This window comes from Chlorogloea sp. CCALA 695, from assembly GCF_003003885.1.
Lineage (GTDB): Bacteria > Cyanobacteriota > Cyanobacteriia > Cyanobacteriales > Chroococcidiopsidaceae > Aliterella.
Genome location: NZ_PVWN01000017.1, coordinates 1 through 56,832, shown reverse-complemented (window position 1 = coordinate 56,832; position 56,832 = coordinate 1). Strand labels below are relative to the sequence as shown.

At 41.8% G+C, this 56,832-nt stretch carries 57 protein-coding genes (1 of these 57 only partly in view); 29 read left to right on the top strand and 28 right to left on the bottom strand.

Features of this window, described 5'->3' with window-relative positions:
* The 3 genes from egtD to egtC form a co-directional block, all read right to left on the bottom strand.
* On the bottom strand, positions 1-335 hold the 5' end (the start) of the coding sequence (egtD, locus tag C7B70_RS11390; protein WP_106369167.1) for an L-histidine N(alpha)-methyltransferase. 700 nt of this gene lie to the left of the window's left edge; the window shows 335 of its 1,035 coding nt (coding positions 1-335); it begins with the start codon at positions 333-335; its stop codon lies off the left edge, out of view.
* Positions 336-403: 68 nt separating this feature from the next.
* The gene (locus tag C7B70_RS11385; protein WP_233220898.1) at positions 404-1,720 is read right to left on the bottom strand and encodes an ergothioneine biosynthesis protein EgtB; all 1,317 of its coding nucleotides are present in this window, start codon (positions 1,718-1,720) and stop codon (positions 404-406) included.
* Positions 1,686-2,483: an ergothioneine biosynthesis protein EgtC gene (gene egtC, locus C7B70_RS11380; protein ID WP_106369165.1), complete on the bottom strand. Its 798-nt coding sequence runs from the start codon at positions 2,481-2,483 to the stop codon at positions 1,686-1,688. Before egtC ends, C7B70_RS11385 begins: the two co-directional genes overlap by 35 nt.
* A gap of 117 nt (positions 2,484-2,600) precedes the next feature.
* On the opposite strand from egtC, the gene C7B70_RS11375 reads away from it, so the two are divergent.
* The gene (locus C7B70_RS11375; protein ID WP_233220897.1) at positions 2,601-4,034 is read left to right on the top strand and encodes a 3' terminal RNA ribose 2'-O-methyltransferase Hen1; all 1,434 of its coding nucleotides are present in this window, start codon (positions 2,601-2,603) and stop codon (positions 4,032-4,034) included.
* Between the two features lie 199 nt (positions 4,035-4,233).
* Positions 4,234-6,780, top strand: a complete 2,547-nt coding sequence (locus C7B70_RS11370; protein ID WP_106369164.1) for a polynucleotide kinase-phosphatase — start codon at positions 4,234-4,236, stop codon at positions 6,778-6,780.
* Here C7B70_RS11370 and C7B70_RS11365 read toward each other — a convergent pair.
* The gene (locus C7B70_RS11365; RefSeq protein WP_106369163.1) at positions 6,777-7,220 is read right to left on the bottom strand and encodes an SRPBCC family protein; all 444 of its coding nucleotides are present in this window, start codon (positions 7,218-7,220) and stop codon (positions 6,777-6,779) included. The genes C7B70_RS11370 and C7B70_RS11365 overlap by 4 nt on opposite strands.
* A gap of 260 nt (positions 7,221-7,480) precedes the next feature.
* Between C7B70_RS11365 and C7B70_RS11360 the strand changes: the two genes are divergently transcribed.
* A complete protein-coding gene (locus C7B70_RS11360; RefSeq protein ID WP_199192199.1) occupies positions 7,481-9,223 on the top strand; it encodes a mechanosensitive ion channel in 1,743 nt (580 codons plus the stop codon).
* Positions 9,224-9,369: 146 nt separating this feature from the next.
* Here C7B70_RS11360 and C7B70_RS11355 read toward each other — a convergent pair whose 3' ends face one another.
* Complete coding sequence (locus C7B70_RS11355) at positions 9,370-10,827, bottom strand: GTP-binding protein (protein WP_106369161.1); 1,458 nt, start codon at positions 10,825-10,827, stop codon at positions 9,370-9,372.
* Positions 10,828-11,019: 192 nt separating this feature from the next.
* Between C7B70_RS11355 and C7B70_RS11350 the strand changes: the two genes are divergently transcribed.
* Entirely contained in the window at positions 11,020-11,283 is a 264-nt protein-coding gene (locus C7B70_RS11350; protein ID WP_106369160.1) for a DUF3146 family protein, read from the top strand.
* Here the strand turns inward: C7B70_RS11350 and C7B70_RS11345 are convergent.
* The 3 genes from C7B70_RS11345 to ntcA all read right to left on the bottom strand — a co-directional run bounded on the left by C7B70_RS11345 (position 11,261) and on the right by ntcA (position 13,990).
* Positions 11,261-11,674, bottom strand: coding sequence for a pre-16S rRNA-processing nuclease YqgF (locus C7B70_RS11345; RefSeq protein WP_199192203.1), 414 nt, complete (start codon positions 11,672-11,674; stop codon positions 11,261-11,263). The two genes, C7B70_RS11350 and C7B70_RS11345, sit on opposite strands and share 23 nt — an antisense overlap.
* A complete protein-coding gene (locus tag C7B70_RS11340) occupies positions 11,668-13,227 on the bottom strand; it encodes a DUF3084 domain-containing protein (protein ID WP_106369158.1) in 1,560 nt (519 codons plus the stop codon). Before C7B70_RS11340 ends, C7B70_RS11345 begins: the two co-directional genes overlap by 7 nt.
* Before the next feature lie 91 nt (positions 13,228-13,318).
* A complete protein-coding gene (ntcA, locus tag C7B70_RS11335) occupies positions 13,319-13,990 on the bottom strand; it encodes a global nitrogen regulator NtcA (protein WP_106369157.1) in 672 nt (223 codons plus the stop codon).
* Positions 13,991-14,221: 231 nt separating this feature from the next.
* Between ntcA and fabI the strand changes: the two genes are divergently transcribed.
* From fabI to C7B70_RS11310, 5 genes are all read left to right on the top strand, one after another.
* Entirely contained in the window at positions 14,222-14,998 is a 777-nt protein-coding gene (gene fabI / locus C7B70_RS11330; RefSeq protein ID WP_106369156.1) for an enoyl-ACP reductase FabI, read from the top strand.
* A gap of 63 nt (positions 14,999-15,061) precedes the next feature.
* Entirely contained in the window at positions 15,062-15,697 is a 636-nt protein-coding gene (gene hisB / locus C7B70_RS11325) for an imidazoleglycerol-phosphate dehydratase HisB (RefSeq protein ID WP_106369155.1), read from the top strand.
* Positions 15,698-15,749: 52 nt separating this feature from the next.
* On the top strand, positions 15,750-16,307 hold the full coding sequence (locus C7B70_RS11320) for a Uma2 family endonuclease (RefSeq protein WP_199192198.1): 558 nt from the start codon (positions 15,750-15,752) through the stop codon (positions 16,305-16,307).
* A gap of 85 nt (positions 16,308-16,392) precedes the next feature.
* A complete protein-coding gene (locus C7B70_RS11315; protein ID WP_106369153.1) occupies positions 16,393-17,805 on the top strand; it encodes a folate/biopterin family MFS transporter in 1,413 nt (470 codons plus the stop codon).
* 21 nt (positions 17,806-17,826) lie between these two features.
* Positions 17,827-19,317 carry a carotenoid oxygenase family protein gene (locus C7B70_RS11310; RefSeq protein WP_106369152.1) on the top strand — a complete coding sequence of 497 codons (1,491 nt, stop codon included), beginning with the start codon at positions 17,827-17,829 and terminating at the stop codon, positions 19,315-19,317.
* A 141-nt stretch (positions 19,318-19,458) separates the two neighbouring features.
* On the opposite strand, the gene C7B70_RS11305 is transcribed toward C7B70_RS11310, so the two are convergent.
* Together C7B70_RS11305 and C7B70_RS11300 are read right to left on the bottom strand one after the other, a co-directional pair.
* Entirely contained in the window at positions 19,459-20,649 is a 1,191-nt protein-coding gene (locus tag C7B70_RS11305; RefSeq protein WP_106369151.1) for a glycoside hydrolase family 10 protein, read from the bottom strand.
* Positions 20,650-20,772: 123 nt separating this feature from the next.
* Positions 20,773-20,970, bottom strand: coding sequence for a chlorophyll a/b-binding protein (locus tag C7B70_RS11300; RefSeq protein WP_106369191.1), 198 nt, complete (start codon positions 20,968-20,970; stop codon positions 20,773-20,775).
* 407 nt (positions 20,971-21,377) lie between these two features.
* Between C7B70_RS11300 and C7B70_RS11295 the strand changes: the two genes are divergently transcribed.
* Positions 21,378-24,500 (top strand): hypothetical protein, encoded by a 3,123-nt coding sequence (locus C7B70_RS11295; RefSeq protein ID WP_106369150.1) that lies wholly within the window; start codon positions 21,378-21,380, stop codon positions 24,498-24,500.
* A 69-nt stretch (positions 24,501-24,569) separates the two neighbouring features.
* On the opposite strand, the gene C7B70_RS11290 is transcribed toward C7B70_RS11295, so the two are convergent.
* Positions 24,570-25,316 (bottom strand): response regulator transcription factor, encoded by a 747-nt coding sequence (locus tag C7B70_RS11290; RefSeq protein WP_106369149.1) that lies wholly within the window; start codon positions 25,314-25,316, stop codon positions 24,570-24,572.
* Between the two features lie 197 nt (positions 25,317-25,513).
* Between C7B70_RS11290 and C7B70_RS11285 the strand changes: the two genes are divergently transcribed.
* The 3 genes from C7B70_RS11285 (at position 25,514) to C7B70_RS11275 (ending at position 27,640) form a co-directional block, all read left to right on the top strand.
* Complete coding sequence (locus C7B70_RS11285; RefSeq protein WP_106369148.1) at positions 25,514-26,557, top strand: YheT family hydrolase; 1,044 nt, start codon at positions 25,514-25,516, stop codon at positions 26,555-26,557.
* On the top strand, positions 26,524-27,018 hold the full coding sequence (locus tag C7B70_RS11280; protein WP_233220896.1) for a YidH family protein: 495 nt from the start codon (positions 26,524-26,526) through the stop codon (positions 27,016-27,018). Before C7B70_RS11285 ends, C7B70_RS11280 begins: the two co-directional genes overlap by 34 nt.
* Positions 27,019-27,088: 70 nt before the next feature.
* Positions 27,089-27,640, top strand: coding sequence for a hypothetical protein (locus C7B70_RS11275; RefSeq protein ID WP_106369146.1), 552 nt, complete (start codon positions 27,089-27,091; stop codon positions 27,638-27,640).
* A gap of 118 nt (positions 27,641-27,758) precedes the next feature.
* On the opposite strand, the gene map is transcribed toward C7B70_RS11275, so the two are convergent.
* Together map and C7B70_RS11265 are read right to left on the bottom strand one after the other, a co-directional pair.
* The gene (map, locus tag C7B70_RS11270; RefSeq protein ID WP_106369145.1) at positions 27,759-28,586 is read right to left on the bottom strand and encodes a type I methionyl aminopeptidase; all 828 of its coding nucleotides are present in this window, start codon (positions 28,584-28,586) and stop codon (positions 27,759-27,761) included.
* 189 nt (positions 28,587-28,775) lie between these two features.
* Complete coding sequence (locus C7B70_RS11265; RefSeq protein ID WP_233220895.1) at positions 28,776-31,412, bottom strand: pitrilysin family protein; 2,637 nt, start codon at positions 31,410-31,412, stop codon at positions 28,776-28,778.
* A 308-nt stretch (positions 31,413-31,720) separates the two neighbouring features.
* Here C7B70_RS11265 and C7B70_RS11260 point away from each other — a divergent pair, with 308 nt between their 5' ends.
* From C7B70_RS11260 to C7B70_RS11250, 3 genes are all read left to right on the top strand, one after another.
* A complete protein-coding gene (locus C7B70_RS11260) occupies positions 31,721-32,119 on the top strand; it encodes a nuclear transport factor 2 family protein (RefSeq protein WP_199192197.1) in 399 nt (132 codons plus the stop codon).
* 364 nt (positions 32,120-32,483) lie between these two features.
* Positions 32,484-32,684 (top strand): hypothetical protein, encoded by a 201-nt coding sequence (locus C7B70_RS11255; protein WP_106369142.1) that lies wholly within the window; start codon positions 32,484-32,486, stop codon positions 32,682-32,684.
* Positions 32,681-32,941 carry a hypothetical protein gene (locus C7B70_RS11250; RefSeq protein ID WP_106369141.1) on the top strand — a complete coding sequence of 87 codons (261 nt, stop codon included), beginning with the start codon at positions 32,681-32,683 and terminating at the stop codon, positions 32,939-32,941. Before C7B70_RS11255 ends, C7B70_RS11250 begins: the two co-directional genes overlap by 4 nt.
* On the opposite strand, the gene C7B70_RS25905 is transcribed toward C7B70_RS11250, so the two are convergent.
* A complete protein-coding gene (locus C7B70_RS25905) occupies positions 32,924-33,106 on the bottom strand; it encodes a hypothetical protein (protein ID WP_146134030.1) in 183 nt (60 codons plus the stop codon). The genes C7B70_RS11250 and C7B70_RS25905 overlap by 18 nt on opposite strands.
* A gap of 6 nt (positions 33,107-33,112) precedes the next feature.
* Here C7B70_RS25905 and C7B70_RS11245 point away from each other — a divergent pair, with 6 nt between their 5' ends.
* On the top strand, positions 33,113-33,373 hold the full coding sequence (locus C7B70_RS11245; protein ID WP_106369140.1) for an AbrB/MazE/SpoVT family DNA-binding domain-containing protein: 261 nt from the start codon (positions 33,113-33,115) through the stop codon (positions 33,371-33,373).
* Positions 33,361-33,690, top strand: coding sequence for a type II toxin-antitoxin system PemK/MazF family toxin (locus tag C7B70_RS11240; RefSeq protein ID WP_106369139.1), 330 nt, complete (start codon positions 33,361-33,363; stop codon positions 33,688-33,690). The genes C7B70_RS11245 and C7B70_RS11240 overlap by 13 nt, the downstream gene beginning before the upstream one ends.
* 1 nt (position 33,691) lies before the next feature.
* Here C7B70_RS11240 and C7B70_RS28320 read toward each other — a convergent pair whose 3' ends face one another.
* The gene (locus C7B70_RS28320; protein ID WP_255409329.1) at positions 33,692-33,820 is read right to left on the bottom strand and encodes a hypothetical protein; all 129 of its coding nucleotides are present in this window, start codon (positions 33,818-33,820) and stop codon (positions 33,692-33,694) included.
* Between the two features lie 208 nt (positions 33,821-34,028).
* Here C7B70_RS28320 and C7B70_RS11235 point away from each other — a divergent pair, with 208 nt between their 5' ends.
* The 3 genes from C7B70_RS11235 to C7B70_RS11225 are packed head-to-tail and all read left to right on the top strand — an operon-like array spanning position 34,029 to position 36,827.
* Positions 34,029-35,093 (top strand): metal ABC transporter substrate-binding protein, encoded by a 1,065-nt coding sequence (locus C7B70_RS11235; RefSeq protein WP_106369138.1) that lies wholly within the window; start codon positions 34,029-34,031, stop codon positions 35,091-35,093.
* 17 nt (positions 35,094-35,110) lie between these two features.
* A complete protein-coding gene (locus C7B70_RS11230; protein WP_106369137.1) occupies positions 35,111-35,938 on the top strand; it encodes a metal ABC transporter ATP-binding protein in 828 nt (275 codons plus the stop codon).
* A 49-nt stretch (positions 35,939-35,987) separates the two neighbouring features.
* Positions 35,988-36,827 carry a metal ABC transporter permease gene (locus C7B70_RS11225; protein WP_106369136.1) on the top strand — a complete coding sequence of 280 codons (840 nt, stop codon included), beginning with the start codon at positions 35,988-35,990 and terminating at the stop codon, positions 36,825-36,827.
* Here C7B70_RS11225 and C7B70_RS11220 read toward each other — a convergent pair.
* Together C7B70_RS11220 and C7B70_RS11215 are read right to left on the bottom strand one after the other, a co-directional pair.
* Positions 36,824-37,261: a VOC family protein gene (locus C7B70_RS11220; RefSeq protein WP_106369135.1), complete on the bottom strand. Its 438-nt coding sequence runs from the start codon at positions 37,259-37,261 to the stop codon at positions 36,824-36,826. The genes C7B70_RS11225 and C7B70_RS11220 overlap by 4 nt on opposite strands.
* On the bottom strand, positions 37,261-37,764 hold the full coding sequence (locus C7B70_RS11215; protein ID WP_106369134.1) for a TIGR02652 family protein: 504 nt from the start codon (positions 37,762-37,764) through the stop codon (positions 37,261-37,263). Before C7B70_RS11215 ends, C7B70_RS11220 begins: the two co-directional genes overlap by 1 nt.
* 177 nt (positions 37,765-37,941) lie before the next feature.
* Here C7B70_RS11215 and C7B70_RS11210 point away from each other — a divergent pair, with 177 nt between their 5' ends.
* Positions 37,942-38,466: a gamma carbonic anhydrase family protein gene (locus C7B70_RS11210; RefSeq protein WP_106369133.1), complete on the top strand. Its 525-nt coding sequence runs from the start codon at positions 37,942-37,944 to the stop codon at positions 38,464-38,466.
* A gap of 114 nt (positions 38,467-38,580) precedes the next feature.
* Positions 38,581-38,700, top strand: coding sequence for a photosystem II protein Y (locus C7B70_RS11205; protein WP_106369132.1), 120 nt, complete (start codon positions 38,581-38,583; stop codon positions 38,698-38,700).
* 66 nt (positions 38,701-38,766) lie between these two features.
* Here the strand turns inward: C7B70_RS11205 and C7B70_RS11200 are convergent, their stop codons facing one another.
* The 5 genes from C7B70_RS11200 to nadA all read right to left on the bottom strand — a co-directional run bounded on the left by C7B70_RS11200 (position 38,767) and on the right by nadA (position 41,871).
* Positions 38,767-39,291 (bottom strand): tetratricopeptide repeat protein, encoded by a 525-nt coding sequence (locus C7B70_RS11200; protein ID WP_106369131.1) that lies wholly within the window; start codon positions 39,289-39,291, stop codon positions 38,767-38,769.
* A gap of 15 nt (positions 39,292-39,306) precedes the next feature.
* Complete coding sequence (locus C7B70_RS11195) at positions 39,307-40,137, bottom strand: transporter substrate-binding domain-containing protein (protein WP_106369130.1); 831 nt, start codon at positions 40,135-40,137, stop codon at positions 39,307-39,309.
* Positions 40,137-40,490, bottom strand: coding sequence for a 50S ribosomal protein L20 (rplT, locus tag C7B70_RS11190; RefSeq protein ID WP_106369129.1), 354 nt, complete (start codon positions 40,488-40,490; stop codon positions 40,137-40,139). Before rplT ends, C7B70_RS11195 begins: the two co-directional genes overlap by 1 nt.
* 21 nt (positions 40,491-40,511) lie before the next feature.
* Positions 40,512-40,709 carry a 50S ribosomal protein L35 gene (gene rpmI / locus C7B70_RS11185; protein ID WP_106369128.1) on the bottom strand — a complete coding sequence of 66 codons (198 nt, stop codon included), beginning with the start codon at positions 40,707-40,709 and terminating at the stop codon, positions 40,512-40,514.
* A gap of 181 nt (positions 40,710-40,890) precedes the next feature.
* On the bottom strand, positions 40,891-41,871 hold the full coding sequence (gene nadA, locus C7B70_RS11180; protein WP_106369127.1) for a quinolinate synthase NadA: 981 nt from the start codon (positions 41,869-41,871) through the stop codon (positions 40,891-40,893).
* A 116-nt stretch (positions 41,872-41,987) separates the two neighbouring features.
* Between nadA and C7B70_RS11175 the strand changes: the two genes are divergently transcribed.
* Complete coding sequence (locus C7B70_RS11175) at positions 41,988-42,923, top strand: TIGR04168 family protein (protein WP_106369126.1); 936 nt, start codon at positions 41,988-41,990, stop codon at positions 42,921-42,923.
* A gap of 14 nt (positions 42,924-42,937) precedes the next feature.
* Here the strand turns inward: C7B70_RS11175 and C7B70_RS11170 are convergent, their stop codons facing one another.
* The gene (locus C7B70_RS11170) at positions 42,938-44,047 is read right to left on the bottom strand and encodes an S-(hydroxymethyl)glutathione dehydrogenase/class III alcohol dehydrogenase (protein WP_106369125.1); all 1,110 of its coding nucleotides are present in this window, start codon (positions 44,045-44,047) and stop codon (positions 42,938-42,940) included.
* A 150-nt stretch (positions 44,048-44,197) separates the two neighbouring features.
* On the opposite strand from C7B70_RS11170, the gene C7B70_RS11165 reads away from it, so the two are divergent.
* A complete protein-coding gene (locus C7B70_RS11165) occupies positions 44,198-46,114 on the top strand; it encodes an ABC-F family ATP-binding cassette domain-containing protein (RefSeq protein ID WP_106369124.1) in 1,917 nt (638 codons plus the stop codon).
* Between the two features lie 19 nt (positions 46,115-46,133).
* Positions 46,134-46,715, top strand: coding sequence for a Uma2 family endonuclease (locus C7B70_RS11160; protein ID WP_106369123.1), 582 nt, complete (start codon positions 46,134-46,136; stop codon positions 46,713-46,715).
* A 14-nt stretch (positions 46,716-46,729) separates the two neighbouring features.
* Here the strand turns inward: C7B70_RS11160 and C7B70_RS11155 are convergent, their stop codons facing one another.
* The 3 genes from C7B70_RS11155 to C7B70_RS11145 all read right to left on the bottom strand — a co-directional run bounded on the left by C7B70_RS11155 (position 46,730) and on the right by C7B70_RS11145 (position 47,951).
* Complete coding sequence (locus C7B70_RS11155; protein ID WP_106369122.1) at positions 46,730-47,287, bottom strand: Uma2 family endonuclease; 558 nt, start codon at positions 47,285-47,287, stop codon at positions 46,730-46,732.
* Positions 47,288-47,478: 191 nt separating this feature from the next.
* On the bottom strand, positions 47,479-47,712 hold the full coding sequence (locus tag C7B70_RS11150) for a hypothetical protein (protein WP_106369121.1): 234 nt from the start codon (positions 47,710-47,712) through the stop codon (positions 47,479-47,481).
* 29 nt (positions 47,713-47,741) lie between these two features.
* The gene (locus C7B70_RS11145) at positions 47,742-47,951 is read right to left on the bottom strand and encodes a hypothetical protein (protein ID WP_106369120.1); all 210 of its coding nucleotides are present in this window, start codon (positions 47,949-47,951) and stop codon (positions 47,742-47,744) included.
* A 309-nt stretch (positions 47,952-48,260) separates the two neighbouring features.
* On the opposite strand from C7B70_RS11145, the gene C7B70_RS11140 reads away from it, so the two are divergent.
* Genes C7B70_RS11140 through C7B70_RS11130 form a run of 3 tightly spaced genes read left to right on the top strand, consistent with a single transcriptional unit; the run spans position 48,261 to position 52,627 of the window.
* Positions 48,261-49,466 (top strand): Coenzyme F420 hydrogenase/dehydrogenase, beta subunit C-terminal domain, encoded by a 1,206-nt coding sequence (locus C7B70_RS11140; protein WP_106369119.1) that lies wholly within the window; start codon positions 48,261-48,263, stop codon positions 49,464-49,466.
* Positions 49,467-49,489: 23 nt separating this feature from the next.
* A complete protein-coding gene (locus tag C7B70_RS11135; RefSeq protein WP_106369118.1) occupies positions 49,490-51,694 on the top strand; it encodes a CHASE2 domain-containing protein in 2,205 nt (734 codons plus the stop codon).
* A gap of 33 nt (positions 51,695-51,727) precedes the next feature.
* The gene (locus tag C7B70_RS11130) at positions 51,728-52,627 is read left to right on the top strand and encodes a DUF928 domain-containing protein (protein WP_106369117.1); all 900 of its coding nucleotides are present in this window, start codon (positions 51,728-51,730) and stop codon (positions 52,625-52,627) included.
* Positions 52,628-52,637: 10 nt separating this feature from the next.
* Here C7B70_RS11130 and C7B70_RS11125 read toward each other — a convergent pair whose 3' ends face one another.
* Together C7B70_RS11125 and C7B70_RS11120 are read right to left on the bottom strand one after the other, a co-directional pair.
* A complete protein-coding gene (locus C7B70_RS11125; protein WP_106369116.1) occupies positions 52,638-55,328 on the bottom strand; it encodes a CHAT domain-containing protein in 2,691 nt (896 codons plus the stop codon).
* Positions 55,280-56,832 (bottom strand): ShlB/FhaC/HecB family hemolysin secretion/activation protein (locus C7B70_RS11120; protein ID WP_106369115.1); only part of this gene is annotated, 1,553 nt, incomplete at its 5' end. The genes C7B70_RS11125 and C7B70_RS11120, both read right to left, overlap by 49 nt.

Genomic DNA, 56,832 nt, shown 5'->3' with positions numbered 1-56,832 from the left:
GTTTTGGTTGAGCTACCGCTACCTAATTCTACTAATTCGCAAGCCCCGGTAATTTGAGCAATCGATTTTGCACATTCTTGTAAAATAGCTGTTTCCGTGCGCGTAAGATAGTATTCAGGCAAGTCACAAATTTGCTCGAATAGTTGCGAACCATCGTCATCATAAAAGTAACGAGCTTGAACAGATTTAGGTTTTTGAGTTAATCCTGAAATCACATCGCTTTTTTCTGTAAGCGCTGAAGCGGATAAAGTTGCAGCATTTAATAACTGCTCGATTTGCAAGCGATTTTCTAGATTTGGGGAAGTATTACCGCTTGCAGTATTAGACATTGACATTGTTCCTCCTACTTAGGAAACAAACTGTTAGGGAATGGAATATAAAACTATTTGTAATGCGATCGCAATTACTCTTTGTCACTGGCACAACGAAACCCTGCTAAAATTTGTCTAACGCCGGGATGATACCAGTTGCGAAAACTCGAACGTAGCGCCCAAGGACGAGTCGCCCAACTACCACCTTTTAGCACCCAATGCTCGCCATCAAAATATACCTGAGAATAGCCAGGATAAGGATAGCCAGCAAAACCTTCATAACCTTCAAATACTGTTGATGTCCATTCCCAGACATTGCCCAGCATATCGTAACAGCCATAAACACTTTGTCCGGCGGGGTAAGCATTTACGGGCGTTGTTTGACTAACTGCATTGTTGTGATTGCAATGTTTTTCTGTTGGCGATTCTCCTCCCCAAGGATAGGTATTATTACCCCCGGCAGCTTTTTCCCACTCAGCTTCGCTAGGTAGCCTTTTACCGACAAATCGGGCGTAAGCATCGGCTTCGTACCAACTCACGCCACAAACTGGGTGATTTTCCCAGCGCAGGTCGTCAGACCAGTATAAAGGCTTGGTTACTTGCTCAGATTGCACCCATCGCCACCCCGCTTCTGACCACCAAATAGAATTTTCATAGCCACCAGTTTCAATAAAAGTTCGATATTGTCCGCAAGTAACTGGGTAGCGGTCAATAGAATAGGTTTCAAGCTTGACTTGATGAGCGGTGCGCTCATTATCTAAAGCGTCTATAGAGTCGTTTCCTTGAATGAATGAACCCGATTCAATGGAAACCATTTCTGAAGTTAGAGTATTTGTTTGAATTAAAGAAGAATTAGGAGCAGGATGCACAGTAAAATTATTTTGAGTAGTAAGGTTTTGCCAACTTGCGCCCACTGGAGCGCGATCGTGCCAACGCCCAAGTTGCATAATAAAAGCGATGGTTTCGGTATGCTGACTTTCGTGTTGCAGTAGCCAACGCCAGAGACGTTCTTCTTTTTCTAAATCAATAGTTTCTAGACGCAAAAGAACTTTGTTTCTAATTGCTTCAAGATAGCTTTTAATCTCTTCTATTGGTGGCAACTTGACGCGCTCAGACTTGGGTAAGCCATCAGCGACAAACAAACGGCGATAGGCAGAATATTCGGGTTTTATACCAGTTGGGCGTTCGAGCAACCACAATGACTCAGTATAGCCAATGTGTCCTAAATGCCAACCAACAGGGCTAAATTCGGAGTGTGCTTGAACGCAAAATGTTGTCTCGTCGATAGATTCAAATAGTTCTAAAGTTCCCGCCCGACACTGATGCAACCACTCTTTTAATTGTTGTCTTCGGTCAACAATTAAGGGCGAACCGCTAGTTTGTTGATACTTGATAGATTTCGATCTCAAGGTCTTGTCCCACACTAAGAATACTCTGTTCGGAAAAACGGTGCCAATCCCCTTTAAATATAGGTTCAGAGGCAATAATTACCGATTTTGGATAGTTTAGGTCGTCCCTAGTCCAGTATAAGGAAGGACACTCTATACCGCTTGCAAATCGAGCCGCAATTAGTCGCTTACCATCGCTAATAATGATGTTAACTGAAGCGGAGACTTGATGAGACTTGGCTAATTCAGCTAATTTGAGTAAGGCGCTTTGCAAAGCTTGTTCTAAGGTACCATCGGGGTTTTTGAGATATTCATCAAGAAATAAAGCAAAAAAGTGTTCTGAATCGGTGCTACCTTTGATAGATTTGTATGCAACATCACTCAGAGTCTCGCTGATTGGACGCATGAGAGTTTGTTTAAAGTTGTCAATCTTACCATTATGAATAAATAACAGTTGTTCAAACTTAAACGGCTGACAATTGCTCATATCCACCGCTTGTCCGGTGGTTGCACTGCGGACGTATCCTAGAATACAGCTTGATTCTACATACCTTCCCAAGCTAGATAAATTTACATCATTCCAAATCGGAATCACATTTTTGTAAATGAAAGGCTCAGTATCTTTTTCGGGGTGATACCACCCAATGCCAAAACCATCGGCGTTAACTACTCCTGAGTTCATTTCGAGCGGTTGATAGCTTTGGACGATCAAAGAGTGTTCTGGTTTGGACAAAATATAGTCCAAGGGAATTGATGAGCCGATATAGCCTAATAATCTACACATAATTAGCGCGATCGCACCCAGCGTTCCTAATAGTCGTTTCTATTGTATTTGTTTAACTAGGTTGAAGTGTTGTCTCAAATTCTCTCTTAGGTATGAAGACATTAAAATAATTTGTTTGTGTATTACTTATGTAGTACCTATGTTACGCTAGATACTGAGGTTAAAGTATTATTTTTGCAACCAATGCTGCTAACGATCGCTACTACTCATAAACCTGCAACCGATTTAGGCTACTTGTTGCACAAACACCCTGATAAACTACAGTCTTTTAGTTTATCTTTTGGTCAAGCCCACGTATTTTACCCCGAAGCAAGTGTAGAAAGTTGTATCGCCGCTTTGCTTCTAGATATAGATCCGGTAGGATTGGTGAGAAAGAAGGGTAGTCAAGGTTTAGAACAATATGTAAATGATCGCCCTTATGTAGCATCATCATTTTTGAGTGTGGCGATTGCTCAAGTATTTGGGAGTGCTTTGGCTGGACGTTGCAAAGATAAACCCGAACTTACGCAAACACCTATACCGCTAATAGCAAAGCTTACTACTGTTCCCTCTCGTGGCGGTGAAGCGTTATTGCAGAGCTTGTTTGCACCTTTAGGTTATACGATAAAGTGCGATCGCACTACTTTAGATGATAAGTTTCCCCAGTGGGGGGAAAGTTACTACTACAATGTTGAACTGCATCATACTATCCCGTTGCAAGAGCTTTTATCTCATCTTTACGTTTTGATCCCCGTGTTGGACGATGACAAACACTACTGGGTAGGTGAAGATGAGGTTGATAAATTGCTGCGTCATGGCGAGGGGTGGTTAGCCAAGCATCCCGAACAAAATTTGATTGCTAAACGTTATTTAAAACGTTTTGGTCCCTTGGTGCGTTCGGCTTTGACACAATTAGTAGAAGACAATATCGATACTACCGAACAAGAGGAGATAGTTGAGGAACGCCTTAGCCTTAATCAACAGCGTTTAGCGGCGGTTTTAGCCGTACTAAAGCAGTGCGGAGCGGCTAAAGTGATTGATTTGGGGTGTGGTGAAGGGAAGCTGTTAAAAGAGTTATTACTAGACCAGAGTTTTAAGGAAATTATCGGAGTAGATGTATCTTCTCGCGCTTTAGAAATTGCGAGTGAAAGGCTGCATCTAGAGCGTATGCCCAGTATGCAACGCGATCGCATTAAACTACTACAAGGATCGCTTACTTACCGCGACAAGCGCCTGTCTGGGTACGATGCAGCGACGGTAATAGAAGTAATTGAGCATTTAGATATGGCGCGTTTGGCGGCTTTTGAGCGCGTACTTTTTGAATTTGCTAAACCGAATACTGTAGTTGTGACAACGCCAAATGTAGAGTACAACGCCAAGTTTGAGACTTTACCTGCGGGGAAGTTGCGTCATAAAGATCATAGATTTGAATGGACGCGCTTAGAATTTCAACAATGGGCGAATAAAGTAGCGGGAAACTTTGATTATTCAGTACAGTTTTTGCCGATAGGTGATGAAGATTTGGAAGTGGGAGCGCCTACACAAATGGCAGTATTTCGCAGTAGAAACTAGAAAAAGCAGTATTACTAAACATCGACATAATATTTAATCAGCAAGAATACGAGTGTTTATGTAATGAATTAAGAGAAGCTAGTCCTAGTAGAAACTTACCAGAAATACCTAGTTGTAAGGATAAGTTAAATAATTACTCATTGGAATAAGATTGCAGTTTATTTAAAGAATAATAATTACAAATTTTAAATAACAATACATGAAAATTACTATACCCGAACTATCTTTAGTTGTCCTCATGGGTGCTTCTGGTGCTGGAAAGTCTAGCTTTGCTAAAAAGCATTTCAAATCAACAGAAGTTATATCGTCGGACTTTTGCCGAGGATTGATTTGCGATGATGAAAACAATCAAGCTGTTAGTAAAGATGCTTTTGCTGTTGTCCACTACATCGCTGCTAAAAGATTAGCGGCTGGAAAGTTGACGGTAATTGATGCAACTAATGTGCAAAAAGAAGACCGAAAACACTTACTAGAACTAGCGAAAGAGTATCATTGTTTGCCAGTTGCGATCGCACTCAATTTACCAGAACAATTATGTCACGATCGCAACCAGCAGCGCCCGAACCGTAATTTTGGCGTTCATGTGGTGCGAAGACAACGAGAATCGATGCGCCAAAGCTTGAAACACCTCAAACGTGAAGGTTTCCGCTATTCCTATATTCTCAACTCTGTTGAAGATATTGAAGAAGTTAGCATTTATCGTCAACCATTGTGGAATAACCGCAAAACCGAACATGGCCCCTTTGATATTATTGGGGATATTCACGGCTGTTGTGACGAATTAGAAGCACTATTACAAAAGCTAGGCTACGAAATATCCCCCGAACAAAATTATTTTCATCCTCAAGGTAGAAAAGCGCTATTTTTGGGCGATTTGGTAGATAGAGGAAACCGGATTTTGGATACTTTGGCGCTAGTGCAAAATATGGTTGTAGCAGGTACGGCTTTATGCGTTCCCGGCAATCATGACATGAAATTGATGAGGAAATTGCAAGGCAAAAATGTCAAAATTACGCACGGTTTAGATAAAACTCTTGCCGAAATCGATGCTTTACCCGATGATAAGCGCGAACTCTTTTCTCAAGAAACAGTTAAATTTCTTGATTCTTTAATTAGTCACTACGTTTTAGATGATGGTAATTTAGTTGTAGCTCATGCAGGGATGAAAGAAGCCTTGCAAGGACGGGGTTCGGGTAGAGTACGAGATTTTGCATTGTATGGCGAAACTACCGGGGAAACAGATGATTTTGGGCTACCTGTACGCTACGATTGGGCAGCAGAATATAGAGGAAAAGCGATCGTTGTTTATGGGCATACTCCAGTAATAGAGGCGCAATGGCTTAACGGTACGATTGATATTGATACAGGTTGTGTCTATGGGGGCAAATTAACTGCCTTACGTTACCCAGAAAAAGAGTTAGTATCGGTTGCAGCACAACAGGTTTATTGCGAATCAACTAAGCCATTTTTACCTACAGAAGAAATATCGCTAACTACTCAACAGCAGTTAGACGATGTTTTAGATATAGACGATGTGTTGGGTAAGCGAGTTATTGAGACTCGCACTCATGGCAGAATTAGTATTAGGGCAGAAAATGCGATCGCAGCAATTGAAGTTATGAGTCGTTTTGCGGCTAATCCCAAATGGCTAATCTATCTTCCCCCTACAATGTCACCCTGTGAAACCTCCAAGCAGCAAGGGTTACTTGAACATCCATCTCAAGCATTTACCTATTACCAAAACCAAGGTGTTTCTCAAGTTATTTGCGAAGAAAAACATATGGGTTCTCGTGCGGTAGTAATTATTTGCCGCGATGAGGAAGCCGCAAGAGACCGTTTTGGGGTAATCGATGAAGGTATAGGAATTTGCTACACCCGCACCGGAAGGCGCTTTTTTAGCGATGCTGAACTTGAAAGCCAAATGCTAGCAAAGGTGCAAAATGCTTTAGAAGTATCTGGTTTTTGGGAACAATTCAATACAAGTTGGGTAGCTTTGGACTGCGAATTGATGCCTTGGTCAGCCAAGGCTCAAGAACTGTTGCAGCGTCAATACGCGGCGGTAGGAGCAGCAGCCAACTCTTCGCTTAATCAGGCGGTTTCAGCCCTAGAAATGGCAGCTAAACGCATAAATGGAGTGGAGACATTTTTAACTCATTATCAAAACCGTGCAGAGATGGCGGCGCAGTATGTCGAGGCTTATCGGCGTTATTGTTGGCAAGTTGAATCGTTAGCTGACTTGAAACTTGCACCATTTCACATTTTGGCAACAGAAGGAGAAGTTCATAACAATAAAACTCATGTTTGGCACATGGAAACTCTGGCGCAACTATGTAAAGCCGAACCAGAATTATTACTAGCAACGGCTTATAAACTAGTAGATGTTAATGACACTGCTACTGGGGTTGCTTGGTGGGAAGAACTTACTAGCATTGGTGGAGAGGGAATTGTTGTTAAACCGTTGGATTTTGTTTTTAAAGGCGATCGCGGTTTGGCACAACCTGCCGTTAAATGTAGAGGTAAGGAATACTTGCGGATTATCTACGGTGCGGAATACACATTACCAGAGAATTTGGAAAGATTGCGATCGCGTGGTTTATCTAGAAAGCGCTCTTTAGCACTGCGAGAGTTTGCGCTAGGGATGGAATCCCTAGAACGTTTTACAAGAAAAGAACCTTTGCGCCGCGTCCATGAATGCGTTTTTGGAGTGTTGGCATTAGAAAGCGAACCTGTAGATCCGCGTCTCTAAACTCTGGTTTCGGCGACACGTTTAAGCCGTTGCAATTGACTTTGCATATCCATTTTTGTTAAAGAAGCCGCAAATACATTAAAACCCCAGCGAATCATAGGGTTAGGAATTTCAAACTTAAAAGTATTGACTAACAGCGTCCCTTGTGCTGTTGGTTTGTATTCCCAAAAATCGCTCCCTTGAAAAAACCCTGTAAATTCCCACACAATTAAGCCAGGTTTTTGTTCTTTAACTACCGCTTCGAGAGTTGGTTTAATTATGGGAATCTTAATTATAAACTTGCTGCGACTGCCTACTTCGGTACTCCATTCGCCCACAGGTTCGCATTTTAATACTGGATTTAACCATTTGTGCATTAGTATTCGACTTCTTATACAATCCTCAACTACCTGGGGACTTGCATTAATTTCTATTGATTGAACAAATTGCTGAGATGACATAGCCGCTTAATAAAATTACTTAGATTTTTAGTAATAAATGTTAGAAAGGTTTTCTACTAAGTATTCCCAATTACCAAAAATTATTAAATGACTTAGTTTTTGACTGTAATTATCTACAAAGATAGATGTGTAATCATCTTTTCCATTATAACTCTGTATAGAGAGATATTGTGCTGTATTACTGGTCAACGTCAGGAGTTATTTGTAAAAACAATGAAAGTATTTTTTCTAGTGGTGTGCAATCTTAACTTAAAAAACTCATGAATATAAATTTGGCGGAAATCATACCTATTATGGGTATAAATGTATCAATAAAGACTCAGCAATTGTTAGCGCAAACGCCAGGAATAGATGTAACGCAACCAAGGGAAGCAGTAGAAAATAGTGTTAATTACGCCCAAAATATTCTTCAACAGCTAATAGCTTTTATTCCTAACTTGCTTGCAGCCGTAGCAATTTTGCTAATTGGCTTAATTGTTGCCTTTGTTGCGAAAGCAATAATTAAGGGACTTCTTAATCGTACTAGCATTGATAATCGCATTGCCGCTAGTGTAATGGGTCGTAGCGATCGCGGTGATTTGCCCAAAGTCGAAGAATTAATTGGCAGTATTGTTTTTTGGATTGTTATCCTATTTACAGTAGTAGCAGTTTTACAAACACTACAGCTAGAAGTAGTCTCAAGACCTCTTGGTAATTTCCTTAATCAAGTAACCGGATTTTTACCAAAATTATTAGGGGCGTTAATATTTCTAGGTGTTGCTTGGTTAGTAGCAACAGTAGTTAAGCTGATAACTACACGGGGATTGCAGGCAGCAAGATTAGATGAGCGCGTAAATCAACAACCTGCGGGGACAACTCCGCAGCCAAATCAGTTATCTCTTAGCGATACGATTGGCAATGCCCTATACTGGTTCATCTTTTTACTATTTCTGATTCCAATTTTGGATACTTTAGGTTTGCAGCAAGCATTACAGCCTGTGCAAAACCTAGTTGGTGAAATTTTATCAATTTTGCCCAATATTTTAGCTGCGGTGCTAATTGCGGGTGTAGGTTGGTTATTGGCGCAAGTAGTACGCCGGATTGTTACAAACTTACTTGCTACTACTGGAATCGATGGTGCTGGAGAAAGATTTGGCTTGCGGCGGACGGCAGGAGGACAAACCCTGTCAGGAATTATTGGCACAATTATTTATGTGTTAATTTTGATTCCAGTAGCGATCGCAGCGCTCAATGCTTTACAAATTGATGCGATTTCTGTTCCCGCGATTGCAATGTTGCAACAAATCCTCAATGCTTTACCAGGAATTTTTACCGCCGCATTGATTTTGATTGTTGCTTACTTTATCGGGCATTTCTTATCAGACTTAGTTACAAGCATCCTTACTAGCCTAGGATTCAATAGCATTTTCTCAGCGCTAGGCTTGCCATCACCTACTAGGCAAAGGACTGTATCACCTCCAATTGTAATCCCACCACCAACAACAGGATCTCAAACCGTTCTTCAGCCAGATTCTACTAACGCAGCCCAGCAGTTGGCAACTAGAACACCATCAGAGCTTGTAGGCATTATTACCTTAGTAGGTATTATGCTATTTGCGACGCTTGCAGCCGTGAATATTTTAAATATTCCCGCATTAACAGCTTTAGTAGGCGGATTAGTGTTGATCCTAGGGAAAATACTTTCAGGATTGGTAGTATTTGGCGTTGGTTTATTTTTGGCGAATTTGGTGTTCAACATTATTACAAGCTCTGGCGATCGCCAAGCTCAAATACTAGCTCAAGTTGCCCGAATTGCCATTATTGCTTTTGTATCAGCTTTAGCACTAAATCAAATCGGGATTGCCAGCGATATTGTTAATCTTGCCTTTGGTTTGCTACTTGGTGCTTTAGCAGTGGCACTGGCGCTGGCTTTTGGTTTAGGTGGGCGCGATATTGCCAAAGAGCAAACTAAGGAGTTATTAGACTCCTTCAAGCAACAACGCAACCAACCACCACGAACCTAAAATATTAGTTGCAAACAATGAAATCCCCCTTTTTTTAAAAAATATCCATATTTCCCCCCTTTTTTAAGGGGAGTCAAAAAGCGGTGTAGCTTAACCTGACCGCTTTGTTGACGTGGGTTAGGGGGGATCTCCAACTGTGGCAACTTTTACCCTTTTATTTCAGCAATTCCCAACTTAGCTGCTATTTCGCCTTTGATGCGATTCATAATAGAAGCTTCATCTAAAGATTCTAAAATCCGGCTAACTACAGCTTTCGGGCTTTCTGTCCCCCAAGATGCGCCCTTGGCTAAATAAACTTTAGCTACTTGTCCAATGCCATAAGTAGAAACCCCAGCTACCGCTGCTTGCGTTACTGCTACAGACATATAAGCGCCTAAAGTAATGCCTCCAGTAGCAGTTGTAGACAACCCCAGCAAGCTTTTTAGAGAACTTAAACCCAAATTTGTTAATAGTTCGCTGGCACTAATTCCGCCCATACTGAGGGCGATTTTTTGTAGCAACGCGATCGCCCCGGTTTTTGTCATCTCAATTCCATACAACTTAGATAAAGTCAATATTAAAGTTACGTCAATAACTGCGCCACTAAAGAGATCGACGACGGTAACGGGGTTAAGAGAAACCGCTAATGATTTAGTCATAACTCCTCGCCAAATTAACTTATTAGCGCTAAGTTCTCGGATTTCTAGTTTTCGCACTACTAGGCGATCGTTTACATCGTCAGCGTAAAGCATCGTATTGAGAGCAACTAAAGCTTTACCTTCTTTATGCAGTATTTCTAAAATTTTTAGCTTCATCTCCTCAATTTGCGGTATTCCCAAGCTGCGTTGGACAAAACGGCTACCATCAGGACGCACAATGGCTTTAGCAACTAAGGGTGAACTCGCCGCCATAACAATTTCATCGGGTGAAAGTAATTCTTTTACTCGTTCATCGCGGATTTTGTGATAAATTGCTAGGCGATCGGCTTGAGGATACTGATCGATTTTGTTGAATACCAGCAAAATCGGCTTACCAGCATTTCGCAATTGCGATAAGGCTTCATGCTCTACCTTCGTCATATCTCCAGCAATGACAAACAAAATTAAATCGGTTTTTTGAGCAATATCTTTAGCCAGCAAAGCACGAGTTTCGCCATCTACTTCATCCAAACCTGGAGTATCGATGAGTTCAACTTGAGAATTACTAGCCCCTGGTAAAGTAACCATAACTGTACGAGATTCACTATCACCAATTAGTTGCTCGTCAATTTTCCAAGCGGCTTTTTCTGCGGTACGAGTCACACCATGCAAAGCCCCGGTTTCAAATACTTTTTGCCCCAATAAAGCATTCAGCAAAGAAGACTTACCCCTTCCTACCATGCCAAAGGCGGCAATTTGCACTACTTGACGCTCTAAATTGTCTAGCATCGTCTCTAATTGTGCAATTTCTGCTTCTAAGGGGCGACGCTCTTGGGGTGTCAAATCAAGCTTATCAATCAATTCTTGTAAAGCTGTTTGAGCTTGTTTGTAATTTAACTGTGCCTGAATATCGCCAAAACTCCAAATTACATCATCTAAATCTGTATTAATGGCAGAATCCGGCGTAGGAAGGTTAGATTCAGGCAAGGGGTAGCTCCTAAAAATAGGTTTTGGTTTGTTTTTCGATCCTAGCGATTTATTAGAGCAAAATAGTTAATAAGTCGCTCTTAAGATAGGTCTATAGGTGCGATCGCATTCTACCTTTGTGCTTTTGTCTCAAACAGCAACTTCTAGTAATAATGAAGAAATTAGTTAGCCTCAGCGCCATCATTATTTATCGTGAGTGGGAAATATTTGCCAGAAACAACCGCCTATGTCAGGATTACACGCCAATCTTGGCAAAAAGGCTTGCTTGAAGGAGATGTTAAAGCGGGAGAATTTGAGTGGCAGTTTCAATGGTGTTTTCGCCGAGGGGAATTGTCTGTAAAACCTTCTTCTGGTCGGGCTTTAATTAAAGAACCCTTGGGGCGTTTTTTAGAACAACGAGACTATCAGCTAGAAGCTGGGGGCGATTATGACTTTACGATTCGCGCCGATTTGTAGCTTTTAAGTGTCTTTTAATCAACAAGATGGCAACTAAGTCATCTATCGGTCTTGGCGGTTCTCTTAAGCCTTGGGGAAGAAGCTTTGTTAAACCTTTGGGTGGGTACATTTGCCAGTATAAATCGCGCGCTTCTAGGGTGCTATTGTGTTCGTCTACCGTGAAAATTGGGATACTTGCAGGTAATACTTCTTTAAGTTGTTTTTGCCATTGTTTAGACGTAGTGCGATCGCCCATTACCAATGTAGCTATGGGGAACTTTTGTAGTAGAGATAGGATAGATGCGATCGCCTCAGTCGCCACGACAACTTGATGATCGTGTAACTGTAAGTCCGATCCCATCACTGCCAATCCGCACTTATCTCGACCGGGATCGAAGCCTAAAATCATGATTTGTCTCTTAGTTTACGATCTACTTTCCCCGTAGGAGTAGCTGATTCTGTTGGCTTAAGAGCATCTCTTAATTGATTACCAATTAGCCTTCTCGTTCCAAAAACCACTTGTCCACCTTTAACGGCTACTAACTGCACTTGTGAAGGGCCAGCCGTATATATATCTTCGGTAGCGATTACTTTAATTTCCACAGGCTGATTGTACTGTCTTACTTGTTCAATAAAGCTAACTAAAGTCTCTAAGCGACCATCGCCAATTTCAATCGCATCGCCTAATACTCCTGCACTACGGGCGCGAAACTTTGCCGCACTTAGCAATAGTGCTACCTTCTGGCGGATTTCTTGACCTGGGGAGGGATTAGTAGGAATCGCCGCTAACACGTCACCTTTAGAAAAAATCACTGTATTTACAGCTACATCAATCTCGGCTTGAACATTTCTTTCCCCTAGTAAGTAGTTTCCCGCCGAAATAACTCGTACTACATAATCTTTCCCATCATCAATTCGGGCAATTACCTTTTCAACTTGGGCTTTAGATATCTGTACGGCTAGTTTTTCTTCAGGATTTGTACCGGGCTGCGTGAACTCGATTGCTACGCGATTAGCCTCGCGCAATAGTTGTTCGATAGCTTGACGCGCCGCTTTTGGTTGCCCAATGCGAACTACACCCGCCGCCAAAACTCTACCGCTCTCTAAGGCTACATTTCCCTGACGCAGAACTTGATAATCCTGATAATACCCTTCAAGTTTTGCTACTTCTTGTTCGAGATATTCCCGTTGACCCTCTAGTTGTTTTAAGCGCGTTTCTCTACCTGCAAGAATGCGATCGCGGTTGGCAATTTCTCGGTCAAGGTTGGCAATCGAGTTATCGCGATCGTTAATTTGGCTTGTAACTTCTGCTAACTGTTTGCTAATTTGCTGGCGTTCGATCTGGAGTTTTTGAATATCTGTGCGTAATGTCTTCGCTTGCTGAGAGACTCTTTGTAGTAAGGCTCTAGCATCAAGAAATCTCGTTGTAATTTGACTTAGTTGGGTTTGGTTGCGGCTTAATTGAGCTTGAGTTTGGCTTTGTTTAGCTTGAGTGCGGCTTAATTGAGCTTGAGTTTGGCCTTGTTTAGTAATTACAGCCTGCAACGATCTATTTGTCGATTGCAAACGTCTTTGCGCTTGTAATTGCCTTTGCTCTGCGGCTTTTTGTTCAATTCTCGCTTGTTGTAAGTCCTTTTCTACATTGCTTTTTTGTATCCTTGTAGCTTCTAGCTCTTTGGTTGTAGATTCTACCTGTTGACGCTTAGTTTTGAGGTCTGCTTGAATTTTCTCTAGTTGAAATACTCCTGTTCGCAAACTTTTGTCGGCTGCAAATAAAATTCCTAACGTTGATGCCGCGATCGCACTCCCGGTGACAATCGTTACTAAAACAGCAGTTTTGCGCGGACGGAGTTTAAACAAACTTAGTCTAGCTTTTCCTACCCGCGTGCCTATGCGATCGCCTACAGTTGCGATTACACCTCCCAAAATTAAAATTGCTGCAATCAGGATTATTCCTGTAGTCATCTTCCGCCGTCCACTTCCCACACAAATACAGCCTACTTCAACCGCCTAGCTTTTGGCGATTTACTAGACTTTATACACAGGAGCGACTTAGTTAGGTAAACTGCTGGCTCAAAGCTACAGGATTATGGAGAGTAATCTTTTTTTTGTGAATCGAAATCATTTCGTCAGCCCGCAAATCTCCGAGTAGTCGAGTTACAGTCACACGGGTAGAACCTATTGCTTCAGCGATCGCTTGATGAGATAGCTTGAGATCAATTGTAATTCCTTCCGATGTTGGCACGCCAAAATCTCGGCACAAAATTAGTAAAAAGCTAACTAACCTCGAACCCATATCACGATGAGCCAAAGTTTCAATCATCATTTCAGTTTGCAAAATCCGCGATGATAAGCCTTTAAGCATCAACATTGACAATTCAGGATTACTTTTTAGCGATTGCTCTACTTGTTCAATGGGTGCGGAAAGTAGCTCTACGGCTGTAAAGGCTACCGCATGATAAAATCTATCTGAGCGCTGTCCTGTCAGCAACGACAGCACGCCAAACACGCTATTTTCTCTTAGCAGTGCTACGGTTATTTCTTCCCCAGCTTCGTAAACTCTAGATAGTTTAACTGCGCCCTTGAGCAGAAAGTATACCCGTTCTGCTGGATCGCCGGGAAAAAATATTGTTTTACCCCGTTCAAACATTTCAACTACTGGGGGAAACGATCCTGTTCCTATTTGACGGAATACCGCCGCTAACGGTCTATCTTGCATTGCGATCATGTTTCTGCCCTAACCAATATCCTAAAATTTCTCCAAAACTCCACAGTTTTGTATCACTACATCACATTAATCTGACTTTAAACGGGATTATTGTATTCGTGGCTACATAATTTTTCGAGCAAAGAATGTTTATAAAAAATCGTGAGGACTTCGCGTTTTTTGTCAGATGACCAAATTCGGGTATGCTCCTAATTGAGAATATTTTAAAGACTTACTACTACTTACTAATTTATGATCGATCTAACTGGAAAAAATGCCTTAGTAACTGGTATTGCTAACAATCGCTCGATCGCTTGGGGTATTACTCAACAACTCCACAAAGCCGGAGCAAATATCGGCATTAGCTATTTGCCAGACGAGCGTGGCAAAATGGAAAAGAAAGTAGCAGAACTTGTAGAACCCCTCAATCCCAGCTTATTTGTACCTTGCAATGTGCAAAATGACGAGCAGATTAAGGAAATGTTTGCGGCGATTTCAGATAAGTGGGGCAAGTTAGATATTCTCATTCATTGTTTAGCTTTTGCAAATAAAGAAGACCTCACTGGCGGCTTTAGCGATACCTCTAGAGCAGGATTTAATCAAGCCCTAGAAATTAGCACCTATTCATTAGCACAGTTAAGCGGTGCGGCAAAACCTTTAATGACCCAAGGCGGTAGTATTGTCACGCTGACTTATTTAGGTGGAGTACGAGCAATTCCCAACTACAACGTTATGGGTGTAGCTAAGGCGGGGTTAGAAATGAGTGTGCGTTACTTAGCCGCCGAATTGGGAGCGCAAAATATTCGAGTCAATGCTATTTCCGCCGGGCCAATTCGGACTTTGGCTTCTTCTGCCGTCGGGGGAATTTTAGATATGATTCATCATGTAGAAGAAGTTGCACCTTTACGTCGCACAGTAACACCGCTAGAAGTAGGAAACGCCGCCGCGTTTTTGTGCAGCGATTTAGCAAGTGGTATTACTGGGCAAATTTTGTATGTAGATGCAGGCTACGAAATTATGGGAATGTAGAGACGTAGCGCTGCTACGTCTATTCCGGCAAAATTGAATTATAAATAGTTTTAAGTTAGTTTTATGCAGACAAGAAACCCCCAAATTTTATCTTCTCTTCCTACCATACCTACGCGCACGGCTTCTATTCGTCGTACTACAAAAGAAACCGATATAGAAGTTAGCGTTAATTTAGACGGTACGGGTAAATGCAATGCAGCAACAGGCGTACCTTTTTTAGATCATATGCTGCACCAAATAGCAAATCACGGATTAATTGATTTAGACGTGCAAGCAACAGGGGATCTAGAAATAGACGATCACCATACTAATGAAGATGTTGGGATTACGTTAGGACAAGCATTCGGGAAAGCTTTGGGCGATCGCCAAGGAATTGTCCGTTTTGGGAACTTTCTTGCGCCCTTAGACGAGGCTTTAATCCAAGTTGCTTTAGATTTTTCAGGACGACCCCATCTCAGCTACGGCTTGCAAATTCCCACCCAAAGAGTAGGAACTTACGATACTCAGTTAGTGCGAGAATTTTTTGTAGCGATCGTCAATCACAGTCAAATGACTTTGCATATCCGTCAACTCGACGGCATTAATTCTCACCATATTATTGAAGCAACATTTAAAGCTTTTGCTCGTAGCTTGCGCCTAGCAATGGAAATCGATCCCCGGCGTAATGGGGCAATTCCTAGTTCTAAAGGCGTTTTGTAACTTCTGGCAAGTCAAGACGTAGCAGCGCTACGTCTCTACAAACGAAACTATTATGACTACTACAACTCAACCCCTTACGCTTGAGGAATTTTTGCATCTACCAGAGACAAAACCTGCTAGTGAGTATATTAATGGTCAAGTTTTTCAAAAACCCATGCCCAAAAGCAGACACAGCCGATTACAGATAAAGGCTTGTACTGCTATCAATGATGTAACGGAGAAAGAAAAGATTGCTTACGCCTTTGCAGAGTTGCGTTGTACCTTTGGCGGACGTTCAATTGTGCCTGATGTTGCAGTTTTATTATGGCAAAGTATTGAGTTTGAGCCTGATGGCGAACCAATAGATTATGTAAAAATTGCCCCTGATTGGACAATTGAAATCTTATCACCAGAACAAAGCTCAAACCGCGTCACAGGAAACATTCTGCACTGCCTCCAGCATGGTTGTCAACTCGGCTGGCTGATAGCTCCTAACGATCGCTCGATTTTAGTTTTTCTCCCCCACCAAGCGCCCGTAATGTGTACAAAGAGCGATCGCATCCCTGTACCTAAAGATATTCCGCTTCATCTCACTACAGATCAAGTATTTGCTTGGCTCAAAATGGCGTAGACGATAGATATCGCTCTTTTGGCAGTAGTTTTCACATAGGTTAGATATGATATAAAAGTTGATAATTATTAAAAAATATTAAGCAATGCTGATTTCCTCCTCTGGCTTGTCCAAGGTCAAAGACTCAGTAAAAGAAAAAATTTTCTTCGGTCAAGAACCAAGTACCGAGTTAATCGCCATTCTTACTGTATATTTTGTTCAGGGTATTTTAGGATTAGCGCGGTTAGCCGTTAGCTTCTTTCTTAAAGACGAACTAGGCTTAAGTCCTGCTAACGTATCCGCCTTGTTTGGAATTGTTGCTTTACCTTGGATTATCAAACCGCTATTTGGCTTTATGTCGGACGGGTTGCCGATATTTGGTTACAGGCGACGACCATACTTAGTATTGTCAGGAATCATTGGTACAGTGTCCTGGATTGCTCTAGCAACGGTGGTACACTCTCCCATTGCCGCTACTTGTGCGATCGCTCTTGGCTCTCTCTCCGTTGCCATTAGCGATGTAATTGTTGACTCTTTAGTAGTAGAACGAGCTAGAGTAGAATCTCAAGCTGAAGCCGGATCTTTGCAAGCGCTTTGCTGGGGTACTACGGCGGTGGGAAGCTTAATTACTGCTTACTTTAGCGGCTTACTTTTAGAACATTTCACAACACGCACTGTTTTTGAAATTACTGCCTTATTTCCCTTAATTGTCTCCGCCGCCGCTTGGTTTATCTCAGAAGTGCCAGTGCAAAAAGCCACAGATGTAAACCACAACTGGCTAACGGTCAAAGATCAAATTAAGCAACTGCGCCAAGCCATTACCCAAAAATCTATTTGGTTACCTACCGCCTTTGTATTTATTTGGCAAGCTACCCCTACGGCGGATGCGGCGTTTTTCTTCTTCACCACCAACGAATTAGGATTTCAACCCGAATTTTTAGGCAGAGTGCGTTTAGTGACAAGCATTGCCTCTATAGTTGGAATTTGGATATTTCAGCGTTATCTCAAAACCGTACCTTTTCGAGTGATTTTTGGCTGGAGTACCTTGTTATCGGCAGTTTTGGGGATGACTATGCTGCTACTTGTCACTCATGCTAACCGCAGTTTAGGTATAGGCGATCGCTGGTTTAGTTTGGGCGATAGCTTAGTGCTGACGGTAATGGGACAAATTGCCTATATGCCTGTCTTAGTTTTAGCCGCGCGTTTATGTCCTCCAGGAGTGGAAGCAACTTTATTTGCTTTGCTAATGTCTGTCTCTAACCTCGCCTCGATGGTTTCCTACCAATTAGGAGCGGGATTAATGCACTTGCTGGGTATAGCTCAAAACAACTTTGACAATCTGTGGATATTGGTAATTATTGCTAATCTCTCAACTCTCTTACCTTTACCTTTCCTCCACTGGCTACCCGACAAAGAAACCCCGCAACCCTTAGCCAGCGACAAAGGCATTATTCCTGAATGGATGCCAGAATTTGCACCCCAAGCCTTAGTTCAACCAGCCAAAGAATCTATTGATTAGCTCATTTTTACCTCAAAAACTATGCAACTCCACGAAAGAGCTTCTACAGTTCCCCTCAACTCTTACGATCGCCAAGACTGGCAAAAAGGTTACGAATCGGTCAAACAAGAACTAGATTACTGGGTTGATGATATTGAAGGGGAGATTCCCCCAGAACTTAACGGTACTTTATTTCGCAACGGGCCTGGCTTACTAGACGTTGACGGTCATCACATTCACCATCCTTTTGATGGCGACGGAATGATTAGTGCGATCGCCTTTTCCAACGGTCGCGCTTATTTCCGCAACCGCTTTATTCGCACAACAGCCTACGTTGAAGAACAAAAAGCCCAAAAAATCCTGTATCGCGGCGTATTTGGCACTCAAAAACCCGGTGGGTGGTTGGCAAATGCCTTTGACTTGCGCCTGAAAAACATTGCCAATACCAATGTTATTTACTGGGGTGACAAACTCTTAGCATTGTGGGAAGCCGCCGATCCTCATCGCCTCGATCCTTACACTTTAGAAACCTTAGGTAAAGAGTCTTTTAACGGTATTTTGGCTGATGGTGAAGCTTTTGCCGCTCATCCTCGCTTCGATCCTAGTTGTAATACCGACAATGGCGAACCTTGCTTAGTCAACTTTTCGATTAAGCCAGGATTATCCACAACTATCACTATTTTTGAGCTAAATCCCGCCGGAGAAGTTATCCGAAAGCACGCTCATAGCGTCCCTGGTTTTGCTTTTATCCACGATTTTGCAATTACCCCTAATTACTGTATATTTTTTCAAAATCCCGTTGCTTTTAACCCTATTCCTTTTGTTTTGGGAATGCGCGGCGCGGCAGAGTGTATCAAGTTTCAACCTAACCAACCGACACGGATAATTGTTATTCCTCGCGACAGCAAAAAATCTGTACAAGTTCTCGAAACTCATTCCGGGTTTGTTTTCCACCACGCGAATGCTTTTGAGCAAGATGAAAATATTTACATTGATTCTATTTGCTACTCAGCGTTTCCAGAAGTAGAACCCCAAAGCGATTTTCGTCAAGTTGATTTTGATGCGCTCAAACCTGGACAATTGTGGCGGTTTCATCTTAATTTGAGCGACAAAACCGTCTCAAGCAAGTTGATAGAAAGCCGTTGCTGTGAGTTTCCTAGTGTCCATCCCCAAAACGTCGGTCATCCTTACCGCTATTTGTATATGGGTGCAGCCGATGGCGAAGCAGGTAACGCTCCTTTGCAAGCTATTTTAAAAATTGATTTAGAGTCAAAAGAGCGGCAATTGTGGAGTGTTGCCCCTCGTGGCTATGTTAGCGAACCAATTTTTGTAGCCCGTCCTGATGGTACTCGTGAAGATGATGGCTGGCTGCTTACAGTAGTCTATGATGCTGCTCATCATCGTTCAGATGTCGTTATCCTTGATGCCCTTGATTTACATAAAGGTGCGATCGCGCGTTTACACCTCAAACATCATATCCCCTACGGCTTACATGGCAGCTTTGCCCCTACAGCTTTTGTTCCACAAACTTAGAATGTAGCTAAAGATAACAAAGTTTCTGTAATATTACTGAGGCGTGTCAAAACTTGTTTTTGACACGCTTGTATTTATGTTGTTTATTTTTAGACTACTTAGATCCAAAAATAAGTAATGCCTAAAAGACTTAGCACTGCTTTACTGTGGTTTCCAACCCGCTAATAAATTGGGACGCGGCTTTGGTTGTACAAACAAACTCTTAAAAGCTGATTGGCGAGTTGGGGGTTTTTCTTGACTAAGATTCCACAAAGTTTCGTAAAAGAAGAATGATACTCCAGCAAAGCCTTGCTCCCGGCTGACTTCTACCTGACTTTGAATTTGCGCCGAAGCTACAGAACGATCTTTTAATCCTGATAAAATGCCAATGCTGACAGGAATATGTTTTTTAGCAGTTTTGACTTCGGGATAGTTTAATTCTTGAATAAAAACTTTTAAGTCGTTGCGATACACTTGCAAAACTAATTCTTCTATTAACCCCTGACGTTCCCACTTTTCCCAATCAGCTAAAAACAATTTGTAGGAGACGCGCTGTGGATTGGGAGCAACGGAAATAATACATTTGGGTTTACGAGTTTTGACGGCTTTAAATACCTTTTGCAGATATTGAGTAATTTTATTTGCTCGCCAACGCACCCATTCGGGATCTTGCGGATTGGCAGGGGGATTTTTACCAAGATGTTCTTGTTTGTAAAGCTTCGTTGTGTAAGCATCGTAGCCTAACTCGGCGGGTAAACCGAAATGATCGTCAAATTGAATGCCATCAACATCGTATTTGCTGACGATTTCGACAATTAAATTTTGAATAAAGTTTTGGACTTCTGGGTGGAAGGGATTAAGCCAGACGCGATCATGTTTGCCTTCAAGCCAAATTTTGCTGCCATCTCTGCGGCTTGTCAGCCAGTCAGGATGACGTTTAGCTAAACTTGAATCGGATGGAGCCATAAAGCCAAATTCAAACCAAGGAATGACCGCTAGACCGTTTCGGTGTCCCTGGGTAGTGAGTTCTGTGAGCAGATCGCGCCCTTGAAGTCCGGGTTCGGGATCAAGACTCTGCCCAATGACTTTTTGCGCTACAGAACTTGGATACAATGTATAGCCCCAATTCCACACCGTAGGATAAATTGTATTGAAGTTAAGTTGTTTTAAAGTTTTTAAGGCGTTAGTGAGGCGATCGCGTTTAAATAAAACGTCACTATCAATATTTGTTAGCCATACTCCTCTTAGCTCGGTTTTGGCTTGGGTTAAAGCTGGTTGTTGCAGTATCAACCCTATAACTAAACTTAAAGCCAGCAATAAAGCAAATAGCTGGCGACGGCGCAATTTAATCATTATTTAACAAACTATTAAAATTTAACGATTTTTAAAACTATAGTTGCACTTGATCGCATAGGCAAATAAAAAAGAGGTTTGCGATCGCAAACCTCTTTCTCAGACTATGTAGTTATCAGCTAATTAACCAACTAAATGCAGCACATTGCGCACTACGCTATAACCCGCTAGATCCCAAAGTAAGTAAGCCAAAAATCCAATCATCGCCAAGCGTCCGTTCCATAGCTCTGCTTGAGGATTAAAACCAAATAAGAACGCATTACGATCTTTGCCGTTGTAAGCTGTAGCGACGGGTGGTAAGTTAGTGCTTTTGGTTTCCATTTTCTTAACTTTGTAAATAATTGTGTTTTCTGTCTCCACTTTACCTAACTATCTAAATCCTGCTTTCTGTCTCTAGGTACAGACTTTAACCAACTCTAAAGGTTGATTTGCATCAAGCTTTTTGTAAAGATTTCTATCAATAGTTAGACTAAAATTTACATTTTGCAATGTAAGTTACTCAATTTAATGGTTTAACAACTTAAATTATACTTGATTACTCAAATTACTTAGGTTGGTTGCTAGTTTGCTTGCCTTGGTTCATCCTGCTAAAGATATACTTTTCAGACTAAGGGGGGATGTTATAAACTGCCACTGACATCAATGTTGGGTACTGTAAGAGATACACTGTTTTCACCTCACACAATTTATAAATCAACGCCTAGTTAAGGTTTGACGAAAGGTATACCATGTTTGAACATATTGGGATGACACTGGGACTGGACAAAATGCTGTGGTTAGCACAAATTCCAGTCACAGAAGGAGTGCAAACTCCAGAAGATACGGCGCTTTTGTTTTCAGGCCCCAAGTTTTTTGTGGCTTTAATTGCCGGGGTAGTGCTGGCTTTTGCCATACAGCTATTACTAACTAACGTTGGTGTAGCCTTTCTTTTAGGGCGCAGTTCGTCGCATGAGAACGAAAGTGACACAGACAACGAAACGACAAGCTTTGGCGGTACTATGCGAAAAATTGGCACGGCTTTGGGGTTAGGAACCTTAATTAGTGTCAGTGTTTCCTTAGCGATCGCTTGTTTTTTGGCAGTAAAACTAAGTTTGATTCAAAGTTCAGGACTTGGCGCGATCATTGGTTTAGTAATTTGGGCAGCTTACTTCTTGCTCTTAGTGTGGGTAGGTTCAAGTAGTGTAGGATCGCTCGTTGGCTCTTTAATCAATACCGCAACGTCTGGAATGCAGGCTTTGATGGGAACTGCCGCCGCCGCCTTGGGCGCAAAAGCTGTAAATAATCAAGTCGTCGCTACTGCCGAAGCCGCCGCTTCAGCAATCCGTCGCGAGTTAGGGTCGGGTATGGATCCAATGAGTATTCGGGAAAATGTCGAAGACTACTTACAAATGCTGCGTCCTCCCGAATTGGACTTAAGCAAAATTAAGGGCGAATTTGAAAAATTGCTCAACGATCCGCAGCTAAAAGCTGTAGCCGGAAGTAGCGATTTACGCAATATAGACAGAGAGAAGTTTGTCGAATTGGTCAGCAGCCGCACGGACTTATCTAAGAAAGATCGCAACCGGATTGTCGAGCAATTAGAAGGGGTATGGAAGCAAGTAGTTGATCGCCACGAACCCCAAACTGACCACATGGGCGAATTGGTAGAGTATCTTAAAGGCGTTGCACCAGGACAAACAAAAACTGACGAACTAGATAGCAAGATTGATCGCTTGATGGCCCAAATGCGTCAAACAAAAGATGCTGACAAAAAAGCACCTTCAGACAATGCGCCGGGTATTCTGCAAACAGGCATGAATACTCTCATCGGGTTAGTAATGGGACGCACGGATCTTTCAGACTTTGATGTAGAAAAGATTATCGGCTCTCTTACTAGCGCCAAAGACAAAGTAACCGAGCAAGCAGATAAGATTGCGACGCAAACAGGAATAAAAACCCCTAATTTGCCTTACAGTACCATCCGCGCCGATGTGGAAAACTATTTGCTCAATACTTATGCTTGGCAAATGAGTTCTGAAAAAATTGCCCAAGAATTCCATGATGTATTGTACGATCCAGCCGCCGACCCTGGAGCAGTACGCCGTCAATTAGAACAACTTTCTCGTAACGATTTTGTGCAACTGTTGCAACAGCGCGGGATTCTTACCCAAACGCAAATTGCCTCGATTGCTGATCGCCTAGAAAGCATCCGTACTGAAGTTCTGACTATTTCTAGAGGACAAGAGGAGAAAGAGGCTGCCCAAGACTTGCAAAGAGCCGTAGAAAGCTATTTGCTAGTTACAAGTAAGTCAGAGTTGACTACCGAAGGAATTGAACGCAGCTTTAAGCCGCTACTGCAAGATTCGGAGGCAAATCATGAAACTTTGAGTATTCGTCTAGCTTCTTTAGATCGAGAGTCCATGCGCGAAGTATTGCTTCAGCGCAACGATGTTTCCGAAGCTGAAGCGGGGGAAATTGTTGGACTATTAGAAGCACAGCGCGATCGCGTATTGTTTGAATCACAAAACTTGGTAGACCAAGGGAAAGCTCAAGCAGAGTCGTTATGGTTGAATTTAGAATCTTATTTGCGGAATACTGGCAAAGATGAACTTAACCCTAATGCGATCGCAAGTGAACTTAAAACCCTGTTAAACGATCCCCAAGCCGGAATGAGTGCGATCGCAAGCCGAGTATCTCGTTTTGACCGCGACACTTTGGTACAGTTGCTCAATCAGCGTCAAGACTTAAATGAAGACCAAATCAATCAGACTATCAATCAAGTAGAATCAGTCTGGGGAAACCTCCGCCACGCACCGCAAAACGTTACGGCTTTAGCTAAAGATCAGTACGATTCAGTGACAACAACTTTATCGGATTACTTGCGAAATACTGGTAAAGATGAATTGAACCCTGAAGGAATTGCCCGCGATTTCTCTAAACTCTTTGAAAATCCTCAACAGGGGGCTTTGGCTTTACGCCGCCGCTTGTCTCAAGTAGATCGAGATACTCTAGTGCAATTGCTCAGTCAACGCCGAGATTTGAGCGAAGATCAGGTAAATCAAGTCATTGACGGAGTGCAAGGTTCGATTCGTAACATTATAAAGAGTCCCAGACGTTTAGCCGCTAGAACTGGGCAAAGAGTTCAAACTTTCCAAGCCAATGTTGAAGATTACTTGCGAAATACGGGTAAAGATGAACTTAATCCTGAAAGTATTAAGCGCGATTTGCAGCTATTAATCCACGATCCAAGAGCCGGGGTAGAAAGTTTTAGCGACAGATTAGCTCATTTTGACCGCGATACAGTAGTTACTTTGCTGCAAGCGCGGGGCGATATGTCGGAGGAAGAAGCGGCGCGGATTGTCGATCAAGTTTTAGCTGTACGCGAACAATTTGTTGAGCAAGTAAGGGCGGTACAACGCCGCATTCAAGATACGCTTGATGGTGTATTTGGTCAAATTCGTAATTACCTTAATGCTCTTGATCGTCCCGAACTTAACTATGATGGCATCAAACGCGATGTCCGTCAGTTGTTTGATGATCCCCAAGCGGGTTTTGACTCAATTCGCGATCGCCTAGGTTCGTTTAACCGCGATACTCTAGTTGCTGTAATGAGTTCTCGGGAAGATATTAGCGAGGCTGATGCAAACCGAATTATTGACCAAATTGAAGGGGCGCGCAATAGTGTCTTACAACGAGCCGAGCGCATCCAGCACGAAGCCCAACGACGTTTGGAAGATGTTAAGCATCAAGCCCAAAAGCAAGCGGAAGAAACCCGTAAAGCCGCCGCAACGGCTGCTCAATGGTTAGCTGGTACAGCAGTTGTTTCTGCCATTTGTTCGGCGATCGCTGGAGCTTTAGCTGTAGCTGGTTAGATCGTCTGTTAATTTTGACTTTGCCTCCCAAGCTTTGGGGGGCTTTTTTTTGAGTTAATTTTAACTTTTTTAATTAGCGCTTACAGGCAAGTTATTAGGCTGGATTGAGGAGTCAACGTTGGGTAATTCTAAACAGTAACCCGCACCATAAACCGTCGTAATGTAGAGAGGATGACGAGGATCGGGTTCTAGTTTTGTTCTCAAATGCCGAATGTGAACACGGATAGTTTCAATATCATCATTGGGATCGTAGCCCCAAACTTCTTTCAAAATCTCGCTAGGAGATACCGTTTGCCCATGACGTTGTAGCAAGCAGTGCAGTAGCTCAAATTCTAGGTGAGTTAGCTTAATAGTTTTTGTAAACCAAATTGCCTCAAAACGTTCGGGTACTAAAGTTAATGAACTATAGTTAAGAATTTCGCTATGCTTGGCTGCGTGGGGAAGGCGATCGCTACGGCGCAATAAAGCCCGAACTCTAGCCAGCAATTCCTCTACTTCAAAGGGTTTAGTTAAGTAATCATCTGCTCCTGCATTAAACCCGTCTACCTTGTTTTGAGTCTGATTTAAAGCTGTTAACATTAGTACGGGAATTTCTGCCGTCCGTTCATCACGGCGCAAGCGTTGACAAACTGTAAACCCATCAACTCTAGGCAACATTAAGTCGAGCATGATTAAGTCAGGCAATATTTGCATTGCCAAAGCTTGACCTTTAATCCCATCTTCTGCTTGTGTAACTTCATACCCAGCCATTTCTAGATTGACTGCTACGAGTTCTGAGATCGCTGGATCGTCATCGATAACAAGTATCCGAGGCATTATTAAAAAATCTTTGGAGATATTGAGGATAAATAAGCACCTTTGGAGGATACAAAGATTGCTGTAACTATTATACAGAGCATTCTAAATATAATCTAAAGATTTCACTAAATGTATTATTCAATCGAGTATGAAAATAAAATTATTCGGCAGTAAACCGAAATAACATGGTAATTGGCATCTAATCAGAACTTACTATGTCAAATTTTGCCTATATTCCCCCTTGGTGGCTAAAAAATGGCTCGTTAATGACTGTTTATACAGCCCTATTTGCTAGTCAGCAATGGGAAAAGACAACGGTACATCCAGAGCCACCTTACCAAGAAAAAGTTTTTACTGGGGCTAAAGGCGTACCAATTTTTGGCATTTTTGCCATTCCCAACAATCCGCGCGGTACGATTATTGGAACCTATGGAATTACCGGATCGTTAGATAATCAGTGGTTTTTAAGATTATTGGGACGCAAAGCTTTTGCCCAAGGCTACGCAGTCGTGCTGTTTGATTGGAGAGCGCACGGTAAAACCGCTTTGTTATCGCCAACATTGACTTCTGATGGTTTGTTTGAAGGAGAAGACTTTGTTCGCATTGCTGCCCAATCTAAAGCCCTGGGATGTCCTGCCAATTTTTGGTTTACAGGTTTTTCTCTGGGTGGACAATTAACATTGTGGGCGGTAAAAGCGGCACAAGAATTGACGAGCAATCAGGAAATAGAGCTAGATATTGCCGAAATTGGCGGCGCGGCGGTAATTTGTCCCAGCTTAGATTCGGTGCGAAGTCTCAATTATTTGGTTAAAGATCCTTGGGGTAAGTATTTGGAGGGAGCGATCGCTAAAGAACTAAAAAAACTAGCTCTAAAAATTTATCATGCTCACCCTGGAGAAATTGATTTAGCGGCTATTGAGAGGGCGACTAGCATCTGGGGTTTTGACCAAGAGCTAGTTATTGAGCGCTTGGGTTTTCCTACGGTAGAGGCTTATTACGAGGCTAGTAGCGGCTTGCATATATTACCTCACTTAAAAAAGCCCACTTTAATTATTTATGCTGCTGACGATCCCATGTTCGATCCGGCAATCATTCCCGATTTGCAAGCCTCTTGTAGAGCTAATCCGCATATTGACTTAGTCTTAACTGATTATGGCGGTCATGTGGGGTATATAAATAGCCAAGAAGGTCAACAACTTGCCTTTGATCCTGATCCTTGGTGGGCATGGAATCGAATTTTGGACTGGTGCGACAAGTAATGGTAAAACCTGTGATTGATCGCCAACGGGAACATCAAGCCAACGAGCGGACGTTTTTGGCTTGGCTGCGAACTTCTATTGCTTTAATTGGCTTTGGTTTTGCGATCGCCAGATTTGGCTTATTTTTGCGTCAAATTCAAGTAGCAGTTACTCAAAAACCTGTAGCGATTAACTCTTTTTTTACATCAGAAAACCTGGGAGTTACGTTAGTAATTTTTGGGATTATTGTTATTTGTTTAGCAGCTTGGCGATACAATCAAGTTTTTTGGCAAATAGAACGGGGAAATTATCGCCCCAATCGCTTATTAGTTTGGATGATGGCGGGAGTTGTAACAATTTTGGGATCTTTAAGTATTCCTTTAGTCTTGTGGCGAGACTCCTCCTCTATTTCTCCACCTATAGACGATAGTAATTTGCCCTTAAAGCCTCGCCGCCATGCGCTTTCTAATCTATTTAAGTAATTTTATAGCTATTATTAGATGAAGATAGGGGATAATCTTAATACTTTATCGTAAAAACAATTTAGGCAATATGCGTAAACTCAATAGAAGCAAAAATAAATTAGTTGTAATCTGCGGTAGCTTGCTATTTGTCGCTATTCCGCTAAACTCTTTAGCTCATACTTCTTCGCCTACAACAGGTGGAGTGCTTAATCCTAAACCAAGTATATTTAACGAACAGCTTTATAGGCGCTATCGCTCACCCATTAATCCTACAAAACCAAGCGCTCCATTAGTCCCGCCTTTACCTGAAGAAAGTAGTAATGCGATCGCCACTGTAACGCCTATCAACGGTAAAGTAAGTGTCAAATTAAAAAATACCACCAATACTGCAATTACTTACGAGGCGATCAAATACACCGAGCGGCGAACTTTAGCAGCAAAGACAGAAGTTGTACTCAAAGACTTACCTGCTCCTGTAACTATTACTTTAGTTCGTCCCGATAATGGGTTTATCCAAATTGCTGCTACTTCTATTGCTAATTCAGGATTGCTAGAAGTTTCTTTGAGTGAAGCGCCAGCTTTAAACGAACAACAAAGCGCGATTAGAATTGAAAAAGACGGCAAAGTTCTTGTTAATTAATCCCAAAATATAGGCGTTATTGACTTATTTATTGCTCAGTAATAGAGCTTTTCAGCCTCTCAAAACCTATTTCACCGTAGGTTTATTAACTAACAAGTTATTGTGATATTTTATCGAGCTACACTAAAGTGCGACAAGTTAAAATCTCATAGCCATCATCAGTAACTAAAACTGTATGCTCAAACTGCGCTGACAAAGAATTATCAACAGTAACGGCTGTCCAGCGATCAGATAATACACGTGTTAGTTTAGAACCAGAGTTTAAAATTGGTTCAATAGCTAAAGTCATGCCTTTTTTTAACTTGACATTCGGCAATTGACGAGTGCGATAGTTAAATACAGAGGGTTCTTCGTGTAAATTGCGCCCGACACCATGCCCAGTAAAGTCTTCAACTATTTTAAACTTATTTGCTTCAACGTGATCTTGAATTGCTCCGGCTATATCCATTAGGTAGTTTCCGGCTTTTACTTGCTCGATACCTTTATAAAGGGCTTCTTCAGCTACTTTTATTAATCTCGCAGCTTCGGGAGTTACTGCGCCCACAGCAATAGTAATGCAAGAGTCGCCATGAAAGCCTTGATAAAATGCTCCTGTATCTACCTTTAAGACATCACCAGCGCGGATAACTTTTTTAGGGTTAGGAATGCCGTGTACTACTTCGTTATTAATACTGGCACAAATAGAACCGGGAAAGCCGTGATAGCCTTTAAAGCTAGGAGTTGCGCCCATTTCTCGGATGCGCTTTTCGGCATGAGAGTCTAAGTCTAGGGTAGTCATCCCCGGTTTTACCAGTTGGGATATTTCTTTTAATACAGTGGCGACAATCTTTGCTGACTGGCGCATAATTTCAATTTGCTGCTCGGATTTAATTTCAATTCCTTTAGATTGTTTATTAGAACGAGGAGTTTGAACGGGTTGGGAAAATAGGCTGCTAAAAATATTCATGGATTAACTAATGGAAAAGCACGTAAATATATCGTACTTATCAATTGAGCTTTAATAAAGCTTTGCCTCACCGAAACCTTTTCAGGAAGGCGATCGCTTAGGATTACCCTAGTGTTGCTAAAGCTGTATAAATTTTGGCAATGAGACGTTGCATTGCAACGTCTCTACATTGGTTTTTAAATCCTACTGTTATTTAGCGGTATTTCCTCCCGCCGTAACGATCGCAAATTTATCACTTTGGAGTAATTCTTTAGCGGCTTTATTCACGTCTTCTAGCGTTACAGCTTCAATTTTGGCAGAAAAAGAGCTTAATTCGTCCTTGCCTAATCCATAAACTTCATTAAGTCTAATTGTGTTAGCTAATTCGTCAGGATTTGCCAAACCAACATTGTAACCGCGAGTTAAAGAGCGAATAGCTGCGGCTACTTCCTCTTTATTGACACCTTTGTCGTGAATTTGAGCTAGGAGAGCGCGGACGCTAGAAATAGCTTTGTTAGCGTCTTCTGAGTCGGTTTGCATAGAGACGACAAAGGGCCCTGCTTGTCTTCCGGCGCTAAAGTAGCTATAAATGCCGTAAGTCAAACCTTGGCGATCGCGCAACTCTGTACCCAAGCGACTAGATAAAGTATCACCGCCTACAATCTGATTTAGTACCAAAGCAGCATAAAAACGGGGGTCTTTGCGACTAATACCGCGATCGCCTATATAGGTAACAGATTGAGTCTTTCCGGGTAAAGAGGGGTTAAGCTGGACTACTTTTTTAGAGTCAGGGACATCAGGATAATTAGCAACTGGGGTTTTTCCTTCAGCTTTCCAGTCATTTAGGGCTTTTTCCAATAGACTCCGCACTTGTTTTGACTCAAAGTCGCCCACTAAAGTTAATACCATTTGATCGGGACGATATTGTTTTTGGTAAAAACTAACAACGTCTTCACGACTAAGGCTTTTTAGGCTTTCTTGGGTGGGGAAAGTATGGAAAGGATGATTGGTAGGATAAATTGTTTGTTGAAATACCCGTCGCGCCACACGTGCAGGATCGTCTAATTCCAAGTCGAGGCTAGTTAAAGCTCTTTGGCGACTAAGTTCGATTTCATCGCTAGGAAAGGTGGAATTTTGGACTACATCAGCCAAAGTTTCTAGGACAACGGGCAAATCTGTCTTCAAGCTATAGCCGTTAATGTCTACACCTTCACGCAACGCCCTAAAATTCAAACTTGCACCACGATCTTCTAAAGCTTTAGCAAGCGCGAGATCGTCTTTAGTTTTTGTTCCACTTAGCAAGTTTTCCGCCGTCAAAGCCGCGAGTCCAGCTTTGGGTTGCGTGTCAAATTCTGCGCCAGCTTTGATAAAACCGCTTAAAGTTACCGTTGGCGTACTATCATCTGGTAGCAATAACACTTTTACACCATTAGTTAGAGTAAATTGCTCTGGTAAAGCTTTGGGAGTTGGTATGGCGGGATCTACTTTTGGTAAATACTTTGCTACTTCGGCGGGGTCTACAGGCGCTCCAGGGCTAAAGTTTTCCGTCATTTGAGTAGGATTTCCCCCAGGGCTTGCTTCGCCGTTTTGCTTGGTTGGTTCAAATAAGCCTACCGTCCGTTTATCTGGTGCTAAGTAATTTGCGGCTACGCGCTGTACGTCTTTGAGACTGACTTTATCAATGGCGGCTAAATAGCGATCGGTAAAACGATAATCTCCGGCGGTTGTTTGGTCGTAGCCAATTTGCATTGCTTGGGAAGCAATATCGCGGTTGTTGAGCAATACAGAAGCTTTTAGTTGAGTTTTAGCGCGGTTTAGTTCGTCATCAGTTACGCCTTTTTCAGATAAAAGTGCGATCGCATCCAACAAAACAGTATCGATTTTTGCTAATTCTTGTCCGGGTGCGGCGGTTATTTCCAAGTTGTACCAGCCACCACCAGCCAAAGTAGCCGCGTAACCATTCATGTTACTAGCGAGTCCCGACTCAATCAAAGCTTGATAAAGTCTAGAGTTGCGTCCTTCGGTCAAAATGCTATTCAGTACATCCAAAATAGGGGCATCGGGATGATTGATATCTACTAACGGATAGACAGTTTGCAACAATGAAGCTGCACCCGGCTCTTTTAAAACAATCGGCTGTTTTGTCCCAGTTTCGGGCTTAGTTGCTGTTGTTTGGGGTTTAACAATCTTTTCTTGGGCATTAAGAACTTTGCCAAAAATCTCTTTAACCTTTGCCAAAGTAGCATCGGGTTCAAAATCTCCCACAATTATCAAAGTGGCATTCTTGGGGCTGTAATAGTTGCGGTAATAACTTTTGACTTGTTCAACCGTAAACTTAGCTACATCTGCCTTACTGCCGCCGATAGTCAATCCATAGGGACTGTTTGGCAAGGCAGCACGCATTACCTCTCTACCCAAACGGTAGTCGGGGCTATTTTCGTATCCTTGCAACTCAGAAATTACTACCCGCTTTTCGCTGGTCAATTGTTCGGCATTAATTAGAGCATTTTGCATTCTGTCAGCCTCTAGCTCTAAAAGACTTTCCATTAAGCCGCGCTCGACAGTACCAAAGTAAGCCGTCTGATCGTAGCTTGTAAAAGCATTAGAATCGCTACCCAAAGCACTAAACAAGCGTCCAAACTGAATCGGGCGGCTAGTCGTACCTTTAAACAACATATGTTCTAATTGATGAGCAATGCCGTTTACACCGGGAGCTTCATCGCGCGAACCAATTTGATACCATACTTGGACGCTAACAACGGGAGCAGTTTTAACCTGTTTAGTTAAAACAGTAAGCCCATTTTCTAAGACAGTTTTGCGGACATTTTCAGTTACAGAAAGCGACATTGGTTTTTTAGTAGTTAATGGTGCAGAGATAGCAAAAGAGTTATTAAACAATAGCGTTGCACTCAAGCAGACGCTAAACAGGATAAATAACAAACGATGTCGCCTGGATAGAAAGAACATACACTAATGCTTTTTAAATTCCGGTACTTTAGCAGTTGGGTTAAGCCGATCTTAGCGATAAGCAGGGAGTTTCAACTTAGAGCAGCAACGAATCCTTTTAAATAACCGAAAGTTTCCCTATTCCGTACAATAAATAGTTAGCCTGCTTTCTTGTTTTAACGACGCTCGTATTGTACGAGTGAATGACTATGATTACAAATCAAGAGTTTCTGCAAAATTTATACGATGCTTTTAACAAACGCGAGATCGAAACAATCATCTCATTGATGCGCCCGAACGTGAAATGGGCGAACGGATTGGAAGGCGGTTTCGTTTATGGACGCGACGCAGTGCGCGAATATTGGACTAATCAATTTAAGGATATTCAAGCTGAGCTTGAGACATTAAAATTTGAGACAGACGAAAACAATCGGAACGTCGTTACCGTTCATCAAATCATCAAAGATTTGCAAGGCAATTTGCTCGCGGATGCAACAGTTCAGCAAATCTTTACCATTGAGGATGGATTAATCAGTCTTTATGAAATCGGCGAAACTGAAACAATCCAAGAGATGATTCAAAAAACCAAAACTTCTAAAGAACAATGATGTTTCGGTTATCAGTTCCAGCAATCGCTCTTTATTAAACATTGGCTGCTGAAAGCAAGCGCGCAACACAACAATTCAATGGACGTGAGACTCAAATAACGACTTTGTTATGATGTTGTATGGTAAAGTCTGTGTTTTTGTTTGCCGTTTCCGCCCGCGTCATCCGAGATGAGGCAAGCAAAGATGTTCGGCCGCGTCGCCAGAGTCCTAAGAAATTAGCGCGATAGCGCAAGCGCGCTCGCAGAGCATCGCCTACCAAAGCAATAGTTAAGGCTTCGGGTACAAATCAATAACTGATGCAATAACTAATGCGCCCTTCGGTAAAATGGAATAAATCTATAGCGCCTAAGATTCTTTTATATGTATGAATAACTTGAAAGATGTTAAGCAGGCTATCAAACAATTGTCCTCAGAGGAGCTTGCTGCTTTTCGATCCTGGTTTGCTGATTTTGATGCAGAGGTTTGGGATCGGCAATTTGAGGAAGATGTCGCCGCAGGTCGTCTTGATAAGTTAGCTGAAAAGGCACTAAGACATTTACGGGAAGGGCATTGTACTGACCTGTGAGATACCGTGCAACTCCTGACTTCTGGTATCACTACAGGCAATTGCTAGGCGATATTCAGATACTTGCCAATCGATGTTATGAGCTACTTAAGCAAGATTCTCGATATCCATCGCTTCATTTCAAGAAAGTAGGTTCGTTTTGGTCGGTGCGAATAGGGCTTCATTATCGTGCATTAGTAGTAGAAGATAGTGATGACATGGCATGGTTTTGGATTGGGACGCATTCAGAGTATGACCAATTACTTAGAGGGGGATAACACAAGAGTTTGCAACGCAACGGATTGAGATATTTCTGTAGTTAAGTTATCGCGCGATCGCACTGTATTGAGTCTTAAGAAGTTAACGCGCGATCGCCTCCCAAAACCATTGAAAAATCTTTCTTCAGTAGCTACAATGTAATTACATTTTATTCTTGAAATCATCTAAATATGGGCGCAGCTATTAGAACCCGAATTGTTAAAATTGGCAACTCTCAAGGGGTTCGTATCCCTAAGCTCCTCTTGGAACAAAGCGGTATTCATGCAGAAGTGGAAATTGAGGTGCAGGGGGAAGTCTTAACTATTCGCACAGCCTCGCGTTCACGAAGTGGATGGGAGGAAGCCTTTGCTGCAATGGCAACTCAACACGATGATGTTCTTCATGATGAAGTTAATACTACCGATTGGGATCGAGTTGAATGGGAGTGGTAGTCAACCGTTTCGATGTTTTTCTGGTTAATCTTGACCCCACTGTTGGAAGTGAAATTCAGAAGACACGCCCCTGTGTTGTTATATCACCAGACGAGATGAACCGTTATATTGCGACGGTTATAATTGCTCCAATGACTACAAAAGGGAAGACCTACCCTACTCGTGTTATTTGTCAGTTTCAGGGTAAGGATGGGCAGATTGTTCTAGATCAAATCCGCACGATAGATAAAACGCGACTAATCGAAAAGCTCGGACAGATTGGTCTTGATGAGCAAAGAGTGGTTCTTGATACCTTAGCTGAGATGTTTGCCGAGTAAGCTACTTAATAAGGGCTTGTAGCGATACGAAGGCATACATTCCCGCCAGTGATACGCTTTGCATGACTGGTTGAACCAGTAAGAAGTTAGGGCGCGATCGCAGACCTATGTTGTCGTAATTAATTGTCATCCCTGTTTACCCCTTCCACTATTTGAGGCGCAGTAGTATTAAAGTCGAGCTAATAGCTAAAAAATATGTACTAAGGGGGATTTTATCAAAAAAAATCTAAAAATCATCTCAAAATTAGCTAAAAATGCCCCCTCATGGCATTGCATCTAGGAGCCATGAAAAGCTCTACTGATAATCTATATATTTAATTTAGGACAATAAATCATTAATGAAGAAGGTATATGCCTTATTAATGGCATTGAGCTTTACAGCGATCGCTTGCAATAATCAAAATGTAGCTGTATCTCCGAGTCCGTCGGAAGTTGCCAGTACATCTACTAGCAATAATCAAGCTCAAAATAAACTTTTGGTTGTTACTACCGTAGCTCCTTTAACAAATATTGTTAGTAATATTGCTGGCGATCGCGTCCAAGTGCGAGGCATCATCCCGGAAGGCACAGATTCGCACACCTTTGAACCTCGCCCTTCCGATGCAGATTTATTAAGTAAAGCAAATCTAATTCTTGTCAACGGTTTAAGCTTAGAAGCACCAACTCAAAAATTGGCAAGTTCTTCTAAGCAGCAAGACACCAAAGTCTATCAGCTAGGTGATCAAACTATTACCGAGGCTCAGTGGCTTTTTGACTTTAGCTTTCCCAAAGAAAAAGGCGAACCAAACCCCCACCTCTGGGTCAATCCCAAATATGCTGAAGCTTATGCTAAACTTGCCGCTCAACATCTTACAGAGTTAGACCCTGAAGGCAAAGAGTATTATGCTAATAATCTCAAAAACTATTTGCAACGCCTAAATGAACTAGATAAAGTGACTCGTGAAGTTGTAGCCAGCATCCCCGCCCAAAATCGCAAGCTTCTAACTTATCATGACTCTTGGGCATACTGGGCAAGAGAATACGGTTTTGAAGTAATTGGCGCAATTCAACCTTCAGATTTTAATGAACCATCAGCCCAAGATATTACTAAATTAATCGATCAAATCCGGCAAACCAAAGTTCCGGCGGTATTTGGTTCGGAAGTCTACCCTAATAAAGTTGCAGAACAACTTGCCCGCGAAGCTAAGGTAAAAACTGCTAATACCTCTGATGATGACTTGCCAGGAGACGGTTCAGCAAATGCCTTAGAAAATACCAACCCCCAACATACTTACATCGGCATGATGGCAGATAACTTACGTATCCTAGCGAGTAACTTGGGGGGTGATTCCAATTTAGTAAATAAACTCAATCCTGCTAATGTTGTTGGGCCAACAGCGAGTGCCAGTACCAATACCAAGTAGCAACGCATAAGAATTTAATGGAACCAATATTAGAAGTGCGAAACTTGGTCTGCGGCTATCAAACTAGTCCAGTTTTTCAGCAAGTAAATTTATCTATTTACCCTGGTCAACTCACGGGCTTAGTAGGGCCTTCTGGTTGTGGAAAAAGCACGCTTATCAAGGCAATTTTAGGATTGATTCAGCCTTGGGCTGGAGAAGTTCGTTTTCGAGGTAAGCGCCTAAAACCTGGAACCTCGCCGCCAAAGGTTGGCTACGTCCCACAAGTAGAAACAGTAGATTGGAGCTTTCCTGTCACCGCCGAAGAAGTAGTGATGATGGGGTGCTACCAAAAACATAAAATATTATCTTTTCCTCAAAAACGCGATCGCCTAGCAGCGCGAGAATTCCTCCACCGAGTTGGGATCGAGCATATTGCCCACAAACCAATCGGCGATTTGTCTGGCGGTCAACAACAACGGGTATTTTTAGCGCGCGCTCTTGTTGGTAAGCCAGACATTGTTTTGTTAGATGAACCTACTAGCAGTTCAGATTTGCACGTCCAGCACGAACTGTTGCATTTACTCGCCGACCTCAATCAACAAGGCTTAACAATTTTACTTTCTACTCATGATCTAAATTCTGTAGCTACCCATTTACCTTGGGTGGTATGTTTCAATCACGGCTTAATTGCTCAAGGTCAACCAGAGCAAGTTTTTACTCCAGCAATTCTTGAGCAGACATTTGGCGCAGAAATGGTAGTTTTTCACCATGAAGACCGGATTTTAATTGCTAGTGGCGGTACTTCTTTACGCCACCAAATGCAAAATAATTTACCTCAGATTTTACGTCAAGAGCGCATACTGTAGTTTTGAGTTAAAGACATATTTTCAGAGCAGAACTTAAAGACTACTTACTATGGATTTTCTGATTGCACCTTTTCGCTACGAATTTTTTAGTCGCGCTGTAATTGTGGGGGTAATGGCAGGTTTATTGTGTGGCGTGATGGGAGTTTATATCACCACCCGGCGGATGAGTTATATCGCTCATGGTTTGTCTCACGCCATTTTAGGTGGAGCGGTTTTAAGCTATGTATTGAATCTCAATTTTTATATTGGTTCGGGAATTTGGGGCTTTGCTGCGGCTCTTATCATTCAACACTTAACTGGGCGCAAAGTATATTCAGATGCAGCAATTGGGATTGTAACTACTGCTAGCTTTGCTCTGGGAGTGGCAGTTATCAGTACTTATCGCAAGTTTAGCCAAAACTTTGAAGCTGCTTTGTTTGGCAATGTCTTAGGTGTTACTCCAGAAGATTTATGGGTTGTGACTGGAGTCACTATTGTCTTATTAAGCCTAGTTGTAATCTTTTATCGACCTTTACTATTTTGGTGTTTTGACCGCGATGTAGCTAAAGTTCATGGTGTACCTATATTGGCGATGGATACACTGTTTGCTTTGATGTTGGCTACTCTACTAGTGGCAACTCTTAATGTCTTGGGTGTGACGCTAATTATTTCCGCCGTAGTTATTCCCGCCTCTATTGCCAGATTATTAAGCGATCGCTTTGGACACATGATGATAATTTCTGGAGTAATTGGCGCAGTGATATCTTTTTTCGGAATATATCTAAGCTACCACTTTGATATTGCGTCTGGAGCTAGTGTTGTTTTACTTTCAACTGCCGTGTTTGGCTGCGTACTTTTGGGGACAAGGATTAAATTCCGTAAAAAACGTCACCTGCCTTCCCTGCACTAATTAGCTAAAACTCTAAGGAACTCTAAGGGCAAATTATCAATATCGGCAATAAAGGCAACTTCATAAATGCGATCTCCAATTTGCTGTTGTTCTGGCTGTAACAATATCTTTAATAGTTGATATTGCTCTGGCTGCTCTTGGTGTGCCTTGTCAAAACGTTGCTTTAAATCCGCCAACCAATCAGTTAAATCTGGGACAGCCTCAGTTAAGTCGAAAGACAAATGATAATAACCAACATAATGCTCATCGTTAAAAGCATCAGGAGCGGGGTGAGGTTGAGGAATTTGGATTAGTTCAATGCGTCCTTGTAAGCCTTCCATCCAGCAAGCTAAGGTGTAGCCTGTAGTAAAGCGATCGCATACATTAAAGCCCAAAAGTTCGTAAAAGGCGATCGCTTTATGAATATTACCTGTACGAATTGAAACATGGTGCATTATTCAAACAAGCGAAAATAAGGATAACGTACCGGAACCCCTGGCTCTTTTTCAAGGTCAAAATTGATTACTTCCCAGCGTGAATCTTCTTGAGAATTAGGACTGAAATCGACAGGTAAGCCGTAAAGCTTGGGAGATTCCGATTGTCCGCGCCAAGGAGTGCTACGTTCTAAATAGCCGCTAATTAGTTCTTGATAACGCTCAGCAATAATTACTCTTGTAGCACGGAAGCCTTGAGTATAAAGTCTATCCAAAGCTTCGTGAATTTCAAATCTAATCCCGTCAGCGTGGGTATGTTGCCTATACCATTCATCGCCCCATTGTTTCCAATGACGACCAGATTGGAGATGTACTAATTCTCCCGTTTTGGGGTCAGCTTCAAAAGCGCCATGACGAGTGCATAGATAAGTATCTGTAAGTGTCAGCGCCGGGACAGTTTGGCGACAATGGGGACACTGAATCTCTGGACCAAAAATTGGATATTGTAAGCTTGAGTTGATCATGAAGTGCTTATCGGCATATTTATGTCTTCACTAGCATCACTGGTTTTGTGTCGTTGCTGCCTCTGCACCCCTTTACCTACTAATAGGTTAGCACTATGATATCGTGCTTAAAGCGCTGCATCAGTTTGAGCATTTACAACTATTTTCCCGGAAATCTATTTGTTTCTGTTGTCTATTATGTCTTACTTCCCCACTCCTGACCTCTCTCAAGCTGTTTTTGTGGCGGCTAATGCTGTAGTTATTGGTCGAGTCAAAGTAGCTACAGGAGCTAGTATTTGGTACGGTGCGGTAATTCGCGGCGATATAGAGCGCATCGGAATCGGTGAATGTACCAACATTCAAGATGGGGCAGTTTTGCATGGAGATCCTGGTAGACCAACGGTTTTAGAGGATTTCGTCACTGTTGGACATCGGGCGGTAATTCATGGCGCTTACATTGAACGAGGTAGTTTAATCGGAATTGGGGCGATAATTTTGGATGGGGTGCGGGTAGGTACAGGTAGTATTATTGGCGCGGGATCGGTTGTAAACAGGGATGTACCGCCTTTTTCGTTAGTTGTAGGCGTACCGGGAAAGCGGATTAAAGAAAACTCTCCTGCCGCCGTCGCCGAACTTATAGAACACGCCGAGCGTTACAAAAAGTTAGCTTTAGTTCACGCTGGCAAAGGTACAGATATGGGATTTGAGGTGACGAAAGATTAATTAAAAACATTTATAGGCAAAAGGTCTAGCTTATTTGCCTGTTTCAGCTAAAAATAAAAAATGAGAACTACTCTAAAAAACTTTAATCTCTGAATAAGAGAGGATGACAATAAGATGGACATCGATTATCGCATAGCTATAGTTTTACTACCACTAATTGCCGCCGCGAGTTGGGCAATTTTTAATATTGCTCCCGCAGCTATTAAACAAATTCAAGGCTTTTTAGAGAAATAAGTTATTTAGGTAGAGACGTTGCAATGCAACGTCTCTACAAAAGGATTTTACGCTGAATCCAGCAACTTAAGAAACAACTAGCCGTTTGCGGATAGATTCAGCGCGGCGCTTGGCGGTAGTATTGTTTGGCTCAGATTTTAATACTTGCTCGTAAGTTTCCAAAGCTGGAGTAATTAAATTTTTCTTTTCGTAAGCATGACCTAAATTATTGAGAGCAAAAACATAATTAGGGTTTTGCTTTAAAGCGTCCTTGTAATGACGAATTGCTAAGTCATACTGTTCTTGAGAAAAAGCAGCATAGCCTAAACCGTTATAAATAGGGGAGATATTTTCCTCGGTTTCTTGTTCGGCGGCTTTGATTGCTTTTTGAAATAATCCGATCGCCTGGGAGTACAATTTCTTCTCTAGATATATACTGCCCAACTCGTAATACTCTTGAACAGTTCCCTTATCTTTACTGAGTTTTTTTTGCAGTCTACCTAAAGCATTTTCAGTTTTGCGGGTTTTTAACACCTGGCGAAAAACAAATACACCACTACCAAATAGCACAATTAGTAAAATTGAAAGATATGCAACTGGTAAATTATCCATTTTAAAAATATAGCTTTAGCTTACATCTTGTTCCATTTTGCCACCTCTTAATCTAGAAATGGAATTAGGCAAACCCCAATAACTAACTCTTGCTTCTAGCCAACCATCGAATACATAACGAGAAACCGCATAATTAATTTGTCTACGCATCTCATCGTACTGCAAACCTTTTGGCATGACTACAGCGAGGGGTTCAGCACCAATTAAACTAGGTAAAAGTCTATATTGCTCGTTTTGCTGCTTCCAGCCCGTCAAGACGCTGGCATCTCCTGCAAAAGCTATTGCCCCATTAGCTTCTAAAAGTAATTGCCCAGCTTGATAACTATCGACTCCTACCAACTGCGCCTGTGGTAGTAAGTAACGCACGCTGGCAATGGTGCTAGAACCATTTATAACTGCAATTTTGCTCCTCACAACATCGCCTAATTTTTGAATCGTGGCATCTTTGGTAATTAAAGCCGTACCGTCAAAATAGTAAGGCAAACTAAAGCTAACCAATCGGGCGCGAGATTCTGTAGCGGTAAAATCTGCGATCGCAATATCTACCTTATCTTCTAATACTGCTGCTAGGCGCAAACTATTTTCGACGGGTTGCAACTTTACAGCATCCGGCTTGCCTAATAAGTCTTGCGCCAAACGCCTAGCTAAATCAATTTCTAAGCCTTGCAAATTCCCCTGACTATCTCGAAAGCCTAAAGGACGCAAATTGTCTTTTACAGCTACCGTTAGATAACCCCGGCGTTGAATTTCTTTAAGTTCGGCGGCGCTACCTGCACCGCAAAAACTCAAAAAACCGCAGCAAAAAGCAATAAAGAATATAATTATCCTCTTGCCTTTTAGCTGCATTATTTAACTTGGCTTGCCATTTCGGCAACTTTGCTAAAACCTGTAGGATCTAATATTGCCATCTGTGCCAGCATTTTACGATTGATGCCAACATTAGCTTTTTTCAGGTTGCCCATTAGTTGGCTATAGCTAACACCGTGTAGTCTTGCGGCGGCATTAATGCGAACAATCCACAAACGGCGGAAATCACGCTTGCGTTTTTTGCGATCGCGGTAAGCACTCCGCAAGGCTTTCATTACCTGTTGATTTGCTGTTCTAAACAGCGTGGAGTGAGAACCGCGAAATCCTTTAGCTAGTTTAAGAATTTTCTTGCGGCGTTTGCGGGCTACATTACCGCGTTTTACCCGTGTCATAGTTTATTTATCCTTAGTAATTTACAAATAGGGCAACATCAAGCGGACGTTTGGCGCGTCGCGCTCGTCTACTACTGCCATTTGGGAGAATCGACGCTTTTTGTCTGATGATTTGTGTTGTAGCAAGTGGTTTTTGCCAGCTTTACGGCGGACAATTTTACCAGTACCAGTAGCGCGAAAGCGCTTTGATGCTGCTTTGCGGGTTTTTAGTTTAGGCATATACAGACTGCAATAAGGACACAATCTACAATTATATACAATTTGAGGTAAATAAAATAGATTCTATGTTTTAATTTGCTCATTTCTAGCATTCGTTGCATAGGTTTGAGCGCAGCTAAACGCATTTCCCTTAACACAGACAATTTGAGGCAAATAAAATAGATTCTATGTTTCTTTTAATCTACTTGCTCATTTCTAGCATTCGTTGCATGGGTTTAAGCGCCGCTAACCTAATTTCTTCCGACATTGTTATTTCTGGGGTGCGGTTTTTCATTGCTAAATAAAGCTTTTCGAGCGTATTTAACCGCATATACGGACACTCATTGCAAGCACAGTTATTTATCGGGGGTGCAGGAATGAAATGCTTGCTAGGAGCGTCTTTTTGCATTTGATGAATAATCCCCGGCTCGGTGGCGACTATAAAGGCATTTGCTGAGGATTTTGTGCAGTAGTTGAGTAAGGCTGTAGTCGAACCAATGTAATGGGCGTGGCGCAGTATCACCGACTCGCATTCGGGATGGGCAATTATTTCCGCGTTAGGATGAGCAATTTTTAGTTCAACAAGTTTTCTCTCAGAAAAAGTTTCGTGAACAATGCAGCTACCTTGCCACAGTAGCAAGTCTCGCCCGGTTTGTTCCATCACATAACGCCCCAAATTGCGATCGGGTGCAAAAATAATCGGCTGAGTTTCGGGAATTTGGCGGACAATCTGCACAGCGTTAGAACTTGTACAAATAATATCGCTCATCGCCTTAATTTCGGCGGTACAGTTGATGTAAGAAATAACTAAATGTTCTGGGTGAGCGGCTTTAAAGGCGGCAAACTCTTGAGGTGGACAACTATCAGCTAACGAACACCCGGCGGCTAAATCTGGTAATAATACTAATTTATTTGGGTTGAGAATTTTTGCTGTTTCTGCCATGAAATGAACGCCAGCAAAGACAATCACATCCGCGTTTGTACTTGCGGCTTGTCTTGAAAGTCCTAGAGAATCGCCGATATAGTCGGCTACATCTTGAATATCTGGTTCTTGATAATAATGCGCCAAAATTACAGCATTCAGGTTTTGTTTAAGTTCAGAAATTGCTGCAAATAAATCTACTGGTAATTCGTTATAAGGATTTTTTTGAGCAAGTGTAGTTGCAAACACAGGTTTTAACATAGCTTAATCGGTACTAATAATTATAGTAGTTTTTACCAAAACTAGCAGGGGTGCTTTTTTCTGTCAAAATAGACTGAGGTTTCTTATCTTAGGAAAAGACAGGTAAGGAAAAACGGATGACCAGCCAGAGTGTGCAGGAACAAGAGGATAATATCTCTAGTAAATTGATTAAAATTGCGATCGTTGGAGACGTACACGATCGCTGGGAAGCCGCCGACGAAATCGCCCTTCAGCATTTGGGTGTAGATTTAGTCTTATTTGTGGGAGATTTTGGCAATGAATCAGTACAGGTAGTACGAGAAATTGCGGTGGTAAAGTTGCCTAAAGCCGCAGTATTTGGCAATCATGACGCATGGTACAGCGCCTCGGATTGGGGTAAGCAAAAATGCCCCTACGATCGCCAAAAAGAAGATTGGGTTCAAGACCAGATAGATTTATTAAAAGAAACTCATGTTGGCTACAGCAAGCTTGATTTTCCTGAACTACAACTTACTGTAGTTGGTAGTCGTCCGTTTAGTTGGGGTGGAGATGTTTGGAAAAATGCCGAATTTTACAAAGAGAGATTTGGAGTCACAAGTTTTGCAGAGTCTACAGCAAAAATAGTAGCTGCCGCCGAAACCTCAGCTTATGATACGGTAATATTTCTCGGTCATAATGGCCCAGTAGGTTTAGGAAGTAACGCCGACGATCCTTGCGGGAAAGATTGGCAACCCTTGGGCGGCGATTATGGCGATCCCGATTTGACAGAAGCGATCGCATTAACTCGTAAATTAGGTAAAACTATTCCTTTAGTTACCTTCGGTCATATGCACCATGATCTTAGGTATACAAAGCAGCATTTAAGAAAAACTTTTGTAATTAGTTCTGAAGGAACGATGTACCTAAATGCGGCGCGTGTCCCCCGAATTGTCCAAACGCCTCAAGGGGACAAGTTACGCAACTTCTCTTTAGTTTATTTGCAAGGCGGGGTAGTTACTCAAGCTTCCTTAGTCTGGATGGGTAAAGATTTTACAGTAGTATCAGAAGAAAAACAGCTAGTTCTAAACAGATAAGGAGTTTTTAGGTACTAAAACGTTACTACACTGCGGATAGACTCGCCTTTGTGCATTAAATCGAAAGCATCATTTATCTTTTCTAAAGGCATTGTATGAGTAATCAAATCGTCAATGTTTATCTTGCCTTCCATATACCAATCAACAATTTGTGGTACATCAGTGCGTCCTCTAGCACCACCAAAAGCCGAACCTTTCCAAACTCTCCCCGTTACTAGCTGAAAAGGACGAGTAGCAATTTCTGCACCCGCTTCCGCTACTCCAATAATTACACTTACACCCCAACCTTTATGGCAGCATTCTAAGGCTTGACGCATAAGATTGACGTTACCAATACATTCAAAACTGTAGTCAGCGCCGCCTTTTGTTAAATCTACTAAATAAGGCACTAAATCGCCTTCGACTTCTTTGGGATTGACAAAATGAGTCATCCCGAATTTTTTGGCTAATTCTTGCTTGCTAGGGTTTATATCAACGCCGATAATCATATTTGCGCCTACCATTCGCGCCCCTTGGATGACATTTAAACCAATTCCACCCAACCCAAAAACTACTACATTCGCCCCTGGTTCAACTTTGGCGGTATGAATGACTGCACCAATACCTGTTGTTACGCCACAACCTATATAGCAAACTTTGTCAAAGGGCGCGTCGTCGCGGATTTTGGCTACAGCAATTTCCGGTAATACGGTGTAATTTGCAAAGGTAGAAGTTCCCATATAGTGATGCAACATTTGCCCGTCAATGGAAAATCTACTTGTTCCATCAGGCATTAAACCGCGCCCTTGGGTTGAACGGATTGCTTGACAGAGATTAGTTTTGCGACTAAGGCAGTATTCGCATTGACGACATTCTGGGGTGTATAAAGGAATGACGCGATCGCCTTCTTTAAGGCTTGTCACCCCCCTTCCTACTTCGACTACTACACCCGCCCCCTCATGCCCCAAAATCGCCGGAAACAGCCCTTCTGGATCTTTACCAGAGAGTGTATAAGCATCGGTATGACATATTCCTGTAGCTTTAATCTCAATTAACACTTCTCCGGCTTGGGGTGGCGCTAATTGAACGGTGGTAACCTCTAACGGCTTTTGGGGTGCGAAAGCTACAGCAGCTTTTACATCCATAATTTCATTCTCCTAATTTTGTTAATAAGGGGCGAACTCATCTCTTTTCACTGATAGCTTAAAATGTAGAGAATGCGCGAAGTTTAATCTAATTTTGCAAGTCTCCCGCCAACTTTTTTTTGCGCTATACAGGCGCGAGCATGATATTTTATGAGTATTTTTACCCTGCAAGCTGTTAAAAAAGACTTTGGGATCAAAGAAATCCTTAAAGAAGCAAGTTTTAGTATCGATAGTACAGACAAGGTAGGATTGATTGGTACGAATGGTTCGGGGAAGTCTACCCTATTAAAGGCGATCGCTGGATTGGAATCTATCGATAGCGGACAAATTTTAGTTAATTCTGGTGTCAGAATTGTTTACTTATCTCAGCAACCAGATTTAGATGAAAACAATACTGTTTTAGAACAAGTATTTGCTGATAGTGGCGAACAAATGGCTTTAGTGCGCGAGTACGAAGAAATCTCTGATAAATTGGCTCATTATCCTGACGATACCGATCAATTGATGTCGCGTTTATCTACAGTAATGCAGAAGATGGAAACTAGCGACGCTTGGGAAGTTGAAACTAAAGCCAAAATTATTCTTACTAAGTTAGGAATATCAGATTTTGAAGCAAAAATTGGTACTTTATCAGGGGGATATCGCAAGCGAATTGCTTTAGCCGCCGCCTTACTTTCTGAACCTGATGTATTGTTAATGGATGAGCCAACCAACCATTTAGATGCTTTGTCTGTAGAATGGTTACAAAGTTATTTGAACCGCTATCGGGGAGCGATATTATTAATTACTCACGATCGCTATTTTCTTGATCGCGTTACTAATCGCATTATTGAAATTGATCGCGGTGATATTTATAGTTATAGCGGTAATTATTCTTATTACCTAGAAAAGAAAGCTTTAGCAGAAGATTCGGCGGTAAGCACTCAACGCAAACATCAAGGCTTACTGCGCCGTGAGTTGGAATGGTTGAAAAAAGGGCCAAAAGCTCGGAGTACAAAACAAAAAGCCCGGATAGATCGCGCTCGGCAATTGCAAGCAACAGAGTTTAAAGAAGTTCAAGGAAAGGTAGATATTTCTACGGTTACTCGCAGAATTGGCAAAAAAGTAATTGACCTAAATAAGGTTACTAAAAGCTATGGAGAGCGGATTTTAATTAAAGATTTTACCTACGAATTTAGCCCCGAAGATCGGATTGGGATTATTGGCGGTAACGGTGCGGGTAAATCAACTTTGATGGATATAATTACTGGAAGAATTAAGCCGGATTCTGGAGAAGTGGAAATTGGTACTACTATTCATATTGGCTATTTCGATCAGCATTCTGAGGAATTATTAGCAGCTTTAGACGAAAATCAGCGCGTAATTGACTATATCAAAGAAGAAGGGGAATTTATTAAAATTGCTGATGGTACGCAAATCAGCGCTTCGCAAATGCTAGAAAGGTTTTTGTTTCCCGGAAATCAGCAATACTCACCGATTAAGATGCTTTCTGGTGGAGAAAAGCGGCGTTTATTTTTGTTAAGGGTGCTAATGGGTGCGCCAAATGTACTAATTTTAGATGAACCGACAAATGACTTAGATGTACAGACACTAGCAGTTTTAGAAGAATACTTAGAAGATTTTAGCGGATGTGCGATCGCAGTTTCTCACGATCGTTACTTTTTAGATCGTACTGTAGATACAATCTTTGCTTTAGAAGACGGTGGAAATATTCGCCAATATCCCGGTAACTACTCAGTTTATCTAGATTCCAAAAAAGCTGAGGAAGAAGCCGTTACCCCAACGGTTGTTAAGGAAAAAGCTCCGGTTGAGAGAACTTATAAGCAGCCAGTCAATGATAACAAATCGCGTAAACTATCTTCAAAAGAGAAGCGCGAATATGAAATGTTAGAAAGCAAGATTTCTCAATTAGAAGTAGAAAAAACCGAAGTAGAAAAAGCTTTGTATGCAGTTTCTCCTGGTGCGGCTACTAAAGTACGAGAACTCTACGAAAAAGTAGAAAATATAACTAAAACAATTGATGCGGCGACAGAACGCTGGCTAGAATTAGCAGAAATTGAGTCTTAATTTATTAAGGTGAGAAGATATGACTGTAACTTTGAATTTACACCCAGTTGTAGAATTAACTGATGATCAATTTTACGAACTATGTTTAGCAAATCGTGACTTAAGATTAGAACGCACTGCTACTGGAGAAATAATTATTATGCCCCCCGCAGGAGGAGAAACAGGACATCGTAATATTAAATTAGCTTTTCAATTAGAAGCTTGGAGTAGTCAAAACAATTTAGGACTTGCTTTTGATTCTTCTACAGGTTTTAAATTACCCAATGGTGCAGAAAGAGCGCCTGATGCAAGTTGGATAAAATGCGATCGCTGGAATAGTCTAAATGCCGAACAAAAGCGTAAATTTCCGCCCTTATGTCCCGATTTTGTGATTGAACTGCGCTCAGAAACTGACTCAATTAAAACTCTAAAGTTAAAGATGCTTGAGTATATAGATAATGGTGCAAAGCTAGGCTGGTTAATCGATCCCAAAACTCAGAAAGTAGAAATCTACCGTTCAGGAAAGCAAGTAGAAATAATCCAAAATCCTGCAACTTTATTCGGGGAAGATATTTTACCAGGCTTTGTACTAAACTTAGGTTCTGTTTTTAAAGAGCTTTAGTAATTAATTCAAGCTTATATTAATCCTGCTTCCTCAAAAACCTCTTTTACTGTTAATTCTAAACTAGGTAAAAAAGTGTCGATAATAGGCATAGTATCTATATATATTTGACTTGTACTATTAATAGAAAATACTTCGATACTTAGAGCTTCAGGATCTACAACCCACACCCTTGATACACCAGCTTTAAAGTAATCCGTAGTTTTATCTGCAAATTGTCTAGAAGTTTGACCAGGGGAGATAATTTCAATTACTAATTCTGGCGCAATGGGACACGCCTCGTTACGCTTCCAACTTTTAGGTAAACGTTGATAAGAAATATAAGTTAAATCTGGTACAGGAATCCAATCTTCACCTTGGCGTTTTAAAACAATTGCCCACTCAGAAACAACCCTTCCTTTTCCTTTACACCAAGTATGTATAAGTAGTAATAATGCTGATTGCAAAGTCGAATGAAAGTATTTAGGGGACACTTTAGGTATTGCGTAACCATTGACAAACTCATAGTTTATATCTCCTGTAGGCAAATCAAGAAATTTTTGTAAAGTGAGTTTGTTTTTTATGCTTACCATACATTCCCTGAGTAACAGACTAAATAAGTTGATAATACAAAGTTAATTAGGTTGAGGGCAATTATTAAACTTAACTAATTTAAGCCAAAAAGATAAGTATGGCTGAGATTACTAGAGAGGGATTGCTGGATAGATAAGCTTTTTATTAGATTTTACAAAGTTCCCCAGCAATATTAGGCTAGTTTTTATAACTATTTTTCTCCTTGAGCTAGTTCTACACCTTTGTACACACCGTAACCAATTAATCCAGCCACCCCTACAATTCCCGCGACAGGAAGTGCAACGACTGTCGTTGTAGTAAACCCTAAAACTCCTAAAATCCCGGCTGCTGGAGCAGCAACTTCAGCTACCACTATTGAACCTAAACCAATATTAGCTACAGCCGCACTTACAATCGTAGCCAGCGCCTTAACATCATCTTGCATTTTGTTTTCTCCTAAATATACAAATTCTTTTAATCAAAAAGTTTTTTCAAACCATAAGCAGCAAGTCCAACCAATGTACCAGCCGCTACAACCGGAGCCGATCCAATAGCGATCGCAGTTCCTCCTACGGCTAAACCCATACCCCCAACTGTTGCAGCAACTCCCGCACCTGCTGCTGCGCCACCAACTGCAAAGCCAGCAGCTTCTACAAACTTATCTTCCTTGCGATTTCGAGCCATTGTTTTTTAGCCTTATTCCATAGCTTTACTTACCAATACAAAACTAACACCTCTTATTGCTTTTTTAGTACGTATTTCCACTGACGTGAAAAAAAGATGTTGTTAAGAAATAACCCTCTCTAATTAGCAATGAAAGAGAATGAAATCTTATGCTGGAAACTAAAAATATTGAAAATTATACTTTTAAGATTCAGCTTGCTTCAATTATCAATAGCTTACTTATTAAGTAAATTTAACTTGTCTCAACACACCTAGCACGAACTCTAAGGTATCGTTAGGTAAAAACAGTTTTGCGTCAAAGTAACGTTAATGACTTTAGTTTCTCCTGATTCAGCCCCCCACAAGAAAGCAAAAGCTTTAAAATCTTCTAGTCGCCGCCCAGCTAAAGAACTTTGTAGCGAATGCGGACTATGTGATACATATTACGTTCATTATGTCAAGGATGCTTGCGCTTTTATTAATCAACAGATAGCCGAGCTAGAAACCCAAACCCATACTCGCAGCCGCAATTTAGATGATGCTGACGAACTGTATTTTGGTGTTAATCAGGGGATGATGGCGGCGCGGAAAACCGAGCCAATTGAGGGAGCGCAATGGACGGGAATTGTTAGTAGTATTGCGATTGAAATGCTGACTAAAGGCTTAGTTGAGGGGGTTGTCTGCGTCCAAAATACCAAAGAAGATCGCTTTCAACCAATGCCAATCATTGCCCGGACTCCTGAAGATATTTTGAAAGCTAGGGTAAATAAACCTACACTTTCGCCGAATCTTTCAGTATTAGAACAAATTGAGCAATCTGGGATGAAGCGGCTACTTGTAATTGGCGTAGGTTGCCAAATTCAGGCATTAAGAGCCGTGGAAAAGCAACTGGGTTTAGAAAAGCTCTATGTACTGGGTACACCTTGTGTAGACAACGTTACTCGCGCTGGATTGCAAAAGTTTTTAAATACTACTAGCAAGTCTCCGGAAACTGTCGTGTCTTACGAATTTATGCAAGACTATAAAGTTCACTTTAAGCATGAAGACGGCTCGACAGAGACTGTACCCTTTTTCGGACTCAAAACAAACCAACTTAAGGATGTATTTGCCCCTTCTTGCATGAGTTGTTTTGATTATGTCAATTCTCTGGCAGATTTGGTAGTAGGCTATATGGGCGCACCCTTTGGCTGGCAATGGATTGTAGTCCGAAACGATACCGGGCAAGAAATGCTAGATTTGGTGCAAGATCAGTTGCAAGTTCAAGCAGTGATGTCTTCTGGCGATCGCACTTCTGCCGTACAACAAAGTATTCCGGCTTACGACAAAGGGGTTACACTGCCAATGTGGGCAGCAAAAATGATGGGTATAGTAATAGAAAAAATTGGGCCAAAAGGTTTAGAATACGCCAGATTTTCTATTGATTCTCACTTTACCCGCAACTACCTTTACGTCAAGCGCCAGTACCCAGACAAATTAAACGCTCATGTGCCAGAATTTGCTAAAAAAATAGTTGCTCAATACCGTTTACCGGAATAGCAAGCCAAGCTTGGAGTTGTTCAATGAGTCACTGCATCAACCCCAGGTGTCAAATCCGCCAAAATCCCGACAATTTAGAAAAGTGTTCGTTTTGTGGTACTTCTTTGCTGATTAACGGACGTTACCTGCTTGTAAAACCGTTACGGGAATTATCGGGAGTACATACAACAGAAATCTTTGAAGTAGACGATCGCAGCACGCGAAAAGTGCTAAAAGTCTTAAATAGCGATCGCTCTAAATTAATCGAACTATTGCAGCAAGAAGCAAAAGTATTGCAAAAACTGCAAAATTTGGGTGTTCCTAAAGTATATGAATACTTTACTTTTTTACCAAACAATGAATCAAAAAAACTGCATTGCTTGGTCATGGAGAAAATTGAGGGACAAAATCTCAAGCAGTGGCTAGAAGAAAATGAACCAATCTCTGAAGCAAGGGCGATTAATTGGCTCAAACAAATTACAAGTATTTTAAGCGAGGTGCATCAAGCCCAACTTTTGCATCGAGACATCAAGCCTTCTAATATTATGCTGCGTCCAGATGGGCAACTGGTACTAATTGACTTTGGCACAGTTAGAGAAATTACTCATACTTACGTTCATAAACTAGGTCAAAGCGATATTACTCAAGTTTATTCTCCCGGATACACGCCCCTAGAACAAATGGAAGGTCAAGCAGTTAAAGAATCAGACTTTTTTGCTTTGGGACGCACCTTTATACATTTACTTACAGGGATTTATCCAGCCGAATTACCCAAAAATCCGCAAACTAATCAGTTAATCTGGCGAAACCAAGCGTCCCAAATTTCCGAGTGGTTGGTATATTTAATTGACGAATTACTAGCTCCCCTTCCCCAAAATCGACCACAAAACGCGCAAAGTATTTTAGAGTGCTTAGTTAAAGGCAATATCTACGACGAGACAAGGCTACCTCTAGCTACGAAGCAAATTACGACGACAATTAATCAAACAACTCGTACTCAACAGCGCCAAAGCTCTATTCGTCAAATTTGGCGTACTGGTTTACGAATGCTCCTGACTAGCATTGTAGTTACTAGCGTAGTTGTAGGTGTGCGTCAGCAAGGAGCGTTGGAAACGTGGGAATTAGCCGCTAGTGATAGCTTACAACGCTTGCGACCCCTTGAAGGAGCAGATCCTCGCCTGCTAGTTGTCACAATTACTGAAGCTGATATTCAAGCCCAATTCCCAAGACAAGGAAGTTTAAGCGATCGCACTTTAGAGCAATTATTAATGGTATTAGAACAATACCAACCAAGAGCGATCGGTTTAGATATTTATCGTGATGTTCCCGTCGGTGTAGCCTATCCAAACTTAACTAAATACCTGCAAAAGAGCGATAATTTTATTGGTCTGTGTAAAATTAGCGATCCAAGTACAAATAACCCAGGGATTGCGCCACCACCAGAATTATCACCAGAATTTATTGGTTTTAGTGACATTATGTCTGACGAAGATACCACTGTTCGCCGTCAGCTACTACATCTAACGCCCCCCTCTACTTCTCCTTGTACTACCGAATATGCTTTTAGTCTTCAGTTAGCGCTGTATTACTTGGCTACCGAGGGTATTGTCCCAAAAGTTACGCCTCAAGGTAACTTACAATTTGGTGAAGTGGTTTTTAGTCGTCTAAATGCTAATAATAGCGGGGCTTATAAAAATGCTGACTTGAGAGGTTATCAAGTGCTACTCAATTACCGCCCTTACCGTGCAGTTACCGATATTACTTTCCAAGTTAGTCTCGATGATATTTTAAAAAATCGCCTCACCCCAGCGACAAAAAAACAATTGCAAGACCGAATCGTTCTTATTGGAGTTACTGCGCCAACCAGTGTTAATGATTACTGGTTTACACCTTATAGTAGTAACCAACGGCGCTTTGAAAAACAGTCACCAGGAGTGTTCATCCAAGCACAAATGGTTAGTCATATTTTAAGTGCTGTTTTGGATCAAAGACCTGTGTTATCGGTGTGGAACTTATGGCTAGAAAATCTTTGGGTTGCTTTTTGGTCAATAGTCGGTGGTCTGTTGGCTTGGTACTTTAAGCAAATATTATATTTAGGATTAGCGGCATCTGTTACACTTTTTATTTTGGGTAGTACGTGTTTCGGGCTTTTACTTCAAGGTAGCTTAGTTCCTTTAGTACCCCCAGCTTTATCATTATTATTTACAAGCATAATTATAGTAATTTACCGAAATTATAAATCTAAATAGTATTACTGTTTTAAAGAAAAAACTATCACTGGAATGAAATTAGCGATGGAAAACATGACCCAATTTCGTACCTTTGCCAAGCGATCGCTCGGTATAGTTGTATTGGTGCTTGCGAGTACCAGCTATATTACCCAAGGAAACGCACAAAATGTTAATGTCAACAAAGTTGCTGCTCCTACCTCCCTGCGATCGCCCAACCAAGCACCGAAGCGACCGGGGAGAATAACCTTTATTCAACCCAAATTGCCAAGCAATGGAGCGCCTAGCGGACGGCAAAGAGGCGCGGCGGGGCGTGGAAGTTGTTTAAACAATGTAAATATACCTTTAACGGCGGTAGTACCTAGTATTAAAACGTCTGTCGATAACGGAAATAATGCGATCGTTGCTACAAATGTGTGGGGATTAACAGTTAAGAAATATCCAACTTTTTTATTTTATGTTCCCTATACTTATCCTGCTACGGGGGAATTTGTATTGCAATCGGAAGATAACGATATTTATCGCTCTCCAATTGCGCTCCCTAAAGAACCAGGAATTATCAGATTGCAATTACCTCCTGAGTCTGCACCGTTAGCTGTCGATAAAATGTACCGTTGGTACTTTAAAGTTCGTTGCAGTCAAAATATGGCAAGCCCGGTATTTGTAGAAGGCTGGGTACAGCGAGTTAATCTTAATGCTACTATTGGTGATCGCCTAGCTAACACAACGTCGTTACATGAACAAGTAGTTTTGTATGCAGAAAATGGTATTTGGTACGATACCGTAGCAACTTTAGCGCAAATACGCTTGCAAAACTTAGAAGATACCGCATCTTCAGCAGATTGGCAAAACATACTAAAAACAATAGATTTATCTACTCTAGCCTCGGAATCAATTAAGGGGACAGATACCAAAGACAGAAAATCTTTAATAAGTGAGTATAACCCTGATTAATTTTGACTTTTTAAAGCCAATTACCAATTAAAACATAGGCTCCCCAATAACTAGGGCGGCTGTAATTAGGATATTTTTTTAAAAACCTTACCTGAGCGCGGCGGAGAGCTTCGGCTTTAGTAATTTTACTCGTAGCTAACTCTCGATAAAATTCTCCAATAAATAGGGCTGTGGCTTCATCATCTATTTGCCATAAAGACGCTAAGGTACTGCGCGCCCCCGCCCGGATTGCAACCCCTGCCATGCCTAAAGCAGCACGCTTGTCACCTACGGCGGTTTCGCAGGCACTTAAAACTAATAAGGAGATTCCATTGGGTGAATTGCGGTTTCGCTGATTCTGCCTCCCATTAGCATCGCGCAGTAAAGTATCTAGTTGCTTAACATTAATTTCTCCATCGGAGGCTAGAATAAATGTATTTTTTGCTTCGGAACTAAATTGTCCATGAGTAGCAATGTGAACAATATTAAAGCCTGATGACTCCATCGCCGCCGCTAGAGACTTGCTAGTAAATTTACCATCTAGCAGTTGATTAGTTTTTATCCCAGCTTGCTCGATTAAATTAAATTCTGCTTTGACCGATGGTAAAGGCGGGTAAGGAGAGTTAGCTGGAGCAGCGCTGAGTCCCGCCGTTAATGCTTTTAGACCTTTTTGGGGCAAGGACTCAGATGCTAATAGCTGTAAGCCAGGGCTGAGAGCTACAGCGTATTTTTCAATTAAATACTGTTTGCCATCATACAAGGCGGCCATCGGAATATTTTGGAAAGCCCCATCTAGTACAAAGACTAAAGTTTTAGCTTTACTCTCAGCTATTTGCGCCTCTACAGGTTGGATTAACCAGCTATATACTTGTTGTGATAAAGCTTTAACTTCTTTAACTGTATCAGGTTCCGTTAGCTTAGTACGTAAGGTTTCTAAGGTTTTTTCTATTTGGGGTTGAGACTTGGCAATGGTGTAGTGAGTCAGGGGCGCGTTAGGTAATTTGAGGATAACTTCGGTGCGATCGCCTAAAATAATTGGGTAAATAATTGCCGCGCTTTGATCTTCTCTATCGGCTAGGCGATCAATTAACACTAAAGAATTTGCTTCAATGCAAGCTTCCCGAAAAAAGTTATCTAACTGTGCTAGTTGCAGAGATTCAATTACCGCTCGTGCTTGAATTAAGTTTTCTTGACTAACTTTTGGGTCATTTTTGCTCAATAACAAATCAACCAACCCGCGATAAACAGGTTCTACTTCTTCACGAAAAGAGAACTGCACATCTGGATTGATGGCAACTAAATCATTGCGTAAGGATTTAAGTAAACTAACTGATTCTGTGTAAGCTGCGATCGCACTAGATATATTTCCTTGAGCTTTAAATACTCTACCTAGTTGCCACGAGGAGCGATAGGCTATCTCTGGAGCATTAATTGCTTGAGCAATTAGTAAAGACTTTTCTGTCAATTGTTGGGCATTTTCCCATTGTTCAGTTTGTTCGTATAATTCGCCTAAATTACTTAGGGCATAAGCTTCCGCTCGTTTATCTCCCAAGCTTTGAGCTTGGTTTACAGCTTTAGCCAACAACTGAGCAATTTCTGATAAAGATATAGTTCCTTGTCCTGTACGCTTACTCAAATCTTGTAGACTCTGGGCAAAATCAATTTGAGCGTATATTGCTTTACTACTTAAAGGTAGACTAGCGATTTCTGTCCTAATTTGCGGCAATAAGGCTTGGGCAGAGATTGATTGATTTGTTTCTACTAATAAACCAAGCTGATTTAATTGAGCTTGGGTTTTAATAGTTCCAGAAGATGCTGTTGTAGATTGCTTGTAGTAATTCAATGCAGCTTTACTATTAGGCTGCGCTCTGGCGGTATTACCGAGGCTAAACAAAGTTGCACCAATATCTGGAATCGAGTTTAATTTTTGAGCCAATAGTAAGCTTTGCTGTAATATTCGCTGCGACTGTTCCAAATCGCCCACTACCCGTAAAGCATTTCCTAGATTGCGTAATCCAGCGATTTTAACTAGAGAGTCTGGTTGGTTTTGGAGCTTTTGATTAACAGCGTTTAAGCTTGTCAAAGCGCGGCGATAAAGCCCTAATGCTTGCAAAGCTTGGGATTGATTGATTAAACTGCGGGCAATTCCTATTTTATCTTTGGCTTGAGTATAAGCCGTCGTTGCTTGAGTCCAAGTAGTTAAAGCTTGCTGAGGTTGCCCTAAAGCCAGTTGAAGGCTGCCTTGAGTGTTGAGCGCTTGGGCTAAGATTGGTAGATTCTTGTTAGTTGCTTGCAATAATTTGAGGCTGGATGCGATCGCCTTTGTTGCTGCTTCCCATTGCCCAAGTTGCTGATAAGCCAAGGAAAGATTGCTCAAAACCATAGCCTGATTAGCTACATCGTTTTGCCCTTGGTATGCTTGTAAGCTTTGTTGCCAAACTTTTATCGCTTCAGAAAACTGTTCTGTTTCGTATAATTTTCTGCCTTTTTGGACTAGCTCCGGGTTATTTATAGCTTGAATTTGAGGTTCTGATCTAGAAGCGGTAGATTGCGCGATCGCTAATAATTGTTCTGGAGCCAAACACACTATTACTACTGCTAGACTTACTTTTAGCAAGTTACGGGTAGTAATTTTCCATTTTTTGGCTAAATCCTTTTGAGCTAAAGAGTTGATCAAAATGGGTTGTAAATCAGCGAGAAATATAAGCCATTTTCTTGCCATGTTCTATCTCCTGAAGGAATATCAATCAAAGGAATACCCCAATCTAATCGAGCAGTAAAATAATCGCCCAATTGACAGCGCAAACCAACGCCTAGAGAAGCTAAAGTATTAGATTCTGAAGTATTGCCCTGATTTCTACGAGAATTGTTCCACGTAGTACCGAAATCGACAAATGGTGCTAGTTGCACGAGTAATCTTTGCCTTTGGCGGCGATAGATTGGCAGACGTAATTCAACTGATGTGAAAGCGCCATTATCAGTGAGTAAAGCATCTTGACGATAACCTCTAACGCTATTGATTCCGCCAAGTCCAAACTGTTCCAAAGGTACAAGCGCTCGTTCTGCCAACTGCACATCAGTACGGACTAAAAGCAAAGTATCAGCAGCCAAAAGCCTCACCCATTGAGCTTGTCCCCGCCAAGAGAAAAAGCGGCTATCTGGTTCAGTTGCATTGATTGTCGAATTTAGAGCGCCAATCCCTAAACTAAATTGGGAGCGCGCGGCGATCGCTTGGTTGCTGTTTCGAGCAGTCCACTCTTGAAAAAATTGCAACGCTGACACGCGGGTGCGTCCTCGCTCGTCTGCGCCGGGGGAGGGGAAGGGTATTTGCAGCCCTTCAAGAAATAAAGCATCGGTTTCTCTACGTGCTGCTGTTAAACCAAGAGCAAATTCTTGGCTAGGCGTTTGGATAACTGGTTGACGCAAAGTTAGTTCGTAGTAGCGAGAACTAGCATTAATATCGAGTTCATTAAAAGGACGCTCAATTACATCGCTGGCGGAGGTTCCGTAACTAAAGCTGAGAGTACCGTCGCGGGGATTGAGCGGCAATGTGTAGCTAGTATCCAAACTATTGCTGCCGTCGGTATTGCTGTAGGCTACGCTTAGATTGTCTCCTAGTCCTAATAAGTTGGCTTCATTTGCCTGGACTTGACGGCGGAAACTACCTACGCTAGGCGATCGCCCATTATCTGTAAGTAGTTGAATATGGGCTGTTTGCGCTTCAGTTACATTGACTTCTAATATATTTGTGCCAGGACGAGAACCTGTGGCAAGTTCCGCCGAGAGGTTTTGAATAAGGGGATTGAGTTGCAGTAGTTGCAAGGCTCTGAGAAGTTGTTGTTGGTTGAGCGGTTTGCCTGTACGGATGGCAATGCGATCGCGGATATAACTTGGATCTAACTTTTTATTTCCAGTAATATTGATAGCTTCTAAACTACCTTCCACTACTTGAATTTTTACTACCCCACCTCCGAGGGTTTGTGGCGCAATTAATGCGCCAGAAGTAATATAACCCCGCTCTATATACAACTGAGTAACCGCAGAACGGGCTTGAAAAAGCTCGGCAAAGGAAATTGGTTTTTTGGTATAAGGGGCAAGAACTTTAGCAAATTCTTCTGGGCTAAAAACGGTACTCCCTTCTACCTCAAATCTTTCCACTGTAATAGTTGCTGGAATTTCCCCAGGGATTGGTTCTGGGCTTGTAGGTCTGTCTCTTATACACATCT

Excerpts from the sequence above, each read along its gene's own strand:
- fabI (WP_106369156.1), top strand. The coding sequence starts at position 14,222 with ATGATCGATCTAACTGGAAAAAATGCCTTAGTAACTGGTATTGCTAAC.
- C7B70_RS11220 (WP_106369135.1), bottom strand. The coding sequence starts at position 37,261 with ATGCACCATGTTTCAATTCGTACAGGTAATATTCATAAAGCGATCGCC.
- hisB (WP_106369155.1), top strand. The coding sequence starts at position 15,062 with ATGCAGACAAGAAACCCCCAAATTTTATCTTCTCTTCCTACCATACCT.
- C7B70_RS11225 (WP_106369136.1), top strand. The coding sequence starts at position 35,988 with ATGGATTTTCTGATTGCACCTTTTCGCTACGAATTTTTTAGTCGCGCT.
- C7B70_RS11240 (WP_106369139.1), top strand. The coding sequence starts at position 33,361 with ATGGGAGTGGTAGTCAACCGTTTCGATGTTTTTCTGGTTAATCTTGAC.
- C7B70_RS11145 (WP_106369120.1), bottom strand. The coding sequence starts at position 47,951 with ATGGCTCGAAATCGCAAGGAAGATAAGTTTGTAGAAGCTGCTGGCTTT.
- C7B70_RS11165 (WP_106369124.1), top strand. The coding sequence starts at position 44,198 with ATGAGTATTTTTACCCTGCAAGCTGTTAAAAAAGACTTTGGGATCAAA.
- C7B70_RS11305 (WP_106369151.1), bottom strand. The coding sequence starts at position 20,649 with ATGATTAAATTGCGCCGTCGCCAGCTATTTGCTTTATTGCTGGCTTTA.
- C7B70_RS11140 (WP_106369119.1), top strand. The coding sequence starts at position 48,261 with ATGACTTTAGTTTCTCCTGATTCAGCCCCCCACAAGAAAGCAAAAGCT.
- C7B70_RS11135 (WP_106369118.1), top strand. The coding sequence starts at position 49,490 with ATGAGTCACTGCATCAACCCCAGGTGTCAAATCCGCCAAAATCCCGAC.
- C7B70_RS11280 (WP_233220896.1), top strand. The coding sequence starts at position 26,524 with ATGGAATCGAATTTTGGACTGGTGCGACAAGTAATGGTAAAACCTGTG.
- C7B70_RS11285 (WP_106369148.1), top strand. The coding sequence starts at position 25,514 with ATGTCAAATTTTGCCTATATTCCCCCTTGGTGGCTAAAAAATGGCTCG.
- C7B70_RS11200 (WP_106369131.1), bottom strand. The coding sequence starts at position 39,291 with ATGGATAATTTACCAGTTGCATATCTTTCAATTTTACTAATTGTGCTA.
- C7B70_RS11205 (WP_106369132.1), top strand. The coding sequence starts at position 38,581 with ATGGACATCGATTATCGCATAGCTATAGTTTTACTACCACTAATTGCC.
- C7B70_RS11320 (WP_199192198.1), top strand. The coding sequence starts at position 15,750 with ATGACTACTACAACTCAACCCCTTACGCTTGAGGAATTTTTGCATCTA.
- C7B70_RS11235 (WP_106369138.1), top strand. The coding sequence starts at position 34,029 with ATGAAGAAGGTATATGCCTTATTAATGGCATTGAGCTTTACAGCGATC.
- C7B70_RS11130 (WP_106369117.1), top strand. The coding sequence starts at position 51,728 with ATGAAATTAGCGATGGAAAACATGACCCAATTTCGTACCTTTGCCAAG.
- C7B70_RS11295 (WP_106369150.1), top strand. The coding sequence starts at position 21,378 with ATGTTTGAACATATTGGGATGACACTGGGACTGGACAAAATGCTGTGG.
- C7B70_RS11195 (WP_106369130.1), bottom strand. The coding sequence starts at position 40,137 with ATGCAGCTAAAAGGCAAGAGGATAATTATATTCTTTATTGCTTTTTGC.
- C7B70_RS11300 (WP_106369191.1), bottom strand. The coding sequence starts at position 20,970 with ATGGAAACCAAAAGCACTAACTTACCACCCGTCGCTACAGCTTACAAC.
- C7B70_RS11215 (WP_106369134.1), bottom strand. The coding sequence starts at position 37,764 with ATGATCAACTCAAGCTTACAATATCCAATTTTTGGTCCAGAGATTCAG.
- C7B70_RS11290 (WP_106369149.1), bottom strand. The coding sequence starts at position 25,316 with ATGCCTCGGATACTTGTTATCGATGACGATCCAGCGATCTCAGAACTC.
- C7B70_RS11265 (WP_233220895.1), bottom strand. The coding sequence starts at position 31,412 with ATGTCGCTTTCTGTAACTGAAAATGTCCGCAAAACTGTCTTAGAAAAT.
- C7B70_RS11150 (WP_106369121.1), bottom strand. The coding sequence starts at position 47,712 with ATGCAAGATGATGTTAAGGCGCTGGCTACGATTGTAAGTGCGGCTGTA.
- C7B70_RS11160 (WP_106369123.1), top strand. The coding sequence starts at position 46,134 with ATGACTGTAACTTTGAATTTACACCCAGTTGTAGAATTAACTGATGAT.
- rplT (WP_106369129.1), bottom strand. The coding sequence starts at position 40,490 with ATGACACGGGTAAAACGCGGTAATGTAGCCCGCAAACGCCGCAAGAAA.
- C7B70_RS11370 (WP_106369164.1), top strand. The coding sequence starts at position 4,234 with ATGAAAATTACTATACCCGAACTATCTTTAGTTGTCCTCATGGGTGCT.
- C7B70_RS11310 (WP_106369152.1), top strand. The coding sequence starts at position 17,827 with ATGCAACTCCACGAAAGAGCTTCTACAGTTCCCCTCAACTCTTACGAT.
- C7B70_RS11255 (WP_106369142.1), top strand. The coding sequence starts at position 32,484 with ATGAATAACTTGAAAGATGTTAAGCAGGCTATCAAACAATTGTCCTCA.
- C7B70_RS11260 (WP_199192197.1), top strand. The coding sequence starts at position 31,721 with ATGATTACAAATCAAGAGTTTCTGCAAAATTTATACGATGCTTTTAAC.
- C7B70_RS11245 (WP_106369140.1), top strand. The coding sequence starts at position 33,113 with ATGGGCGCAGCTATTAGAACCCGAATTGTTAAAATTGGCAACTCTCAA.
- C7B70_RS11365 (WP_106369163.1), bottom strand. The coding sequence starts at position 7,220 with ATGTCATCTCAGCAATTTGTTCAATCAATAGAAATTAATGCAAGTCCC.
- C7B70_RS11360 (WP_199192199.1), top strand. The coding sequence starts at position 7,481 with ATGAATATAAATTTGGCGGAAATCATACCTATTATGGGTATAAATGTA.
- rpmI (WP_106369128.1), bottom strand. The coding sequence starts at position 40,709 with ATGCCTAAACTAAAAACCCGCAAAGCAGCATCAAAGCGCTTTCGCGCT.
- nadA (WP_106369127.1), bottom strand. The coding sequence starts at position 41,871 with ATGTTAAAACCTGTGTTTGCAACTACACTTGCTCAAAAAAATCCTTAT.
- C7B70_RS11170 (WP_106369125.1), bottom strand. The coding sequence starts at position 44,047 with ATGGATGTAAAAGCTGCTGTAGCTTTCGCACCCCAAAAGCCGTTAGAG.
- C7B70_RS11210 (WP_106369133.1), top strand. The coding sequence starts at position 37,942 with ATGTCTTACTTCCCCACTCCTGACCTCTCTCAAGCTGTTTTTGTGGCG.
- map (WP_106369145.1), bottom strand. The coding sequence starts at position 28,586 with ATGAATATTTTTAGCAGCCTATTTTCCCAACCCGTTCAAACTCCTCGT.
- C7B70_RS25905 (WP_146134030.1), bottom strand. The coding sequence starts at position 33,106 with ATGATTTCAAGAATAAAATGTAATTACATTGTAGCTACTGAAGAAAGA.
- C7B70_RS28320 (WP_255409329.1), bottom strand. The coding sequence starts at position 33,820 with ATGACAATTAATTACGACAACATAGGTCTGCGATCGCGCCCTAACTTC.
- C7B70_RS11175 (WP_106369126.1), top strand. The coding sequence starts at position 41,988 with ATGACCAGCCAGAGTGTGCAGGAACAAGAGGATAATATCTCTAGTAAA.
- C7B70_RS11315 (WP_106369153.1), top strand. The coding sequence starts at position 16,393 with ATGCTGATTTCCTCCTCTGGCTTGTCCAAGGTCAAAGACTCAGTAAAA.
- egtC (WP_106369165.1), bottom strand. The coding sequence starts at position 2,483 with ATGTGTAGATTATTAGGCTATATCGGCTCATCAATTCCCTTGGACTAT.
- C7B70_RS11155 (WP_106369122.1), bottom strand. The coding sequence starts at position 47,287 with ATGGTAAGCATAAAAAACAAACTCACTTTACAAAAATTTCTTGATTTG.
- C7B70_RS11275 (WP_106369146.1), top strand. The coding sequence starts at position 27,089 with ATGCGTAAACTCAATAGAAGCAAAAATAAATTAGTTGTAATCTGCGGT.
- C7B70_RS11125 (WP_106369116.1), bottom strand. The coding sequence starts at position 55,328 with ATGGCAAGAAAATGGCTTATATTTCTCGCTGATTTACAACCCATTTTG.
- ntcA (WP_106369157.1), bottom strand. The coding sequence starts at position 13,990 with ATGATCGCAATGCAAGATAGACCGTTAGCGGCGGTATTCCGTCAAATA.
- C7B70_RS11230 (WP_106369137.1), top strand. The coding sequence starts at position 35,111 with ATGGAACCAATATTAGAAGTGCGAAACTTGGTCTGCGGCTATCAAACT.
- C7B70_RS11340 (WP_106369158.1), bottom strand. The coding sequence starts at position 13,227 with ATGACTACAGGAATAATCCTGATTGCAGCAATTTTAATTTTGGGAGGT.